Origin of the sequence: Micromonospora solifontis, from assembly GCF_003725545.1 — a bacterium.
Lineage (GTDB): Bacteria > Actinomycetota > Actinomycetes > Mycobacteriales > Micromonosporaceae > Micromonospora > Micromonospora solifontis.
In genome coordinates this window covers 1-43,556 of record NZ_RJLN01000046.1, presented here as the reverse complement: position 1 = coordinate 43,556, position 43,556 = coordinate 1, and the positions used below count along the sequence as shown (strand labels likewise).

55 protein-coding genes are annotated in these 43,556 nt (G+C 73.5%); 29 read left to right on the top strand and 26 right to left on the bottom strand.

Annotation, left to right across the window (positions count from 1 at the left end; translation table 11 throughout):
- On the top strand, positions 1 to 336 hold a 336-nt coding region (locus EFE23_RS29590; RefSeq protein WP_309226208.1), incomplete at its 5' end, for a sigma factor.
- The gene (locus EFE23_RS29585; RefSeq protein WP_309226207.1) at positions 293 to 577 is read left to right on the top strand and encodes a sigma factor-like helix-turn-helix DNA-binding protein; all 285 of its coding nucleotides are present in this window, start codon (positions 293 to 295) and stop codon (positions 575 to 577) included. The genes EFE23_RS29590 and EFE23_RS29585, both read left to right, overlap by 44 nt.
- 115 nt (positions 578 to 692) lie before the next feature.
- Here the strand turns inward: EFE23_RS29585 and EFE23_RS17080 are convergent, their stop codons facing one another.
- Complete coding sequence (locus EFE23_RS17080; RefSeq protein ID WP_123241928.1) at positions 693 to 1,082, bottom strand: hypothetical protein; 390 nt, start codon at positions 1,080 to 1,082, stop codon at positions 693 to 695.
- Between the two features lie 407 nt (positions 1,083 to 1,489).
- Here EFE23_RS17080 and EFE23_RS17075 point away from each other — a divergent pair, with 407 nt between their 5' ends.
- Positions 1,490 to 1,783, top strand: coding sequence for a hypothetical protein (locus EFE23_RS17075; RefSeq protein WP_123241927.1), 294 nt, complete (start codon positions 1,490 to 1,492; stop codon positions 1,781 to 1,783).
- 55 nt (positions 1,784 to 1,838) lie between these two features.
- Here the strand turns inward: EFE23_RS17075 and EFE23_RS29310 are convergent, their stop codons facing one another.
- The 3 genes from EFE23_RS29310 to EFE23_RS17060 all read right to left on the bottom strand — a co-directional run bounded on the left by EFE23_RS29310 (position 1,839) and on the right by EFE23_RS17060 (position 3,033).
- Positions 1,839 to 1,964, bottom strand: coding sequence for a hypothetical protein (locus EFE23_RS29310; RefSeq protein WP_255421149.1), 126 nt, complete (start codon positions 1,962 to 1,964; stop codon positions 1,839 to 1,841).
- A gap of 108 nt (positions 1,965 to 2,072) precedes the next feature.
- The gene (locus tag EFE23_RS17065) at positions 2,073 to 2,687 is read right to left on the bottom strand and encodes a dihydrofolate reductase family protein (RefSeq protein ID WP_123241925.1); all 615 of its coding nucleotides are present in this window, start codon (positions 2,685 to 2,687) and stop codon (positions 2,073 to 2,075) included.
- A 115-nt stretch (positions 2,688 to 2,802) separates the two neighbouring features.
- Positions 2,803 to 3,033, bottom strand: a complete 231-nt coding sequence (locus EFE23_RS17060; RefSeq protein WP_123241924.1) for a hypothetical protein — start codon at positions 3,031 to 3,033, stop codon at positions 2,803 to 2,805.
- A 99-nt stretch (positions 3,034 to 3,132) separates the two neighbouring features.
- Between EFE23_RS17060 and EFE23_RS17055 the strand changes: the two genes are divergently transcribed.
- Complete coding sequence (locus EFE23_RS17055; protein ID WP_123241923.1) at positions 3,133 to 3,984, top strand: alpha/beta fold hydrolase; 852 nt, start codon at positions 3,133 to 3,135, stop codon at positions 3,982 to 3,984.
- Positions 3,985 to 4,148: 164 nt separating this feature from the next.
- Here EFE23_RS17055 and EFE23_RS17050 read toward each other — a convergent pair whose 3' ends face one another.
- Together EFE23_RS17050 and EFE23_RS17045 are read right to left on the bottom strand one after the other, a co-directional pair.
- Entirely contained in the window at positions 4,149 to 4,667 is a 519-nt protein-coding gene (locus EFE23_RS17050; RefSeq protein WP_123241922.1) for a hypothetical protein, read from the bottom strand.
- Between the two features lie 298 nt (positions 4,668 to 4,965).
- On the bottom strand, positions 4,966 to 6,114 hold the full coding sequence (locus EFE23_RS17045) for a hypothetical protein (RefSeq protein ID WP_123241921.1): 1,149 nt from the start codon (positions 6,112 to 6,114) through the stop codon (positions 4,966 to 4,968).
- A gap of 90 nt (positions 6,115 to 6,204) precedes the next feature.
- Here EFE23_RS17045 and EFE23_RS17040 point away from each other — a divergent pair, with 90 nt between their 5' ends.
- Positions 6,205 to 7,110: a septum formation family protein gene (locus EFE23_RS17040; RefSeq protein WP_123241920.1), complete on the top strand. Its 906-nt coding sequence runs from the start codon at positions 6,205 to 6,207 to the stop codon at positions 7,108 to 7,110.
- Here EFE23_RS17040 and EFE23_RS17035 read toward each other — a convergent pair.
- Both EFE23_RS17035 and EFE23_RS17030 read right to left on the bottom strand, forming a co-directional pair.
- The gene (locus EFE23_RS17035) at positions 7,073 to 7,717 is read right to left on the bottom strand and encodes an RNA polymerase subunit sigma-70 (RefSeq protein ID WP_199737112.1); all 645 of its coding nucleotides are present in this window, start codon (positions 7,715 to 7,717) and stop codon (positions 7,073 to 7,075) included. The two genes, EFE23_RS17040 and EFE23_RS17035, sit on opposite strands and share 38 nt — an antisense overlap.
- Positions 7,636 to 8,016 carry an NAD(P)-binding domain-containing protein gene (locus tag EFE23_RS17030; RefSeq protein WP_158675877.1) on the bottom strand — a complete coding sequence of 127 codons (381 nt, stop codon included), beginning with the start codon at positions 8,014 to 8,016 and terminating at the stop codon, positions 7,636 to 7,638. The genes EFE23_RS17035 and EFE23_RS17030 overlap by 82 nt, the downstream gene beginning before the upstream one ends.
- A 186-nt stretch (positions 8,017 to 8,202) precedes the next feature.
- On the opposite strand from EFE23_RS17030, the gene EFE23_RS17025 reads away from it, so the two are divergent.
- The 4 genes from EFE23_RS17025 to EFE23_RS17010 all read left to right on the top strand — a co-directional run bounded on the left by EFE23_RS17025 (position 8,203) and on the right by EFE23_RS17010 (position 12,109).
- The gene (locus tag EFE23_RS17025) at positions 8,203 to 9,381 is read left to right on the top strand and encodes a sensor histidine kinase (protein WP_123241917.1); all 1,179 of its coding nucleotides are present in this window, start codon (positions 8,203 to 8,205) and stop codon (positions 9,379 to 9,381) included.
- Positions 9,382 to 9,430: 49 nt separating this feature from the next.
- Positions 9,431 to 10,606, top strand: a complete 1,176-nt coding sequence (locus tag EFE23_RS17020) for a hypothetical protein (RefSeq protein WP_373684021.1) — start codon at positions 9,431 to 9,433, stop codon at positions 10,604 to 10,606.
- Positions 10,576 to 11,292: a response regulator transcription factor gene (locus EFE23_RS17015; protein ID WP_123241916.1), complete on the top strand. Its 717-nt coding sequence runs from the start codon at positions 10,576 to 10,578 to the stop codon at positions 11,290 to 11,292. Before EFE23_RS17020 ends, EFE23_RS17015 begins: the two co-directional genes overlap by 31 nt.
- Positions 11,293 to 11,365: 73 nt before the next feature.
- A complete protein-coding gene (locus EFE23_RS17010) occupies positions 11,366 to 12,109 on the top strand; it encodes a hypothetical protein (protein WP_123241932.1) in 744 nt (247 codons plus the stop codon).
- Positions 12,110 to 12,179: 70 nt separating this feature from the next.
- Here the strand turns inward: EFE23_RS17010 and EFE23_RS17005 are convergent, their stop codons facing one another.
- On the bottom strand, positions 12,180 to 12,929 hold the full coding sequence (locus tag EFE23_RS17005) for a lysophospholipid acyltransferase family protein (protein ID WP_123241915.1): 750 nt from the start codon (positions 12,927 to 12,929) through the stop codon (positions 12,180 to 12,182).
- A gap of 122 nt (positions 12,930 to 13,051) precedes the next feature.
- Here EFE23_RS17005 and EFE23_RS17000 point away from each other — a divergent pair, with 122 nt between their 5' ends.
- Positions 13,052 to 13,372: an alpha/beta hydrolase family protein gene (locus EFE23_RS17000; RefSeq protein WP_233601028.1), complete on the top strand. Its 321-nt coding sequence runs from the start codon at positions 13,052 to 13,054 to the stop codon at positions 13,370 to 13,372.
- An 18-nt stretch (positions 13,373 to 13,390) separates the two neighbouring features.
- Complete coding sequence (locus EFE23_RS16995; RefSeq protein ID WP_123241914.1) at positions 13,391 to 13,783, top strand: VOC family protein; 393 nt, start codon at positions 13,391 to 13,393, stop codon at positions 13,781 to 13,783.
- A gap of 52 nt (positions 13,784 to 13,835) precedes the next feature.
- On the opposite strand, the gene EFE23_RS16990 is transcribed toward EFE23_RS16995, so the two are convergent.
- The 7 genes from EFE23_RS16990 to EFE23_RS16960 form a co-directional block, all read right to left on the bottom strand.
- Positions 13,836 to 15,899 (bottom strand): amylo-alpha-1,6-glucosidase, encoded by a 2,064-nt coding sequence (locus EFE23_RS16990; RefSeq protein ID WP_123241913.1) that lies wholly within the window; start codon positions 15,897 to 15,899, stop codon positions 13,836 to 13,838.
- Complete coding sequence (locus tag EFE23_RS16985; protein ID WP_123241912.1) at positions 15,899 to 16,270, bottom strand: SCP2 sterol-binding domain-containing protein; 372 nt, start codon at positions 16,268 to 16,270, stop codon at positions 15,899 to 15,901. The genes EFE23_RS16990 and EFE23_RS16985 overlap by 1 nt, the downstream gene beginning before the upstream one ends.
- Before the next feature lie 185 nt (positions 16,271 to 16,455).
- Positions 16,456 to 16,872, bottom strand: a complete 417-nt coding sequence (locus EFE23_RS16980; RefSeq protein ID WP_123241911.1) for a CBS domain-containing protein — start codon at positions 16,870 to 16,872, stop codon at positions 16,456 to 16,458.
- A gap of 87 nt (positions 16,873 to 16,959) precedes the next feature.
- Entirely contained in the window at positions 16,960 to 17,400 is a 441-nt protein-coding gene (locus EFE23_RS16975; protein WP_123241910.1) for a PPOX class F420-dependent oxidoreductase, read from the bottom strand.
- A gap of 135 nt (positions 17,401 to 17,535) precedes the next feature.
- Positions 17,536 to 18,561 carry an aspartate-semialdehyde dehydrogenase gene (locus EFE23_RS16970; RefSeq protein ID WP_123241909.1) on the bottom strand — a complete coding sequence of 342 codons (1,026 nt, stop codon included), beginning with the start codon at positions 18,559 to 18,561 and terminating at the stop codon, positions 17,536 to 17,538.
- 156 nt (positions 18,562 to 18,717) lie between these two features.
- Positions 18,718 to 20,064 carry a M16 family metallopeptidase gene (locus EFE23_RS16965; RefSeq protein WP_123241908.1) on the bottom strand — a complete coding sequence of 449 codons (1,347 nt, stop codon included), beginning with the start codon at positions 20,062 to 20,064 and terminating at the stop codon, positions 18,718 to 18,720.
- Positions 20,061 to 21,353 carry a M16 family metallopeptidase gene (locus EFE23_RS16960; RefSeq protein WP_123241907.1) on the bottom strand — a complete coding sequence of 431 codons (1,293 nt, stop codon included), beginning with the start codon at positions 21,351 to 21,353 and terminating at the stop codon, positions 20,061 to 20,063. The genes EFE23_RS16965 and EFE23_RS16960 overlap by 4 nt, the downstream gene beginning before the upstream one ends.
- 81 nt (positions 21,354 to 21,434) lie before the next feature.
- Here EFE23_RS16960 and EFE23_RS16955 point away from each other — a divergent pair, with 81 nt between their 5' ends.
- Positions 21,435 to 22,202: a phosphodiesterase gene (locus EFE23_RS16955; RefSeq protein WP_233601027.1), complete on the top strand. Its 768-nt coding sequence runs from the start codon at positions 21,435 to 21,437 to the stop codon at positions 22,200 to 22,202.
- On the opposite strand, the gene EFE23_RS16950 is transcribed toward EFE23_RS16955, so the two are convergent.
- Complete coding sequence (locus tag EFE23_RS16950) at positions 22,169 to 22,384, bottom strand: hypothetical protein (protein WP_123241906.1); 216 nt, start codon at positions 22,382 to 22,384, stop codon at positions 22,169 to 22,171. The two genes, EFE23_RS16955 and EFE23_RS16950, sit on opposite strands and share 34 nt — an antisense overlap.
- 257 nt (positions 22,385 to 22,641) lie before the next feature.
- Here EFE23_RS16950 and EFE23_RS16945 point away from each other — a divergent pair, with 257 nt between their 5' ends.
- The 3 genes from EFE23_RS16945 (at position 22,642) to EFE23_RS16935 (ending at position 24,321) form a co-directional block, all read left to right on the top strand.
- The gene (locus EFE23_RS16945; protein WP_123241905.1) at positions 22,642 to 23,727 is read left to right on the top strand and encodes a 3-deoxy-7-phosphoheptulonate synthase; all 1,086 of its coding nucleotides are present in this window, start codon (positions 22,642 to 22,644) and stop codon (positions 23,725 to 23,727) included.
- A gap of 127 nt (positions 23,728 to 23,854) precedes the next feature.
- Positions 23,855 to 24,079 (top strand): hypothetical protein, encoded by a 225-nt coding sequence (locus EFE23_RS16940; RefSeq protein WP_123241904.1) that lies wholly within the window; start codon positions 23,855 to 23,857, stop codon positions 24,077 to 24,079.
- Positions 24,080 to 24,114: 35 nt separating this feature from the next.
- Entirely contained in the window at positions 24,115 to 24,321 is a 207-nt protein-coding gene (locus EFE23_RS16935; protein WP_123241903.1) for a hypothetical protein, read from the top strand.
- 53 nt (positions 24,322 to 24,374) lie between these two features.
- On the opposite strand, the gene EFE23_RS16930 is transcribed toward EFE23_RS16935, so the two are convergent.
- From EFE23_RS16930 to EFE23_RS16920, 3 genes are read right to left on the bottom strand one after another with little or no spacing between them, the layout of a single operon-like run.
- Positions 24,375 to 24,911, bottom strand: coding sequence for a DUF1360 domain-containing protein (locus tag EFE23_RS16930; RefSeq protein ID WP_123241902.1), 537 nt, complete (start codon positions 24,909 to 24,911; stop codon positions 24,375 to 24,377).
- Positions 24,912 to 24,943: 32 nt separating this feature from the next.
- Positions 24,944 to 25,267, bottom strand: a complete 324-nt coding sequence (locus tag EFE23_RS16925; RefSeq protein WP_123241901.1) for an SRPBCC family protein — start codon at positions 25,265 to 25,267, stop codon at positions 24,944 to 24,946.
- Positions 25,267 to 25,578 (bottom strand): DUF6158 family protein, encoded by a 312-nt coding sequence (locus EFE23_RS16920; RefSeq protein WP_123241900.1) that lies wholly within the window; start codon positions 25,576 to 25,578, stop codon positions 25,267 to 25,269. The genes EFE23_RS16925 and EFE23_RS16920 overlap by 1 nt, the downstream gene beginning before the upstream one ends.
- A gap of 121 nt (positions 25,579 to 25,699) precedes the next feature.
- On the opposite strand from EFE23_RS16920, the gene EFE23_RS16915 reads away from it, so the two are divergent.
- The gene (locus tag EFE23_RS16915) at positions 25,700 to 26,119 is read left to right on the top strand and encodes a hypothetical protein (protein ID WP_123241930.1); all 420 of its coding nucleotides are present in this window, start codon (positions 25,700 to 25,702) and stop codon (positions 26,117 to 26,119) included.
- A 26-nt stretch (positions 26,120 to 26,145) separates the two neighbouring features.
- Positions 26,146 to 26,475 (top strand): DUF3817 domain-containing protein, encoded by a 330-nt coding sequence (locus tag EFE23_RS16910; RefSeq protein WP_123241899.1) that lies wholly within the window; start codon positions 26,146 to 26,148, stop codon positions 26,473 to 26,475.
- 1 nt (position 26,476) lies between these two features.
- On the opposite strand, the gene EFE23_RS16905 is transcribed toward EFE23_RS16910, so the two are convergent.
- Entirely contained in the window at positions 26,477 to 26,989 is a 513-nt protein-coding gene (locus EFE23_RS16905) for a DUF6232 family protein (protein WP_123241898.1), read from the bottom strand.
- A gap of 499 nt (positions 26,990 to 27,488) precedes the next feature.
- Here EFE23_RS16905 and EFE23_RS16900 point away from each other — a divergent pair, with 499 nt between their 5' ends.
- A complete protein-coding gene (locus tag EFE23_RS16900) occupies positions 27,489 to 28,451 on the top strand; it encodes a C40 family peptidase (protein ID WP_123241897.1) in 963 nt (320 codons plus the stop codon).
- A 71-nt stretch (positions 28,452 to 28,522) separates the two neighbouring features.
- Here EFE23_RS16900 and EFE23_RS16895 read toward each other — a convergent pair whose 3' ends face one another.
- From EFE23_RS16895 to EFE23_RS16885, 3 genes are all read right to left on the bottom strand, one after another.
- Entirely contained in the window at positions 28,523 to 29,512 is a 990-nt protein-coding gene (locus EFE23_RS16895; protein WP_199737113.1) for a sigma-70 family RNA polymerase sigma factor, read from the bottom strand.
- A 491-nt stretch (positions 29,513 to 30,003) separates the two neighbouring features.
- A complete protein-coding gene (gene murQ / locus EFE23_RS16890; RefSeq protein WP_123241895.1) occupies positions 30,004 to 30,951 on the bottom strand; it encodes an N-acetylmuramic acid 6-phosphate etherase in 948 nt (315 codons plus the stop codon).
- Positions 30,948 to 31,862, bottom strand: coding sequence for a MurR/RpiR family transcriptional regulator (locus EFE23_RS16885; protein ID WP_123241894.1), 915 nt, complete (start codon positions 31,860 to 31,862; stop codon positions 30,948 to 30,950). The genes murQ and EFE23_RS16885 overlap by 4 nt, the downstream gene beginning before the upstream one ends.
- 313 nt (positions 31,863 to 32,175) lie before the next feature.
- Between EFE23_RS16885 and EFE23_RS16880 the strand changes: the two genes are divergently transcribed.
- Positions 32,176 to 32,865, top strand: coding sequence for an SDR family NAD(P)-dependent oxidoreductase (locus EFE23_RS16880; protein WP_123241929.1), 690 nt, complete (start codon positions 32,176 to 32,178; stop codon positions 32,863 to 32,865).
- Here the strand turns inward: EFE23_RS16880 and EFE23_RS16875 are convergent.
- Positions 32,850 to 33,560, bottom strand: coding sequence for a dTMP kinase (locus EFE23_RS16875; RefSeq protein ID WP_123241893.1), 711 nt, complete (start codon positions 33,558 to 33,560; stop codon positions 32,850 to 32,852). The two genes, EFE23_RS16880 and EFE23_RS16875, sit on opposite strands and share 16 nt — an antisense overlap.
- An 84-nt stretch (positions 33,561 to 33,644) precedes the next feature.
- Here EFE23_RS16875 and EFE23_RS16870 point away from each other — a divergent pair, with 84 nt between their 5' ends.
- The 5 genes from EFE23_RS16870 (at position 33,645) to EFE23_RS16855 (ending at position 36,126) form a co-directional block, all read left to right on the top strand.
- Positions 33,645 to 34,295 carry a nucleotidyltransferase gene (locus tag EFE23_RS16870; protein ID WP_255421147.1) on the top strand — a complete coding sequence of 217 codons (651 nt, stop codon included), beginning with the start codon at positions 33,645 to 33,647 and terminating at the stop codon, positions 34,293 to 34,295.
- A gap of 56 nt (positions 34,296 to 34,351) precedes the next feature.
- Positions 34,352 to 34,561: a hypothetical protein gene (locus EFE23_RS16865; RefSeq protein WP_204335527.1), complete on the top strand. Its 210-nt coding sequence runs from the start codon at positions 34,352 to 34,354 to the stop codon at positions 34,559 to 34,561.
- Between the two features lie 13 nt (positions 34,562 to 34,574).
- Positions 34,575 to 35,303: a metallophosphoesterase family protein gene (locus EFE23_RS16860; protein ID WP_123241890.1), complete on the top strand. Its 729-nt coding sequence runs from the start codon at positions 34,575 to 34,577 to the stop codon at positions 35,301 to 35,303.
- A 39-nt stretch (positions 35,304 to 35,342) separates the two neighbouring features.
- Positions 35,343 to 35,486 (top strand): GPGG-motif small membrane protein, encoded by a 144-nt coding sequence (locus EFE23_RS28205; RefSeq protein WP_233601029.1) that lies wholly within the window; start codon positions 35,343 to 35,345, stop codon positions 35,484 to 35,486.
- A gap of 145 nt (positions 35,487 to 35,631) precedes the next feature.
- A complete protein-coding gene (locus EFE23_RS16855; RefSeq protein ID WP_123241889.1) occupies positions 35,632 to 36,126 on the top strand; it encodes a TspO/MBR family protein in 495 nt (164 codons plus the stop codon).
- Between the two features lie 143 nt (positions 36,127 to 36,269).
- On the opposite strand, the gene EFE23_RS16850 is transcribed toward EFE23_RS16855, so the two are convergent.
- Positions 36,270 to 37,049 carry a M23 family metallopeptidase gene (locus EFE23_RS16850; RefSeq protein WP_123241888.1) on the bottom strand — a complete coding sequence of 260 codons (780 nt, stop codon included), beginning with the start codon at positions 37,047 to 37,049 and terminating at the stop codon, positions 36,270 to 36,272.
- A gap of 263 nt (positions 37,050 to 37,312) precedes the next feature.
- Here EFE23_RS16850 and EFE23_RS16845 point away from each other — a divergent pair, with 263 nt between their 5' ends.
- From EFE23_RS16845 to EFE23_RS16825, 5 genes are all read left to right on the top strand, one after another.
- Positions 37,313 to 38,656: an ABC transporter substrate-binding protein gene (locus tag EFE23_RS16845; protein WP_123241887.1), complete on the top strand. Its 1,344-nt coding sequence runs from the start codon at positions 37,313 to 37,315 to the stop codon at positions 38,654 to 38,656.
- A 71-nt stretch (positions 38,657 to 38,727) separates the two neighbouring features.
- Positions 38,728 to 39,777 carry a carbohydrate ABC transporter permease gene (locus EFE23_RS16840; protein ID WP_123241886.1) on the top strand — a complete coding sequence of 350 codons (1,050 nt, stop codon included), beginning with the start codon at positions 38,728 to 38,730 and terminating at the stop codon, positions 39,775 to 39,777.
- Between the two features lies 1 nt (position 39,778).
- Complete coding sequence (locus EFE23_RS16835) at positions 39,779 to 40,744, top strand: carbohydrate ABC transporter permease (RefSeq protein WP_123241885.1); 966 nt, start codon at positions 39,779 to 39,781, stop codon at positions 40,742 to 40,744.
- A 63-nt stretch (positions 40,745 to 40,807) separates the two neighbouring features.
- A complete protein-coding gene (locus EFE23_RS16830; RefSeq protein ID WP_123241884.1) occupies positions 40,808 to 41,881 on the top strand; it encodes a LacI family DNA-binding transcriptional regulator in 1,074 nt (357 codons plus the stop codon).
- A 36-nt stretch (positions 41,882 to 41,917) separates the two neighbouring features.
- A partial coding sequence (locus tag EFE23_RS16825; RefSeq protein ID WP_148058462.1) for a glycoside hydrolase family 13 protein occupies positions 41,918 to 43,556 on the top strand: 1,639 nt, incomplete at its 3' end.

The window sequence follows — 43,556 nt, the reverse complement described above, 5'->3', positions numbered from 1 at the left end:
CTTAGAGACGACCGAGGCTCACCCTCCACGCCAGCCGACCAAGGGAGCACGATGCGGCCCGACCTCGAAAGGGAGTACGTCGAGTACGTACGGGCGCGGTTACCCCGCCTGCACCGCACGGCGTACCTGCTCTGCGCCGACGCCTTCCAGGCGGACGACATCGTCCAGGCCACCCTCACCGCGCTGTACGTGCACTGGAAGCGGGCCGCCGCCGCCGACAACCTCGACGGGTACGTGCACCGGATCCTGGTGCGGCGCTACCTCGACGAGCGGCGGCGCGGGTGGTCCCCGGGTGCTGCTCGGCGACCGCCTGCCGGACCTGCCCGACCCCGTTGAGCACGGGGTCGAGGAGCGGGACAGGCTGCTGACGGCGCTGCGCGCGCTGCCGAAGGGCCAGCGGGCCGTCGTCGTGCTGCGCTACTTCGGCGACCTGTCGGTGGAGGCGACCGCGGAAGCCCCCGGGTGCTCGGTCGGCAACGTCAAGAGCCAGTGCTCCCGGGGTCTCGCCGCGTTGCGCGCGGCGCTCGACGCGGGACGTCCGGCCACCGTCACACAGGGAGGGAGGACCCGGCCATGAACGACGAAGAGGAACTGCGGGACCGGCTGCGAGCGGTCGACGTACCGGCCACCCGGATCGAGATCGACGCACTGGTCCAGGCCGGTCGCCGGCGTGCCTTTCGCCGCCACTCGGTTCAGGGGGCCGGAGGCGTGGCGCTGGCGGCAGCCGTGCTCGCGGCGGTGCCGTCCATCGTGACCGCGGCGGGTACGCACCCCGGCGCGGCCCCGGCCGGCGGCCGGTCGGTCGCGGCGACCGCGTCGGCGGACGGGACCCCCACGGCGGCGGCCCGGACGACCTCGGCGCCCCGGACGACCCCGGCGGCCTCGGCCGGTGGGTGCCCGGCGACGGAGCTGCCCGTGCCGGCCGGGATGACGGATGTGACGGCCGGCGGGGTGGATCCGACCGGGCGGTACATCGTCGGCAACGCCGTGGTCGGGCAGGACTTCCGGCCGGTGCTGTGGACCGACGGCACGCCGCGGGCGTTGCCGGTGCCCGGCAGGTCGGTCCAGGTGACCGCCGTCAACGCCAGCGGGATCGCGGTGGGCCTGGTGGAGGACGGCGAGCAGGAGTACGTCTTCCGCTACGAAGACGGCGCGTACACGCGGCTGCGCACCCCGGCGGGGAAGTGGCACGTCTACCCGACCCCGGCGGTCAACGCGTCCGGCGACGTCGTCATCAACGCGGAGCCCCGGGGCAACTCGGGAGGCAAGGACAGCATCGTCCTGCTCTGGCGGGCGGGGTCCACGGCCGCGGTCAAGCTGCCGCTTCCCGCCGGCGCCAACGTCCACGCCATCACCGACGACGGGACGGTCGTCGGCGCGATGTACCGGAACGGTGTCGCGAAGGCGGCGTACGTCTGGGATCAGCGGGGCAGGGGCCGGAAGCTCGCCGTGCCGGCCGGCGAGACCGGTGCCGCCTACGCGGCCCAGGGTGTGCTGGGCGACGGGCGGCCTGTGGCCGTCCCGGTCGGCGGCGGTGTGGGACCTGCGGACCGGCAAGGTGACCCAGCTGCCCGTGGACGGTCCGGGAGAGGCGGTCAACGCCGCCGGCTGGGTCGTGGCGAACGGCGTCGTGCTGCGCGGCGGGGCCGCGGTCGAGCTGCAGGTGCCCGGCGGGCAGACCGGCCTGGCCGTGGCCGTGTCCGACACGGGCCTGGTCGTGGGGCACGTGCGTGCCGGCGACGCGGAGGTCCGGAACCTGGGCCCGCGCGTGTGGCGGTGCTGAACCCGCACCGCGACGGTTCGGCCGGTGGCGGTCACCGCCACCGGCCGGTCCGCGCTCAGCGCGCCGACAGCCGGGCCCGGAGCAGCGCCGCGCCGGCGTAGCCGAGCAGCAGCAGACCGGTGCCGGTGCCGACGACCAGGCCCGCCGACCCGGACGAGACCGAGCCCGGACGTGCCGCCATGTCGAACCCGCTCCCCCGCCGCCCACTGTGGACCGCCGGCCGGACGGTCCCGGCGATCCCACGTACGGCCGGCGGGTGGCTCCCATCCGTGGTCGGCGCCACGACGTGTCATTCCCCGACGGTGCCGAACGCCGGCGCGCCGGCGCTGTCGTACGTCAGCATGGTGACTCCGCTGCCGGAGGTGCGGCTGTCGGTGAGCCGCAGGCCGGCCGGCGGGACGCCGTCGGCGAAGAGTCGCTGCCCGCGGCCCAGGACCACCGGGAAGAGCAGCAGGTGGTACGTGTCGATCAGCCCTTCGCGGAGCAGCGACCGCACCAGGGAGCCGCTGCCGTGCACCTGGAGCTCGCCACCGGGGCGGTTCTTCAGCTCGGTGACCGCGGTGGCCAGGTCGCCGTCGAGGCGCTGCGAGCCCGACCAGGCCAGCTCGTCCGTCCGGTGGGTGGCGACGTGCTTGGGCAGCCGGTTCAGCGGGTTGTCGGGGCTGCCCTCGGCCGGGTCGGTGACGTGCGGCCAGTAGGCGGCCATGATGTCGTAGGTCCGGCGCCCGAGCAGCAGGGCGTCGGCCCGGTCGAGGATCTCACCCATCCACCCGCCGACGGTCTCGTCGAAGTGCGGCGGCAGCCAGCCGCCCAGGTCGAACCCGTTGCTGCGGTCCTCGTCCCGGCCGCCCGGGGCCTGCATGACGCCGTCGAGGGTCAGGAACGTGGTGACGGTGAGTCGCATGGCGCTGCTCCCTTCGGCTGGCCGGCCCGTTGCCGGCTCTCATCACGCCGACGGCCGGGGACCGCGGGATTCGACAGGCCTGCGGACGGAAATTTGTGACCCGGACCACACAGGCTCAGGGCCGGTGCGGCCGGTCGCCGGGGGCCGGCAGGGGCAGCACCCGTTCCTCGTGCACCTCGATCTCGGCGCGGAACCGGTGCGCGGCCGGATGCCAGATCTCGTCGAGCGGGCCCATCACGTCCCCGCCGACGCCGCGCCGGCGCACCCGCGACGCCAGCCACGACAGCAGCGACAGGACGACGGCGAGCGCGCCCACCACCAGCAGGATCGCCGCGAGTTCCGCCATCCGACCAGGATAGGGCCGGCGCCGCCGGGTCGGCTGCCCGAGGACCGGCCCGTTCCGCCGCCCCGGTCGCCGTCACCCCCGGTCGATAGGCTCCCGCGCATGGTTACCGAGACGGATGTCCGGCTCGACGACGGCCGCGTCCTGCACGTCTACGACACCGGCGGGGCGGACCGGCTCGCCGTGTTCTGGCAGCACGGCACGCCGAACATCGGCGCGCCGCCGGCTCCCCTCTTCGCCGCCGCCGACCGGCTCGGCCTGCGCTGGGTCTCCCACGACCGCCCCGGGTACGGCGGGTCGACGCCGGTTCCCGGGCGGCGCATCGCCTCGGCCGCCGCCGACGTCGCCGCGATCGCCGACGCGCTGGGCATCGCCCGGTTCGCGGTGATGGGCCACTCCGGCGGCGGTCCGCACGCCCTGGCCTGCGGCGCGCTCCTGCCGGAACGGGTGGTCGCGGTGGTCAGCGGTGCCGGGCTGGCGCCGTACGACGCCGAGGGGCTGGACTGGTTCGCCGGCATGGTGCCGTCCGGGGTGGCGTCGCTGCACGCCGCCGCCGCGGGGCGCGCGGCCAAGGAGGCGTACGAGTCCTCCGGCGCCGAATACGACCCCGGCTTCACCCCGGCCGACCTGGCCGAACTGCACGGAGCCTGGTCCTGGTTCGACAGTGTCGTCGGCCCGGCCATCCAGGCCGGTCCCGGCGGCCTCATCGACGACGACCTGGCGTACGTCGCGCCGTGGGGTTTCCGGCCCGATCAGGTGACGCCCCCGGTCCTGCTGCTGCACGGCGAGCGGGACGGGATCGTGCCGGCGACGCACGGCGCCTGGCTGGCCGGGCGCTGCCCCGCCGCCGAGCTGCGACGCTACCCGGAGGACGGGCACATCTCCGTGCTGCGGCAGGCCGAGCCGGCCCTGGCGTGGCTGCGCGACCGCGCCGACGAGGCGGACGCCCGTTAGCAGCGTTGCCGGGGTGGGGCGGCGGCCGTGGGACCGGCCGCCGCCCCGTCGCACCCTCGGGCGCGGATCGCGACGCCGCACGGAGGACCGGGGGGGGGAGGTCGTCCGGGTGGGGCCGCGGGCCGACGCCGGGCGGGCGGGGGGTGCCCGCCCGGCGTCGGAGGTCAGCTGGCCGGTCGGGCGGTCGGCTTGTGGCCGGCGTCCGGGGCGTGCGTCCGCGTGCTGCCGGCGCTGGTCGGCCGGGCGCCGGGCTTGCCCGTCGGGTGGCTCGGCGTGGCGGTCGGCCGGGCCGCCTGGCTCGGCCTGACCTTCTCGGCGGCGAGCAGCGTTTCGCAGTACGCCGCCACCTTCTCCCGGTCGCCGGCGGTGGTGATCAGCACGCGGAACGCCGGGTTCTCCAGCGCCTTGCCCGGGTTGTCACCCGCGCCGGCCGTGAACGCGTGGCAGAGGCCGACCAGGTTCGGCGAGGGATCGCCCTTGGCGCCGGCCGGGCCCTTGCCCTGGTCGGCCGCCTCGGACGGCTTGCCCGTGGCGTGGGCCGACGGGGTCGCGCCGGCCTCGGTGAGCGGGGTGGGCAGGGTGCCGGTCGCGGCGGCGAGCGCGACCCCACCGGTCGCGGTGACGGCGAGGACGGCCGTGCCGGCCTTGAGGGTGAGGAGTTTCGCGAGGGCGAACTTTGACATCGAACGGCTCCGTCTTGGGGTGGACATGGGATCTGCCGCCCGGCGTGCCTCCGGAACAGCGCGCCTCCCGGCGGGGGCCGGGACGCGGAACGTACGCACCGGACGATCCGGGGGCCGGCGGCCGGCTGTCCGGGCGGCGGCGTCACCGCTGGGTGAGCAGTCGGTCACGCCGGAGCCGCGCTGATCGTCGGCCCGGTACGTGCGTTCCGTGCCCCTCAGCGCCACCCCTGCGCCAGATGTCACACCGTCACGCCCGGGTGTCCCCGGCCTGACGGACAGCGACGGGTGCGGCGGCGGATCAGACCGTGCGCGGGCCGATGCCGTCGGCGGGCGCCGGGGCGACCAGGAGGCCGACCTGCCGCCCGATGAACCGGTACGCCACCTGCTTCGCCGCCCAGAGCAGGTGACCCCGGTCGGCCTCGACGACGCGGCGCCCATCGGCGTGCCCCACGCTGGTGAGCAGCACCCAGCTTCCGGTCGTGGAACTCACCGTGATGACGTCGCCCGGCACCCCGGTCGAGCCCACGTCGCGCCGCAGCGCCCCGCGCCGCTCGCGGGCCCGTTGCTCGCTCGGGAAGAGGACGGCCGCCAGGTGCACCACGGCGTCGCTGTCGTCGGTGGTGTAGCTGGCCCGCACCGTACGCACACAGCCCTCCAGCAGCCGGTCGTCAACGAGCAGGCCCGCGCAGCCGCGCAGGTCCCGGCCAGCGGTCCGGCTCAGGGTGTCCCCCGCCGACCGGAACGTCCGCTCGGGCAGCGCCGTCGCGAGGGTCACCGGCGCCGGTTCGGCCCGCGCCACCGCCACGGCGAGTGAACCGAGCAGCGTCACCGCGACGAGCGCGGCGACCGGGCGCGGTCCCCGCCCGTCGTCGGCCCGGCGGTTGGGTCGCCGGCCGGCGACCGTGACGGCGGCGACCGCCGCGAGCGCCACGGCGATTCCGGCCCAGCGGATCCCGGTTGCCAGCGCCGCCGCGGCCGGCCCGGCGAGGATCTCGGCCAGCGAGGAGTGCCTCCCGGGCACGTGCACCCAGGCCACCAGCCCGAGCGCGAGCCCGACGAGCACCGCCGCCACCCGGGCCGGCCGGCTGAGCCCGGACCAGAGCCGGACGGTGGTCGCCGCCCAGAGGGCCGGCAGTGCGATGAGCAGCCACCCCGCCACGGCCATCCCGGTGCCGGTGCAGCCGGTCAGCGCGCAGGCCTGCTCGTCCACCCGGGTCCGCAGCTCATCACCGACCGCGACGCGCAGCACCACGTACCCGATGAAGGCGAGCGGCAGGAGCAGCGCGGGCCGGCCGAGCGCGGTGGTGCCCGTCCGGGCCGCAGCGCCGGCCGGCCCGCCGGCCGGCGCGGGTCGCCCGGGCCCGGCGGACGGCCGGGCCGCCAGTTCCTCGCGCGCCCGGCCGACCAGGTCCTCGGATCGGCGACGCGCGCCGCCGCTGCCCCACATGTGAGCGAGGCTAGGACAGCCGGGCACGTCCGGAACCCGGGCACCCACCACCGTGACATATGCTGCCGCCGCGAGCGGGGGAGGCTGCACATGCGACGGTGTCGGACGGTCGGGGCGGCGGCCGCCCTGATCACGCTGGCGCTGGCCGGCTGCGGTACGCCGGACGGCCTGGACGGCGACCTGACCGACGACTGGCGGACGGTCGGCGCGGTCGTGCAGTTCACGCCGAAGGCGGGTGACTGCCACCTGATCGCCGATCCGACCAGCTACCTGAGCAGTTACCAGCCGGTGGACTGCGCGCGGGCGCACCTGGTGGAGACCTTCCACCTGGGCACGTTCACCGGCTCGCTGGCCGCACGGCCCACCCCGCCGAAGGTCGGGTCCGCGGTGTTGCGGCCCGCGTTCGGCGAGTGTGACGCGAAGGCGACGGCCTTCGTCGGCGGTGACTGGCGGGGCGCCCGGCTGACCGTTCAGGTCGTCCCGCCGTCGCCCACCGGGTGGCGGGGCGGTGCCCGCTGGTTCCGCTGCGACCTGTACGAACTGAACGCCGTCGACGGCGACCCCCGCTACGCCCACGGTCAGAGCGACATCGCGACCCAGCACAGTGGCAGCCTGCGGGGCGCGCTGGCGGGAGCGTCGCCGCTGGCGTACGGCTGTCTGACGACAACGTCGTGGGGCAGCTTCCTGCAGACCTCCTGCCGGAAGAGCCACCAGTACGAGTACGTCGGCACGTGGCGTGCGCCGGACGGCCGGTTCGAGGACGCCGACCGGGACAGCGGCTCGCTCCACGCCCGGTGCCGGACACTGGTCGCCCGGTATGCGAAGGTCCCGGTCGACCGCGCGCTGCCCTACCGGACCGGCACGGCGTTCCGGCTGCCGTCGGAGGAGGCGTGGGCGCGCGGTGACCGGGGGATCCGCTGCTTCTACTGGTCGAGTGGGAAGTCGGTGACCCGCTCGATCAGGGGCGGCGGCCCGAAGGTGCTGCCGGCGCGGTGACCGGCGCGCGGGCGGGCAGCGCGGCCAGCCCGAACGCGGCGAAGACCGCCGGGTCCTGGAAGACCACGTTGCGGCTGATCCGTCCGCCCCGGACGGTGAGCACCTGCACCGTGTGCGGCAGGTACGCGTCCCCGTCCCGCACGTACGCGGCCAGCGCGGGCTGCCCGTTCGCGGCGGTGGGCAGCAGCCGCCAGTCGGTGCCGCGCAGCGCGAGGATCCGGGCGATGAACCGGCCGTAGCGCTCGCGGCCGACGTACCAGTTGAGCACCGGCGGCATCTCCAGCACCGCGTCGTCGGTGAGCAGCCGGGTCAGCGCCGCCACGTCGGCCCGCTCGAACGCCGCCACGTACCGGTCCAGCAGCGCCCGCTGCGCGGGGTCGACCGGCTCGGCGACCTGCTCCTCACGGACGGCCACCGCGCCGAGTCGGGCCCGGGCCCGTTGCAGCCCGCTGTTCACCGCGGCGGGGGTGGTGGCCAGGGCCTCGGCGACCTCGGCGGCGGACCAGTCGAGGACCTCCCGCAGGATCAGGATGGCCCGTTGCCGGGGTGGCAGCAGCTGCATCGCGGCGACCAGGGCGAGCCGCAGGCTGCCCCGCGCGGCCACCACGGCCGCCGGGTCGAGAGGGTGTCCGGGTCCGCGCCGGAGGCCACCCCGTCCGGGCCGAGCAGCACCTGCTCGACGGCGTCCGGGTCGGCCAGCATCAGCACCACCACGTCCCGGCCGGCCGCGGCGGCGGCCGCCGTCTCCGCCACCCTGGCGCCCTCGCCGGCCAGGGCGTCGGCCTTGCCCCGGGTACGGTTCCAGACGGTCAGGTCGTGCCCGGCCCGGAGCACGTGCCGGGCCATCGGCGTGCCCATCCGACCGAGTCCGAGGAAGGCGACCCGGAGTCGCATGTTGTCAGCCATGCCGGCAGTCAACCGCATGACCGGCCGGTACGCCCGCCAACCGGCCGGTCCCGCGGGCGTTCCCGTGCGGGACAGCGACGCGCCGCGTACCGAGGGTGACCAGTTGCGGTCCGGCATGCTATTCTCCGGCGTCGATCTAGGCCGTGCGGACCCGACCGGGTCGCTGCCGGAAGGACACCTCCCCCGATGCCGGTCGTAGCCGCCACGACCCCGCCGCCGGGTCCGCTGGAGCGGCCGGCCGGCGGCGCGTTCACGCTGATCTTCACCACCCTGCCGGCGCTGCTGCGGTTGACCTGCGGGCTGGCCGCCGCGGCGCCGGCCCTGGCGGTGCGTACCCCGCCGGTGCGGGTGGCGCTGCTGGTGCCGGCGGTCGTCGCCCTGACCGCCTGGTCCGTCTGGTACGCGGCCCGCGCGCTGCGGCACGGCATCGGCCCCGCCCTGGTCACCGGCGACGTCGCGCTCGCCACCCTGGCGACGCTGGCGATCCCCTGGCTGGTCGCGCCGGAGGTGCTGCCCGGCGAGGGGAGCTGGATCGCGGTGCTGGCCAGCACCACGGTGATCAACGCGCAGGCCACCGCTCCGGCGCGCTGGTCGGTTCCGGCCGGGCTGCTGGTCACCACCGGGTACGTCGGGGGCGCGACGGCCGCCGGCAACCCGGCCGAGGCGCGGGCGCACGCCGCCACCCTGCTGGTGCAGACCGGCTGCGCGGCGGTGATGACCGCGGTGATGCGGCACCGGCTCGGGCGGGCGGACGCGGGCTTCGCCGACTACCAGCGGCTGATCCGTGAGGCGGTGATGGCCCGGGCCGCCCGCGAGGCCGAACGGCGGCAGAACCGCGACCTGCACGACACGGTGCTGGCGACGCTGACCATGGTGGGCCTCGGTGCCGTGTCCGGCCGCTCGGCCTCGCTGCGCGAGCGCTGCGCGGCGGACCTGCGTACCCTCGCGGCCCTGGCCGACGCCCGCGCGGCGCCCCCGACCGGCGCGGCGGCGCTGGACGACCGGCTGCGGGCCGCGCTCGCCCGGACGCCGGAGCTGGCGGTGACCACGACCCTGGCACCGTGCACGGTGCCGGCGGAGGTGGCCGACGCGCTGGCCGACAGCGCCGCCGCGGCCCTGGCGAACGTGGCCCGGCACGCGCCGGGCGCGGCCGTCACGCTGCGCCTCAGCCGGGTCGCGGACACCGTCGTGGTCGAGGTGGCCGACGACGGTCCGGGTTTCGACCCGACCACCGTCCCGGCCCATCGGTACGGGCTGCGCGAGTCGATCCACGGCCGGATGTCCACCGTGGGCGGCCGGGCAGAAGTGACCTCCGCCCCGGGTGCCGGCACCCGGGTCCGGTTGGAGTGGTCGGGTGTCGACTGAATCCGGTACGGCGCTGACCCCCGCCGCACCCGGCCCGGCCGCCGGGGCGCTGCGCCGGGCGGTCCGCCTCCGCGCGCCGGGATGGCTCGCGCTGGCGGCGGACGGGCCGGCGGACCCGTCCGTGGCGAGCGCCGTCGCACACGCCTCCGACCGGGGCGCCCGGATCGTGGCGCTCATCATCGCGCTGGCCTGGCACCTGGCCATCAGCCTGCCGGCGATGCTCTCGGCCGGGCCGGGGATGGCCGCCCCGGCGGTGGTCGCCGCCGGCTGGCTGGTGACCGCGGCGGTCGGCGTCGGGTCCGGCGTACGCCTGCTCCGCGGCGGGTTGCCCCCGGCCCGGCGGCTGGCCGCGGTGCTGCTGGTGGTCGACGCCGCGGTCGTCGCGGCGGCCGGCGAGCGGTACCTGTTCACCGCGGCGAACTGGGTGTGGAGCGGGCTGGCCTGGTTCTTCCTGCTGGTGCTCTGGCGGCGGCCGGTGTCGTGGCTGCTCGCGCTGCTCGGCGCGCACGCGGCGATCGCGCTGGGCGCGGTGCTCGGCTTCGGCGCCACCGCCGCGGCCGACCTCACCCGGTACGCGATGTACCTCTACGGCACCTCCTCGCTGCCCGTGGCGGTCTTCGTCGGCGCGGCGGCCATCGCCGCGCTGGCCCGGGGCCGGGCCCGCACCGCCGCGGCGGCCCTGGCGGTCCAGGCGGAGCGGGACGCGGCGGAACGGGCCCGACGGGAGCGGCAGGACCGGCTGGCGCTGGTCAGCGGCACCGCCGAGGAGGTGCTCTCAGCCCTCGCCACCGGTGACGCCGACCCGGCCGACCCGGAGCTGCGCCGACGCTGCGTGCTGGCGGCGGCCCGGCTGCGCCGGCTCATCGCCGAGTCGGACGACGTGCCGGACCCGCTCCTGCACGAGCTGCGCGCCGCCGCCGACCTGGCGGAACGCAAGGGGGTGCCGATCGAACTGGTCGCCGTCGGCACCCCGCCGGAGCTGCCCGTCGAGGTACGCCGGCGGCTCGCCGACCCGCTCACCGCGGCGCTCGCCGACGCCCGCGGCACGGCCCGGCTCACCGTGGTCGCCGGACCGGACGAGGTGGTGGTCAGCCTGGTCACGCCCGACCACGATGGGCCGGACGGGACCGGCCCGCCGATCGCGGACACGGACGGGCCGGTGGAACACGTGCACGAGCGGAACGGGGAGATCAGATGGACGCAGACCCGGTGGCGGCGGACGTGACCGGCGGCCGGCCGATCGGGGTGGCCATCGTGGACGACCACCCGGTGGTGATCGAGGGGGTCCGCGCCTGGCTGGCCAGCGAGCCGGGGCTGCGCGTACTGGCCATGGGAGACGATCCGGACGAGGTGCTGCGGCTCGCCCCGAGTGCCGACGTGGTCCTGCTCGACCTGCGGCTGCACGGGCGGATGGCGCTCGACAAGCTGGCCGAGCTGAGCGCCGCCGGGCACCGGGTGGTGGTCTACTCCGAGCACACCGAACCGGAGACCATGCTCGCCGCGCTGGACGCCGGGGCGGTGGCGTTCCTGGCCAAGCACGAGGGGCGCGAGCACTGCGTGGCGACCGTGCTGGCCGCGGCGACCGACCGTCCGTACGTGCCGCCCACGCTGGCCGGGGCGATGGTGGGCGACCCCCGCCCGGACCGGCCGACCCTGTCCGACAAGGAACGTGAGGCCCTGCTGCTGTGGTTCCAGTCCATGTCGAAGGCGTCGGTGGCCCGCCGGATGCGGATCAGCGAGCACACCGTGAAGCAGTACGTGGACCGGGCGCGGATCAAGTACACCCGGGCGGGCCGGCCGGCCGCCACGAAGGCGGCCCTGCTCGCCCGGGCGATCGAGGACGGGCTCGTCCGGCCGGAGGAGATCGGCATCTACCGGTCACAGGCACAGACCGACCGGCCGACCCCCTAACGGGTGTCATGACAGCCAGTGTGGTGTGCGACACGCTTTACGTACCGCAACCGTCCCACGGGAGGTCGTGACCGTGCAGGAGGACGCAGCTCCCTTCTTCATCGGGCCGCACCGCTTCGACGCGGAGGACGACCCCACCCGTCCCGTGCTCGACCGGCGGTACGCGCTGGTCCCCGAGCCGGGCGAGCAGCTGCTCGAGCAGCACCGGATCCGGGTGGCCGGGCACCTGCTGGGCCCCACCGAGAGCGACCGGGCGTGGAGTCTTCCCGGCCCGGCGACGGTGACCGTGACCGACCGCCGGCTCGCGTACGTCTGCACCGGCTCGGAGCTGTCCCCGGTCCCCGGGCGGGACGGCCGGACGGGCGCCCGGCACCGGCGCCTGGTCCGGCTGTCCCGCCTGGTCAGCGGGCAGATCCGCTGGCAGTGGCCGTCCCGGCTGGAGCTGGTCGACGGCCCGGACGGCGGGGCCGAGCTGCTGGTGGTCTGCGACGCGCTGCGCACCATCCGGCAGCCGGCGCTCGCCCTGGCCGGCCCGGGCACCCTGATCACCGCGCTGGCCCGGCAGGTCCGCCGGTCCGTGGCGGCGTTCCGGCTGGTGCATCCGGAACTGGTGGACCTCTCCCCGCCCGAGCGGGACACCCTGCTGCTGCGGGTCGGCGGCGCGCCGGAGCCCGCGCGGGGCGCGGTCACCCTGCCGGGTTCGCTGCCGGTGGAGTTCCTGTCCCGGGACGACTACTACCGCCCGGCCGGTGCGGAGACCTCGGCCTGGCCAGACCAGGCGTCCGACGCCCGTGGCCGCCCCGGCTCGGCCTGCTGACCCACCCGACCACCACCGGCCCCACCTGGACGGCACGGGCGGGACTGAGGGGCGTGGGCGGGGCGCGGGCTCAGGAGGTGGCCGCGCGGCGGCCCGAGCGGTCCAGCTCCGCGGCCTCCTCGGGGGTGGGCGCGGCGCCGCCGAGGTGCGCCGGCTGCCACCAGGCGTCGTCCGCGTCGGCGGGCTGCTCCGGGTACTCCCGCTGGGCCCGGTCGACCAGTGCGGCCAGCCGGTTGCGCAGCTCGGCGGTCATGGTGTTGGCGTCCGGGTACGCGGCCGGGTCCATCGGCTCGCCGACCAGGACGGTGATCGGGGTGTGCCGGCGGGTCAGGGTGCGGGGTCGGCCCTTGGTCCAGAGTCGCTGGGTGCCCCAGAGCGCGACCGGCAGCAGCGGCACCGCGGCCTCCTGCGCCATCCGGGCGGCGCCGTTCTTCAGGCCCTTGACGGTGAAGGAGCGGCTGATGGTGGCCTCCGGGAAGACCCCGACCACCTCGCCCCGGCGCAGCGCGCCGACCGCCGTGGCGTACGACCCCGCGCCGGCCGCCCGGTTCACCGAGATGTGCTTCATGCCGCGCATCAGCGGGCCGGAGACCTTGTGCCGGAAGACAGAGTCCTTCGCCATGAACCGGACCAGGCGGCGGGACTCCAACGCCCCGTACCCGCAGAAGATGAAGTCCAGGTAGCTGACGTGGTTGCTGGCCATGACGGCACCGCCGGTACGCGGCACGTGATGGCTGCCCTCGACGGTCAGGCGAAGGTCGAGGACCCGGAACATCGTCCTGGCGGCGGCGATCACGGGCGGGTACACGAGTTCCGGCATCCGCCAACTTTACCCCGAGTAGGTTACCCGACCGTAGGGGCGAACGGTGGCGCCGGCCACCCGCCGTCTGCCCTCGGCAGAGCGGAGTCGCGGGCGGCACCGCGAGCGGACACCATGGCGGGATGACGAAACGCGCGGTGCTGCTCTGGATCCACGGGGGGCGACTCGGCCGGCGCGATGCTGGCCCTGCACCTCGCCCTGCGCGGGTCGACGCGACCGTCGCCACCCACCTCGGCACCCGGGTGCCGGTGCTGCTCGTGCACGGCCGGGAGGACGCGTCGGTGCCCGCCGGCCAGGCGCTCGAACTGGCGCGCCGGCTGCTCGCCGCGGGCCATCCCGCGCACGCCTGGCTCACCCACGGCGGGCACGCCCTCGACCTGGCCCGGCCGGACATCCGGGCGGTCACCGCCGCGTTCCTGGACACCGTCCTGCGGGTCGGTTGAGCCGACTACGGTCAGGGCATGCCCGACCTCGCCGCGATCGTCATCCACTGCCGCGACCCGTACCTGCTCGCCCCGTTCTGGAGCGCGGTGACCGGGCTGCCCGTGGTCGACGAGGACCGGGCGAAGCTCGCCGAACGCTCGCTCGCCCCGACCGAGGCGGTGCTGCTGCGGGACCCGTCCGGGCACCGGCCGGACATCTGGATCAGTCCCGCCGAGGACCTGCCCGCCGCCGGCCGGATCCACCTCGACCTGGTCGGCGACGCGGAGGAGCGGGCGGCGGTGCTGGAGGCGGGCGCGACCGTGGTCCGCGAGCTGCCCCGGTGGACCGTGCTGGCCGACCCGGAGGGGAACGAGTTCTGCCTGCTCCCCCGCACGGAGGCGCACGCCGACCCGCTGCTGGCCGGCCACTGAGCGGGCGGCGCCGTCGACCCGTGGGTCGACGGCGCCGCCGGCACCGGCCGCCTCAGCCGGCGGCCACGTCGTCCAGCTTCAGCCGGCCCCGGGCGAAGGCGTCCACCCGGCCCCACCGGCCGGGAATGTCCAGCACCTCGATCCGGCCCATGCCCACCGGCAGCCGCGGGTCGACCGCCAGGTGCCCCTCGTGCGGCTCCAGCCCGAGCATGGTACGGATCAGCAGCAGCGGGGTACCGGTGGACCAGGCCTGCGGGCTGCACGCCGTCGGGTACTCCACCGGGAACTTGGTCAGCTCCCGCTGGTACCCGCCGAACGCCTCCGGCAGCCGGCCGTCGAAGTACCGCGCCGCGTCCAGGATGCCGCTGGCGATGGTCGCGGCCTCCTCCGCGAAGCCGTAGCGGCGCAGTCCCCAGGCGACGAAGGAGTTGTCGAACGGCCAGATCGTGCCGTTGTGGTAGCCGATCGGGTTGTAGCGGACCTCGCCCTCGGCCAGCGTGCGCACCCCCCAGCCGGACCAGAGCCGGGGCCCCACCAGATGCTCGGCGACCTTCGCCGCCCGCTCGTCGTCGACGATGCCGCTCCACAGCAGGTGCCCCATGTTGGAGCTGAGCACGTCGCACCGCCGGCCGTTGGGGTCCAGGGCGAGGGCGTAGAACTCGCCGTCCGGCACCCACCAGTCCCGGTTGAACCGCTCCTTCAGCGCCGCGGCCTCCCGCTCCAACTGGTCGGCGTACGCCGGGTCGTCCCAGAACTCCCGGGCCAGCCGGGCGGCCCGCACCTTCGCGTCGTACGCGTACCCCTGCACCTCGCAGGTGGCCCGGGGGAACGGCGGCAGCGTGCCGTCGGAGTACGAGATGGAGTCCCAGGAGTCCTTCCAGCACTGGTTCTCCAGGCCGGTGTCGGTGTTGCGGCGCTCGTACCAGATGTAGCCGTTGCCGACCAGGTCGGCGTAGTCGTCGATCCAGTGCAGCGCCGCCCGGCACTCGTGTTCCAGCTCCTTGACCAGCGCGATGTCGCCGGTCCACTTCTCGTACTCGTCGAGCAGCACCACGAACAGCGGCGTGGCGTCCACCGAGCCGTAGTACGGCGAGTGCGGCTGCTCCTCGAAGGCGGACGTCTCTCCGTACCGCATCTCGTGCAGGATGCGGCCCGGGTCCTCGTCGCGGAAGTCGTCGAACCGGGTGCCCTGCAACGCGGCGAGGATCCGCAGCGTGGTCTTGGACATGTCCGGCGCGAACGGCAGCACCTGGAGGCAGGTCAGGATGCTGTCCCGGCCGAACATGGTCATGAACCAGGGCAGGCCGGCGGCGGGCAGCGTCTGCCCGCCGAGGGAGAGCGGCGAGAACCGCAACGCGGCCAGGTCGATCAGGCTGCGCCGGTAGGTGGATCCGAGCTGCTCGTGCTCGGTGTTCACCTTCGGCGCCTTGGCGATCCACTCCTCCAGGTCGTGCTGGAGGGCCAGCCGCTCGGTCCCGTGCGCGCGCAGCCCCATCCGCAGGTCCCGACCGCCCGGGCCGACCGCGAAGGTCTGCACGTCGATGGCGGTTTCCCACTGCTCGTTGGGTTCCAGGTGGAGGGTGAAGGCGAAGCCCTCGCGGTCGTACCGGGCCGGCCGGGAGCAGGTGATCACGGTCTCCCGCCGGAAGTTCCCGCGCCGGTAGCCGAGCCGCAGCCGGTCCGCCTCGGCCTCGCTGTAAAGCTCACCCTTCTTGTTCAGGATCTCGTCCTTGACCTGGAAGAGGTCGGCGAAGTCGGAGGCCGCGGCCATCCGCACCTCCAGGTCCACCGCCTTCTCGTCGTGGTTGAGGATGGTCAGGGTCTCGCGGAAGCTGCCGCCCACCGCCCGCTCCCGGATGATCGACAATTTCGCGTCGACGTAGTGCGTGGCCATGCCGGGGACCAGGAAGAACCGCGCCTCGTAGTACTGGAGGTCGTCGTAGGAGAGGGCATTGAGCCGCTCGCCGTTGACGGTCAGCACCCAGCGGGACAGGAACCGGGTGTCGATGGAGAAGAGGCCGGTCGGCTCGCTCGGGGTGGCCTCGATGTCCCCGGTGTCCTCGGAGACCACGAAGGTGTTGCCGTCGAGGATCCGGACGGTATTGGTGTCGGCCATCAGAGTCCCTCCCTCCGGAACGCGTGGTGCGGCCCACGGGAGTCCGGTGGGCCGGGGAAGAGCCGTTCGACCTGGAGCACCAGCCGCAGGTCGCCGGCCACGGTCATGTCGCCGCGCAGGAGGGCCGCGATGCCGTTCTCCTTGCCGCAGACCAGCTCGTCGAAGAGCCGGGGCCCGGTCCCCACCACCGTGTCCGCCTCCCGGTCCTCCTGCCGGACCTGGAGCTTGCCCCGATCGATCTCCAGCAGCCAGTGCGTCGTGTGGGCCCCCTCGTGCAGGTCGAAACGCAGGGTTCCGGCGGTCTTCGCCAACAGGGGCTCGAACCCCCGCCGGTCGAGGTCCTCGAAGAACCTCATGGTCGCGTCCACCATCGGTTCCACTCCTCCCGGGATGCGCGGCGTGGCGTCCGAGGAGGGGTCCCCGCCGGGTACGGGGTCAACCTCGCCCGGTTCGGGTGAGTCGTGCGCGGCGACGCCGTCGCCACGGGCGGTGACGTCCGGCGGGGACGCGAACGCCGACCCCCGAACCGGAGGTCGGCGTCACCGCGGCGGGCAGGTCAGTTGTTGGGTTCGTCGGCGCTGATGTCGGCGAGCACCGACTGGGGTTCCCGTTCGACGGCGAGGTCGCCCATGGAGACCAACCCGACCAGCCGGCCGTCGTCGATCACCGGCAGCCGCCGTACGGCGTACGTCCGCATCAGGTCCGCGGCGGCGACCGCGTCGTCGTACTGGCTCACCGTCACCACGTCCTTGCTGGTGATCTGGTTGAGCCGGGTGGTGCTGGGGTCCATGTTCTCGGCGACGCCGCGGACCGTGATGTCCCGGTCCGTGACGATGCCGACCACGTTGTCGCCGTCGGTCACCACCACGTCGCCGATGGCGCTGTCGCGCATCTCCTGCGCCGCGGCGGTGAGGGTGTCGTTGCCGTCCATCGTCACCAACCGGGTCGTCATGAACTCTCCGACCGTTGTCATGGTGCTCCCCTCTCGGTGTCGGCACCGCGGTCTACCCGCCGCCCGGGCCGGGGTAACCGGGCCGGCGGGGCGGTGACGCCGCGGCCGTCAGCCGCGCGGCGGCATCCCGTAGACCCGCTCGACATGCAGCCGGAGCACGAGGCGGCGCTCGGCGACCATGGCCCGCCGGAAGTCGTCCCAGTCCGGGTGTTCGCCCTGCACCGCCCGGTAGAGCCCGACGAGTTCCTCGACGGTCGGGTCGTCCGGCCGCTCGGCCACCGGGGTCAGCTCGGCCCGGGCCTCCGCCACCGCGTACGCCCAGCCGTCCGCGCTGCTGACGTGGAAGCTGGCCCGGGGATCCCGGCGCAGGTTGGCGGTCTTGGCCCGCCCGTCGGTGACCGAGACGCGGATCAGGCCGGCCCCGCGGTCGAAGGAGTAGATCACATTGGACAGCTGCGGCCGGCCGTCCCGCTTGAGCGTGGCAAGCACCCCGAGCCGCCCACCAGCGATGAGCCCGGTCAGCCCCCGCTGAGCCCGCTCGCCATCCATGACAACCTCCCGTTTCAACATGTCGTCCCCACCGTCGCCGATCTTGCACTGCTGGTGCCGGCAAATGGCGCAAAGGCCGCGGAAGTCGAGCCGAAAGTGCAAGATCGGCAGCGGGTGGGGGCGCGGGGCGGGGGGTTAGCGGGGTTCGGCGGCGACGAGCTCGGCGAGCTGGACGGCGTTGAGGGCGGCGCCCTTGCGGAGGTTGTCGTTGGAGCAGAAGAGGGCGAGGCCGTGCTCCACCGTCTCGTCGGCGCGGATCCGCCCGACGTACGTCGGGTCCTGGCCGGCGGCCTGGAGCGGGGTCGGCACGTCCGACAGTGCCACGCCGGGCGCGTCCGCCAGCAGCTCGTACGCCCGGGCCGGGCTGATCGGCCGGGCGAACCGGGCGTTGATCTGGAGCGAGTGCCCGGTGAACACGGGCACCCGCACACAGGTGCCGGAGACCTTCAGCCCGGGGATCTCCAGGATCTTGCGACTCTCGTTGCGCAGCTTCTGCTCCTCGTCGGTCTCGAAGGAGCCGTCGTCGACGATCGAGCCGGCGAGCGGGAGCACGTTGAACGCGATCGGGCGGGCGAACGAGCGGGGGGCGGGGAACTCGACGGCCGACCCGTCGAAGGTGAGCCCACTGGCGTGCTCCGCCACCTTGCGCACCTGCTCGTCCAGCTCGGCCACGCCGGCCAGCCCGGCACCGGAGACCGCCTGGTAGGTCGAGACGACCAGGCCGACCAGCTCGGCCTCCTGGTGCAGCGGACGCAGCACCGGCATGGCGGCCATGGTGGTGCAGTTGGGGTTGGCCACGATGCCCTTCGGCCGGTCGGCGATGGCGTGCGGGTTGACCTCGGCGACCACCAGCGGCACCTGCGGGTCCATCCGGAACGCCGAGGAGTTGTCGATGACCACCGCGCCGGCCTCGGCGACCCGGGGGGCCAACTCCTTGGCGGTGCCCTTGCCCGCCGAGAAGAGCACGATGTCCAGGCCCCGGTAGTCCGCGGTGGCCGCGTCCTCGACGGTGACCTCGCCGTCCCGCCAGTTCAGGGTGCGCCCGGCCGACCGGGCCGAGGCGAACAACCGCACCTGTTCCGCCGGGAAGTCGCGCTCCGCCAGCACCTGCCGCATCACGCCACCGACCTGGCCGGTGGCCCCCACAATGCCGATCCTCATGCCCGCGAGGCTACCGAGCGGAGCGGTCCGAGCGGGAAGCCTTTCCCATCGCGCGGGCCGGCCGCCGGGACAACGCGACCGGAATCACATCGGCGAGGTGGCGGTGACCTCGCGGTGCGGACACCCCCACCTCGCCGACGTGGCGGACGGCGCGGCTCAGGGCGTGTGGTCGACGACCTCGCCGAGGCCGGCGGCGACCAGCTCGTCCCGGATGACCGCCGAGTCGCCCTCCACCACCAGGGTGAGCGAGTCCGGGTGGAGGTGCGCGGCGGCGGCCGCGGAGACCTCCTCGACCGTCGCCGCGAGCAGTGACTCGCGCAGCCGGGCGTGGTAGTCGTCCGGCAGGTCGTGCACCACCAGCGTGGTCAGCGCCGCGGCGATCGCGCGCGGGCTCTGCAGCTCGACGGAGAGTTGGCCGGCCCGCCACGAGCGGGCCACGTCCAGCTCCTCCTCGGTCACCCCGGTCAGCCGGGTACGCGAGACCTCACCGACCGACTCGACCAGGGCCGGCGCGGTCACCGCGGTCTGCACCCCGGAGCTGACCGCGAACCGCCCGAACCGGCGGGACGAGGCGAAGTCGCCCCGGATGCCGTACGTGTAGCCGTGCACCTCGCGGATCAGGTGGTTGAGCCGGGAGGTGAACGCCCCGCCGAGCACCGTCCCGGCGAGTGACATCGGCACGTGGTCCGGATGGGCCCGGTGCGGAGCGGGGTGCCCGAGGCGGAGCGTGGACTGCACCGAGCCGGGCCGGTCGACCAGGATGACCTTCCGGCGGCCGGACAGCGGCACCTCGATCGGGCCGCCCTTCTCGACCGGCCCGCCCCCGGTGCCGGCGAACGCCGCCGCGGCCAGCGCATCCAGGTCGAGCCGGTCCAGGTCGCCGGCGACGATCAGCGTCCCGGGGCGGATGAACCACTCCGAGTGGAAGACCGTGACGTCGTCCACCTCCAGGGTGGCGACGCTGTCCGGGTCGCCGTACATCGGCCGGCCCCAGCGGTTGTCCGCGCCGAACAGGTCGGCGCGCAGCACCGCGTCGGCGCGCGGGCCGGGGTTGGCCCAGTCCATCCGCAGCGCGGTCGCCTCGTCGTCCCGGACCCGCAGCACGTCCGCCGGGTCGAGCCGGGGCGTCCGGACCGCCTCGGCGAGCAGCTCCACGGCCGCGTTCAGCCGGTCCACCGGGACCTGGACGCTGACCTGGAACGAGTCCCAGTCCAGCCCGGTCACCAGCTCGGTCCCGAGCGCCTCGATGGCCAGCGCGTACGCGGTGCCGTCCCGCTGCGCGGTGCCCTCCTCCAGGGCCTTGGCGAGCACCCCGCCCAGCCCCTCCTTGCCCACCGGCTCCCGGCCCGCGCCGGCGTCGAGGAGCAGCAGCGCGACGGCCAGGTTCTGCCCGGGCAGGTGCGCGGCGACGACCTGCCCGCCCGCGACGGCCCGGCGGACCACCTGCGGGAACCGGTACGGGCGGGCGGCGCCCGGGCCGGGACGGGTGGCGATCAGCGTCATGCCTTCTCCTCGGGCTGGTAGGTCAGGGTCACCCGGTCGGCGGCGCCGAGCAGCTCGGCGGCCTGTTCGGCGATCTGCTCGGCGGTGACCGCGAGCCAGGCGGGAAGCCGCTCAGCGATCTTCGCCGGGTCACCGAACTGGGTGGCGTACCGGCCGAGCACGTCGGCCCGGCCGTCCACCGTGGACATGTGCCGCCACCACTGGGTGCTCAACAGCGCCTTGGCCCGGTCCAGCTCGGCGGCGGTCACCGGCACGGTGGCCAGCTCGTCGATCACCTCGGCCAGCCCGGCGCGCAGCCGCTCGGCGTCCACCCCGGGGCGGGCGGTGGCGGTGGCGATCAGCGGGGCCGGCGCGTACGCCAGGTCCACCCCGTACGCCCCGACCAGGTCCGGCTGGGCGATCCGTTCCCCGTCGGCGAGCCGCTGGTAGAGGCGGCTGCCCCGGCCGGTGCCCAGGACGGTGGCGAGCACGGTGGTCACGTCGTACCCGGTGGTGCCGTAGGGGTGGGTGCGGTGCGCGACGTACACGCGGGGCGCGGGCACGTCGGTGGTGACGGTCTCGACCGCGGGCCGCCCGGTCGCCGGCACGGTGCGACCGTCCGGCGCGGCGGGGATCTCGGCGCGGGGCGGGATGGCCCCGAAGTACTTGTCGGCCAGCCCGAACACCTCGGCGGCCGTGGTGTCGCCGACCACGGTGAGGACCGCGTTGTTCGGCGCGTAGTAGGTGGTGTGGAACGCCTGGAAGGTGGCCAGGTCGGCGGCGTTCAGGTCGGCCATCGACCCGATCGTCGCGTGATGGTACGGGTGGCCCGGCGGGTAGAGCAGCGGCAGCAGCCGCAGCCAGGCGTCGCCGTACGGGACGTTCTCGTAGCGCTGGCGGCGCTCGTTCTTGACCACGTCCCGCTGGTTGTCCAGCGTCTCCTGGGTCAGCGCCGGCACCAGGCCGCCCATCCGGTCGGCCTCCAGCCACAGCGCCAACTCCAGGTGCTCGGCCGGAACCGTCTCGAAGTAGTTGGTCCGGTCCGGGTTGGTGGTGGCGTTGAGCGAACCGCCGGAACCCTGGATGAGCTTCATGTGCTCGGTCTTCGCCACGTTCACCGAGCCCTCGAACATCAGGTGCTCGAAGAGGTGGGCGAAGCCGGTCTGCCCCTCGGGCTCGTGCCGGGAACCCACGTCGTACCAGAGGTTCACGGCGACCGCGGGGGCGGTGCGGTCCTCGCTCACCACCACGCGCAGGCCGTTGTCCAGTCGGGTCGTCTCGATCGGCCAGGGGTAACCGCTGTCGGGCATGGCACCGACGCTATCCGATCTCGCGGGCGGAAAGGGGATGTGCGGGCGCATCCTCGGCGCGCGCCGGGGTACTCGCCGGGCATGCCCTCCCCCGACCCGTCCGCCGCCCGGCGGCTCCGGCTGGCGGCCGGCCGCCGGGCGTCCCCCGCCGCCGAGCGCGTCGCCGCCGCGCTGGCCCGCCGCCGGCACGCCCGGCTGCTGCATCCGGCCGGCCGTCCCTTCGCCGCCGAGGTGATGATCTGGGGTACGCCGGGTCCGCCGACCGGCGTACCGCTGCTGGACCTGCCCGCTCGCTGGCCGGCCACGGTCCGCCTCTCCAAGGGGGTCCCCACGCCGGTCGGCTGGCCGGACGTGCTGGGCGTGGCGGTCCGGCTGCACCGGGACCCGGAGCCGCCGGTGGACCTGCTGGTGAGTTCCAGCGGGGCCGCGCCGGTGCTGCGGAACCTGCCGCTACCCCGCCGGCGCTTCACCGGGACGTACACCTCGATCATGCCGTTCCGCGCCGGGGCGCGGCGGTGGTTCCTGGCCGCGCTGGCCGACCCGGACTCACCCGACCTGGGCCGCAGCCTGGCCGAGGCCACCGCGGCGGTGGCCGGGGACGAGCCGCGGCTGGTCCTCGCGGTGGCCTCCACGGTCGGGCCGTGGCGGCCGTTCGGGCAGGTCAGCCTGAGAACGCCGCGCGGCGCCCGGGAGGACGCCGCGCTGGCCTTCGATCCGGTCGGCAACGTGCCGCCGGGCCTGCGGTTGGCGGGTCCGCTCGCCTGGCTGCGGGAGACGAGCTACCGGGGGTCCCGCCGGGCCCGGGGTGCCGGCGCTCAGTCCGGCGGCTCGGCCGGGGTGACGGTCTGATCGGAGGTCCGGTGCTCCAGCACCGTGTCCGGGGCGGCGTTCCGGTCCTCCTCCCGGATGTCCGATTCGGCGAGGATCGCATCGGCCTGGGCCTCCGCGTCGTCGCTGCCCACCGCCGCCTCCTCGGGCAGCAGGTGCGCGCGGGACTCGATCCGCTCCTGGTCGCTCTGGTCGTGACTCATGGCTGCTCCATACCCCGCGTCCCGCCGTACGGAACGGAGCGGGACTTCGCGGTCGCGTCCGGTAAGCTGGCGGGCGTGACGCGGTCGTATCGATGGTTTAGGCAGCCGGCTGGAGGAGCCGGTGACTCGACCATGATCTGACGTCACTCCTCTTCGAGCCGGCCGGGCAGGGATCTTTCCCTGCCCTTTCGCGTACGAGCAGCCGGCTCGACCTCGGGCGCCGGCCCCGGGGCACGGTCGGCGGAAGGAACCCCACCGTGACGACCCCGGACGCCCATCGGGTCATCGACCAGCGGATCGACCGCGTCGTGCCGCTGACCACCCCGGCCCTGCTGCACCACCACCTGCCCCTGGAGACGCCGCTCGCCGAGGCCGTGGTGGCCGGCCGGCGCGCGGTCGGCCGGGTGCTGGACCGGGCCGACGACCGGCTGCTGGTCGTGGTCGGACCGTGCTCGGTGCACGACCCCGCCGCCGCCCTCGAGTACGCGGGCCGGCTGCGCGAGGCCGCCGACCGGCTCGCCGACGACCTGCTGGTGGTGATGCGCGTCTACTTCGAGAAGCCGCGCTCGACGGTGGGCTGGAAGGGCCTGATCAACGATCCGGGGCTGGACGGCTCCGGCGACGTGAACACCGGCCTGCGCACCGCCCGCGCGCTCCTGCTCGACGTGCTCCGCCTCGGCCTGCCGGTGGGTTGCGAGTTCCTCGACCCGATCACCCCGCAGTACATCGCCGACACGGTGGCCTGGGGTGCGATCGGCGCGCGGACCGTGGAGAGCCAGGTGCACCGGCAGCTCGCCTCCGGCCTGTCCATGCCGATCGGCATGAAGAACCGCCCCGACGGGAGCATCTCCACCGCGGTGGACGCCATCCGGGCGGCGGGCGTCCCGCACGTCTTCCCCGGCATCGACGTCTCCGGCACCCCGGCGATCATGCACACCCGGGGCAACGCCGACGGCCACCTGGTGCTGCGTGGCGGCGGCGGCCGACCCAACTACGACGCCGAGTCGGTGGCCGGCGCGCTGGACCTGCTTCGGGCGGCCGGCCTGCCGGAGCGCGTGGTGATCGACGCCAGTCACGCCAACAGCGGCAAGGACCACCGCAATCAGCCGCTGGTCGCCGCGGACGTGGCCGCCCAGCTCGCCGCCGGCCAGCGCGGCATCGTCGGCGTCATGCTGGAGAGCTTCCTCCAGCCCGGCCGCCAGGATCTCGACCCCACCCGCGAGCTGGAGTACGGCCGCTCAATCACCGACGCCTGCCTCGGCTGGGACACCACCGCCGAGGTCCTCCACCACCTGGCCCAGGCGGTCCGCACCCGCCGCGCCACCCTCCCCACCCCCGCCTGAACCCATTGATCATGAGGTTGGCGGCGGTGTTGGAGATCCACATCGCCGCCAACCTCATGATCGACCCGGGGCGGGGCGCCGGCGGCGAGGGGTGTTTGACCGGTTCGGGGTGGGGTAGCTGGTCGGGGTGACCGAGGACGCGCCCGTGACCGAACAGCCGGACACCCGGCCGATCGACGAACTGCTCGACGACATCTACCACGGCCAGGAACGCGTCACCCAGGCGGAGATCTACCGCCGCGCGGTGGCCGCCGAACTCCCCGCCGAGCTGCTCACCCGGATCGCCGCGCTGCCCCAGGGCGAGTACGCGGCCGACGAGGCGGCCGATCTGCTCGGTGGGACCGCCGCCTGAGCGGCCCGGAACGGCCCGACGGAGAGGACAGTGCGATGACCGACCAGGGGCAGCGACACCACATCGAGGCGCTCGGCGATCCGCCGTCCGCGCCGGATCCCAACGGCGACCCGGACTTCTCCGGGGAGCATGAGGAGACCGCCGTGGACACGGACATCATCACCGGTGCGGACGAGGACCGACGCGAGCCGGAGGCGCCGCGCGGCTGGGCCGGCGAGAACCACGGCACCTCGCCCACCTGACCGACCCGGGCGGAAGGGGCCGGCGCACGAAGCGCCGGCCCCTTCCGTCGTGCTCACTCCCGGTGCCCGCCCTCGGCCGCCCGCTGGGCCACCGCGTACCCCATCTGGAGGAAGTCGGAGGCGGCCACCGCGGTCAGCGCGGTGGCGACCAGCCGGGTCAGCCGCGGGGCCAGCACCAGCCCCCCGGTGAGCCCGGTGGCGACCCAGACGGCCAGGCAGAACGGGCAGCTCACCAGCTCGCCGAAGGCGTGCCGGGTGGGACTGCCCTCGTCCCGGACCTGCTCCATCACCTCGCCGCTGCCGATCGGGTGGTCGTAGCGGGTGAACGGCGCGCGCAGCGGGCTGGTGATCGCGTCCTTGCTCAGCAGCCGGCTGAGCTTGTGGGTCGCGACGCAGAGCAGCACCACGTCGCCCGCGGACGGCCGCTCCGGCACGGGCCGCCGGGTGGCCCGGACCAGGCCCACGAGCGAGCCGGTCACGGCCGCGTACGTGCCCATCGCCTTCAGGTAGCCCTCCAGCGGTCGCTGCTCGTGCGGCGCGTACGCCTGGCGCAGGCGGGCCACCTTCTGCTTCAGGCCACTCCCGGTCACCCGGCCTCCTCGGTTCTCGTCGCGGAGCCGGCTCAGCCGGCGGTCAGGTTGTCGGCCACCTCGCGGGCGAGGTTGGTCAGGATCTCGTCGGCCATCCCGTGGTCGGCGCCGGACAGGTCCAGCCGCACCCGGGCGCCGCCGGCGTCGGCCGGCTCGACGTCGATGTCGGCCGTCCAGCCGTCGGCCCGGCAGCTCCAGCGGGCCCGCATCTCCTCCGCGTCGACGACCTCCACCTGCTGCGTACCGCCGTGCCGCAGCGGTTCGGGCAGCCAGGCGGCCGCCCGGTGGGGGTCGGTGGCGGTGTTGAACACCACCTCGGGCGGCGCGGACATGCCGCGCTCAGCGTGGCTGCCCATCAGGCGTCCCGCAGCCGGCTCGGGTCGACCTCCCGGCCGGGGTGCCGGGCGAGGTACTCGGTCTCCAGCTCTGCGGTGCGGCGCAGGTGGTTGGCGAGCGCCGAATCGGTGGCGTGCCGCAGGGTGTCCAGCCGGGTCCGGTGCAGGCTGTGCATCTCCCGGATCAGGTCCTCGTCGCCCAGTTCGGCCGGGTCCACGCCGAGCAGCTCGCCGTCGACGTCGCCGCTCACCGGGTCGGTCCGGGCGTGGTCGCCGTCCCACTCGGGCATCCGCTGCTCCGGGCTGGCGTCCCGGCGTACTGATTCGGTCATCGTCGCCCCCTCGTCTCGTTCGGGCTGGCGTCTAGACGGTTGCCCACCGGGGGTGCCACCAAACCCCGCCACCTACGACACCGCGTCGGAGACGGGCGCCGGCCCCGGTACCCTCGATGTCATGAAGCGGCTCTGGACACCGGCGTGGATCGTGCGCCACGTGGCCATGGTCGTGCTGGTCGTGGGTTTCCTCGGGCTCGGCTGGTGGCAGGTCACCCGGGCCGCCGGGGGCAACAGCCTCAGCTTCGGATACGCCATCGAGTGGCCGGTCTTCGCCGGCTTCGTGATCTTCGTCTGGTGGCGCGAGGTGCGGCACACGCTGCGGGGCACGCCCGGGCAGCCGGCCGCCCCGGCGCCGCCGGCGACCGGCGGGCCCGAGCCGGACGCCGCCACCCCGGCGGTACGCCGACCTGTGCGGGTCAGCCGCGTGCCGGCCGCCCCGGTCGACGGGGCCGAGGACGGCGACCTCGCCGAATACAACCGCTACCTGTCATGGTTGAACGCCAACCCGGGCGCCAGGCCTGGCGACTACCCCGGCTGACGCCGGCTTCGGAAGGACGGACGACGGTGGGCGGAGCCCTTACCCGGTACCGCGTGATCGCCTGGATCGTGGGCGTGGCGCTGGCGGTGCTGGTCCTGATCGGCATGCCGTTGAAGTACTTCTTCGACAGCCCGACCGTGGTGGCCGTGGTCGGCACCGCGCACGGCTGGCTCTACATGATCTATCTGGCGCTCACCTTCGACCTGTCGCGGCGGGCCGACTGGCCGCTGAAGCGGATGCTGCTGGTGATGCTCGCCGGGACGGTGCCGTTCGTCTCGTTCTACGCCGAGCGCCGGGTGAGCCACTGGCTGGCCGACGCGGGCCGGCCCCGGACCCCGGAACCGGTCGCCGGCTGACTCACCGGTTCGGCCGCCACACCCCGGCCGAGGCCAGCGGGTCCTCCCAGCCGCCCAGGCGCACGCCCTCCCGGGCCCGCCGCAGGGCCCGGGCGACCTGGCCGAACTGCCGCTCGTCGTCGCTGCTGAACAGGAGCACCTCGGTGCCCTTGTGCCGCCCCCACAGCTCGTACGCGGGCGGCCGCCAGCGGTCGCCGATCAGCACCAGCAGCACGGGCAGCAGGCCGACCACGCCGAGCATCAGGTACGCGGCCGCGGTGAGCCGCTGCAACCCGCCGGTGAACCCGAGCAGCACCCCGACCGCGCCGATCAGGGCACCGCTCACCCCGACCGCCTGCAGGGCGAGCCGGTCGTGCGGGCCACGGGTGGTCCAGACCTGGGTGAGTTCGGCGACCGGCCAGCTGGCCCGGCCGACCGTGAAGCGTTCGGCGGTGACCACGATGCCGGGACGGGCGTAGAGGAGGGTCGGGTTGGCGGCCCGGGGCGGGCGGGCGGTGGAGCCATCGGTCTGCACGGCGTCCTCCAGGGGATCGCGAGCCGGGCGTCCGCGCCACCGGTGAGCTGCGCCGATACCGAATGGCGGGATTCCCGGCTCCGCGCTCCATTGTGTGGCGCACGCGCCACCCGAACCGGGCGATTACCCGGCCGCCAGACGCGTCCCCGGGCGAATCCCGCCGGAAAACAGCGTTCATTTCACTTTTATCGGCCTTTTGTGTTGCGGGTCATGGCGACATCTGTCTAGAACGACGAATCGGGCCAGCCTCACCAACCGCCCATCCGGCGGTCGGCCCACCACCTCGCGCCGGCATCCCCATCACGAAGCGTCACCGTCACCAGTTTCACTTTCTGGCACTTTGCCAACATTCGCCCCTGCTTCAACTCCCGCACACTCCCGTCTCGGGTTAGGTTGTGCAGGCCGGTCCGGTCGACCGCCATCCAGCCGGATGGCCCCGGGCCGGTGTCGCCGGGGCGCACCACGGGCCCGGCGACCGTGGGAGAGGAGCTTTCCGCTCTTGTCGTCCTTACGGATTCTGCTGCGCACGTTGGCGGTCGCCGGCCTCTCGGCCGCGCTCATCGCCCCGGCGTCGGTGGCCCGGGCCCAGCCCACGCCCGCCGAGCTGACGAAGCAGATCGAGAAGTCCTCGACTGAGCTGGAGCGAATCGTCGAGTCCTACAACAAGCTCAACGAGGAGATCAAGGCCAACAAGGCCACCGCGGCCACGCTGCAGACCCGGATCGGCCCGTTGCAGGCACAGACCGAGCAGAGCCGCGCCGAGGTCGGCCACCTCGCCGTGACCGCGTACAAGACCGGTGGGCTGCGGACCGCGCAGGCGCTGCTGGAGCCGGGCGCGTCGACCTCCCTGCCCGAGCGGCTGGGCGCCCTGGACCAGTTGACCCGGCAGCGCCAGGCGACGATCGACGGCTTCACCGAGAACCAGCGCACGCTGATCGACCAGAAGACCCGGCTGGACACCACCCTGGCTCGGCAGGCCGCCCAGGCCAAGCAGCTCGTCGCGGGCAAGAAGAAGATCGAGGCGGACCTCGCCCGGCTCTACCAGCTCCGGCGGCAGGCGTACGGCCGGGCCACCGAGGCGCCGACGAAGTCCACCGCCAGCGCGCCGAACATCTCCGGTTCGGCCGGGACGGCGGTGCGGTACGCGTACGGGGCGATCGGCAAGCCGTACGTCTACGGTGCCGACGGGCCCAGCGGTTACGACTGCTCGGGGCTCACCCTGGCGGCCTGGCGGGCGGCCGGGAAGTCGCTGCCGCACAACGCGGCGATGCAGTGGGACGCCACCGCCCGGATCAGCCGCGGCTCGCTGAAACCCGGCGACCTGGTCTTCTATTCGGGCCTGGGGCACGTGGCGATCTACGTGGGCAGCGGGCAGATCATCGACGCGCCCAGCGCGGGCCGCAACGTCAACAAGCGGGGCATCGACATCATGTCGATCCAGGGCTACGGCCGGGTCCGCTGACCCTCGATACGGCGAACGGCCGGCGTCCCCCTATCGGACGCCGGCCGTTCGTTGTGTCCATTACTACCAGCTCAGGCCGCCTGCAGCCCCTCGGCGCGGGCCAGCTCGCGGAGCCGGCCGAGGGCCTGGATCTCCAGCTGGCGGATCCGCTCCCGGGAGAGCGAGAACCTCGACGCGACCTCGGTCAGCGAGTGCTCCCGCCCGTCCTCGAGGCCGTACCGGGCCCGCATGATGCCGGCCGAACGGTCGTCGAGGTGGTTGAGCAGGCCCTCGATCCGCTGCCGCTCCAGCCCGGTGAGGACGATCTCCTCCGGCGACGGGGCGTCGCTGTCGGCGACCAGGTCGCCGAGGTTGGTGTCGCCGTCGTCGCCGACCGGGGTGTCCAGCGAGACCGTGTCCTGCGACCAGCGGACCAGCTCGTTGACCCGCTCGACGGTCACGCCGAGCGCCGCCGCGATCTGCTCCGGCTCCGGGTCGCTGCCCAGCTCACGGGTGAGCTGGCGGGCCACGTTCCGCATCCGGTTGACGTCCTCGACCAGGTGCACGGGCAGCCGCACCGTCCGCTCCTGCTGGGCGATCGCCCGGCTGATGGCCTGGCGGATCCACCAGGTCGCGTAGGTGGAGAACTTGTAGCCGCGCTCGTAGTCGAACTTCTCGACCGCCCGGACCAGGCCGGTGTTGCCCTCCTGGATCAGGTCCAGCATGGGCATGCCCGAGCGCACGTAGCGACGGGCGATCGACACGACCAGTCGCAGGTTGGCGCGGATGAACAGGTCCTTCGCGCGCTCACCCTCGACGACCAGCCGCTCCAGATCCTCCCGGTCCACGCCGGCCGGGACGCGGTCGGAGTCGAGCAGGTGCTCGGCGTAGAGGCCGGCCTCGATCGCCTTGGAGAGGTCGACCTCCTTGGCGGCGTCCAGCAGCGGCGTCCGGGAGATCTCGTGCAGGTAGACGCCGACCAGGTCCCGCTCCTCGGCGACCTCGTCGGTACGCATGCCGATGTTCTTGTCCACGATTGCCACGGTCCCCTCGCTCACGCCGGTTGCCCGGTTCCTTGCCATCCCCACGTTCATCAGCCCTCCCCGTAACCTCCGCTGTGCCCGTAGGTGCTGACACCTACACAACAGATGAGACGCGTCGGGGATTCCATGTCGTGAGTCGAAACTGTCACGAATGCCTGAGTAGTAGCTGAGAGCCCGGTCCATGTTCGCTGTCAGGACCCCTGCTCGGGTGGCTCCCGTACGCCCCGTGGGACAGGGCGCAGGAGCAGCGGAATCAACGCCCGCCCATGGAATCGCACCATTGCGAAATCCATGAACACAACGACCCGCGTCACCGCGCCATTGCGATCCTGGTCACTGCCAGATACGCGTCCGTGGACCGGTCGGTTCAGCCACGGGTGAGGATTACCCCACGCCTCCTTGAACAATCCGCAGCGCGGGAGACGTCCCCTCCCCGCCGTGATACGCGTCGCACTCGGGGCGTGGATGCGGGCGACGGTCCGGACGCGGGTGCGAAACCCCGCCGGCGGAGTGCGGGCGGCGCGGGACGGTCAGGAGGCGAGCAGGGCCAGGGCGCCGCGTACCTGGTCGGAGGAGCGGGCCAGCGCGGCCCGGGCGGCGGACACCTCGGCGCCGGAGACCAGCGCGACCAGGGCGGTCTTGAGGTCGCCGTCGGCCTCGTGCAGGGCCGCCCGGCAGATCTCCTCGGCGCAGCCGGTGGCCTCCATCAGGATCGAGATCATCCGGCCGCGCAGCTTGGCGTTGGTGGCCACCATGTCGATCATGAGGTTCGAGTAGACCCGCCCGAGGCGCACCATGACGGCCGTGGAGAAGGTGTTGAGCACCAACTTCTGCGCGGTGCCCGCCTTCATCCGGGTCGACCCGGTGACCACCTCGGGTCCGGTGTCCACCCCGATGAAGACGTCCACCGACGAGGCGGCCTCGGCCTCCGGATTGGCGCAGAGCAGCACGGTCGAGGCCCCCTGGGCGCGGGACGCGTCGAGCGCCCCCAGGACGTACGGGGTGCGCCCGCTGGCCGCCAGACCGACCACCAGGTCGCCGGGGCGTACGCACTCGACGGCCTCGGCGGACCCGCCGCGCTCGTCGTCCTCGGCGTCCTCGACGGCCCGCCACATCGCCTCCGGCCCACCCGCGAGGTGGGCGCAGAACCAGTGCCGCGGCGAGTTGAAGGTGGGGGCGAGTTCGGCGGCGTCCAGCACCCCGAGCCGGCCGGAGGTGCCGGCGCCGAAGTAGTGCACCCGGTGCCCGCCGCGCAGCGCGGCCACCGCCAGGTCGACGGTCTCCGCGATCTCGTCGAGGACCGCGGCCACCGCGGCGGGCACCCGCCGGTCCGCCTCGTTGATGACGGTGAGCACGTCACGCGTCGACATCAGGTCGAGGTCGACGCTGTGCGGGTTGCGTCGCTCGGTGGGCGCGCCCACCCGGACCACGGGTCGCGGGTCGGCCATCTCGTCCGGCTCCACCCGGCCCGCCGTCATCCCCGCCTCCGGCCGGAGCCGACCCGGTGCGACTGGACCGCCTCGGCCGTCACCTCCAACGCCTTCCTCGCCTTGGCCCGGCTGCGCGCCGCCACCCCGACGAAAAGGCAGTCGACCACGGTGAGCTGGGCCAGCCGGCTGGCCATCGCGCCGGACCGGTAGGTGGTCTCCCGGGCGGCGGTGGTGAGCACGTGGTCGGCCACCTCGGTGATCGGCGACCGGGGGAAGTTGGTCAGCGCCACCGTGGTGGCGCCCCGGGCCCGGGCCTGCTCCAGCACCTCGATGACGTCGGAGGTGGTGCCGGTGTGCGAGATGCCGACCGCGACGTCGCCCCGGCCGAGCAGGGCGGCGGAGGTCAGCGCGGTGTGCACGTCCGGGAAGTAGAAGGCGGTCCGGCCGATCCGGTGCAGCTTCTGCTGGAAGTCGGAGGCGACGAAGCCGCTGGCGCCGGCGCCGTAGACGTCGATCCGGCCGGCCGCTGCGATCGCCTCGACCACCCGCTCGCAGACCGCCGGGTCGAGCTGCTCGGCGGTCTCCTCGACGGCGCGGGCGTCGTTGAACGCGATGGTCGCGATGATCTGCGCGAGGTCGGCGCCCGGCGGGATGTCACCGCCGACCACCCGGGCGTCCGGCGGCTCGACCCGGCGCGCGGCCTCGGCGGCGAGCCGGATCCGCAGCTGGGGGTAGCCGTCCATGCCGACCGACCGGCAGAACCGGATGACGGTGGCCTCCGAGGTCTCGGCGGCGGTGGCGAGGTCGGTGATGGTGCGCCGGGCGGCGTCCGCCGGGTCGGCGACGACCAGCCGGGCCACCCGCTGCTCGGCCGGGGACAGCGACGGGAGCAGGCCACTGATGTGGACGATCAGTCCACCGGGCTCGTGACTCACAGAAATCTTCGGACTCTTCGCCACGGATGAAACTTACTTTCACGAGGCGTGACCGTCAACCATGACGGCGCGTATCGGGAAAAGTACCGCCTTCCGTGCGGCTCCCACCCGGCAAGGGTCTCATTCCCGCAGCCCGGCCGCCTCCTCCGGTCCGGTCGACTCCGCCGCGCCGGCCCACCCGTCGGGGCCGGCAGTCGTGCACCTGACACCGGCCGGACGGCCGGTCCGGGTCGCCGGACGGCCGGTCCGACCGGCCGCCCCCGGGTTGGTACGGCATCGACCAGGCCGGATGGCGCCCCGGTCACCGGGCCACCGGTCGGGCGGCTAGCGTGTGGCCATGGCGGAACGCACGGTGCTGGTGACCGGAGGCACAGGCGGGCTCGGTGGCGCGGTCACCGCCGCCTTCCTGAAGGCCGGCTGGCGGGTGGTCGTACCGGAACGGGAGGGCGGCGGACCGACGGCCGCGACGGCCGGGCGGGTCCCGGTGACGGCGGACCTGCTGGATCCGGAGGGGGTGGCGCGGGCCGTCGCGGCGGCCACCGCCGAGCCGGCGGCCCCGCTGCGCGCGGTGGTCAACCTCGTCGGCGGGTACGCCAGCGGCGGGCTGGTGCACGAGACCCCGGTCGAGGAGTTCGACCGGATGCTGCGGATCAACCTGCGCCCGACGTACCTGGTCACCCAGGCGGCGCTGCCGCACCTGGTGGCGGCCGGCGGCGGTGCGGTGGTCTGCGTCTCGGCCCGCGCGGCGGTGGCCCCCTTCCCCGGCGCGGCCGGCTACGCCACGGCCAAGGCCGCGGTGCTCGCCTTCGCCAACGCGGTCGCGGTCGAGTACCGGCAGCGTGGGGTGCGCTGCAACACGGTGCTGCCCAGCGTCATCGACACCCCGGCCAACCGGGCCGCCCAGCCGGAGGCCGACCACCGGCGCTGGGTCCCGCCCGCCGAGATCGCCGCGGTGATCCGCTTCCTGGCCTCCGACGAGTCCGCGCCGACCAGCGGCGCGAGCATCCCGGTCTACGGCCGGGCCTGAGCCGCGACCGGCCCGTCCCGCCCCGCGGGCGGCGGCGCGCTGTCGGTGGCCGCCGGCGGCTCGCCGGGGAACCACTCGGTCAGGTGGGCGCGGATCCGGCGGGACACCTCCTCGGGCGAGCCGTTCGCGTCCACCACCACGAAGCCGGCGTACTCCGGGAGGGTCCGGTAGGCGGTGGCAGCGGCGGTGAGCCAGCGCATGCTCTCGTGGTCGGTGCCGCGCCGCTCGATCCGCCGGTACGCCTCGGCCGGGTCGACGGCGAGCAGGATGGTGACCCGGGGCGCGGGAAAGACCCGGTAGCCGGCCCGGGCCAGCCGCTCCCAGCGTTGCCCGCCGTGCGCGCGGATGCTGGCGTACTGACAGGCGGCGTAGCGGTCCATCACGGCCGTACGGCCGGTGACCAGGCAGCTCAGCAACGCCAGTGCGATGGCGAGCCAGCGGAGCACGGACTCGACCGCGAGCAGGCCGTCCCGGCCGATCAGGCGTTGGGGGTCGGGCCGGCCGAGCCGCTGGGCGACCCGACCGAGCCAGCGCCGGCCGCCGGCGTTGCGGTGGTAGGTGGCGGGGTGGCCGGCGGCGGTGAGCGCCTCGGCGAGCCGGTGCGCCTGGGTGGTCTTGCCCGAACCATCGATGCCGATCAGGGCGACGGCGCGCAGTCGGGCCCTGCCGCGCCGCACCCGCAGTGACCTGGCCACCTCTGCGAGGCTAGCGGACCAGCGCTCTTCGTCGCCGTTTTGTCCGCTTATGCGCCTGTCCCGCCCCGGCTGCGGCGGCCACAGGTGTGGCCGAACGGTTCGCCGGGTACGCAACTTCATTCCCACCGCCACCCACGACGACGGGAGACCCAGATGGCCGAGCGCGGGGACGAGACCCTGGTGCACACCCTGAAGAAGGTCGCCGCCGTGCTCAAGCAGTCCGAGATCCCCTTCGCGCTCGGCGGCAGCTTCGCCGTGTACGCCCACGGCGGCCACTCCAGCGAACACGACGTGGACTTCCTGATCCGCGAGCAGGACGTGGACCGGGCCCTGGAGGCACTGGTCGAGGCCGGCTTCACCGCCGAGCGCCCGCCCGAGGACTGGCTGGTCAAGGTCTACGACGAGGGGCGCATGGTGGACCTGATCCACCGGCCGATCGAGACCCCGGTGACCGAGGAGACCTTCGCCGACACGATCGTCCGGCCGGTCGACGCGATCCACATGCCGGTGCTCTCGGCCAGCCAGCTCATGGTGCACAAGCTGCTCAGCTTCTCCCAGCACTACTGCGACTTCGCCCGCGCCCTGCCGCTGGCCCGTTCGCTGCGGGAACAGATCGACTGGGAACGGGTACGGAAGGAGACGCAGCACTCGCCGTACGCGGAGGCGTTCCTGGTGCTGCTCGACCGGCTGGACGTGCTGCCCGACGGCGCGACCGCAGAAAGGGAGACCCCGTGACCGCACACCACGGCGACGCCCCGCCCGACGAGTACGTCGAGGCGGAGATCCAGAGCATGCTGGCCGAGGACCCGTCCGTCGCCGAACAGGGCATCACCGTGGTCCGGCGGGAACGCGGCCTGGTGCTCTACGGCGAGGTGGAGAGCCCGCACCGGCGCGAGGAGATCCTGCGTCGGGTGGCCGAGCGCTTTCCCGACGTGCCCATCACCAGCGACATCGGGGTGACCCGCACCCAGGCCCCCAGCCAGGTCGAGGAGCTGCCGTGAGGGAGGTTCGCTCGTGATCCGGATCGCGGCCGTCGGAGACGTGCACCTGGACGAGGACGTGGTCGGCCGGTTCCGGCCGGCGCTGGAGGAACTCCCCGACTGCGCGGACGTGCTGCTGCTCGCCGGCGACCTGACCCGGCACGGCACCGAGGCGGAGGCGCGGTGCGTGGCGCAGGAGTTCGGCAACCTCGGCGTACCGGTGATCACCGTGCTGGGCAACCACGACCACCAGTGCGACCAGGTGCCGCAGGTGGTCAAGGTGCTGGAGGACGTGGGCATCACCGTCCTGGAGGGGACCGGGATCGTGCTGGAGTGCGCCGGCGGCCGGCTCGGTGTGGCCGGCGTGAAGGGCTTCGGCGGCGGGTTCGCCGGGCGCTGCGCCAGCGACTTCGGCGAACCCGAGATGAAGGCGTTCGTCCAGACCACGAAGGAGAGCGCGGACGCGCTGGGTGCGGCGCTACTCGGCCTCGACTGCGACCTGCTGGTCGCGCTGACCCACTACTCCCCGGTGCCGGACACGCTCGCCGGCGAACCGCTGGAGATCTACCCGTTCCTCGGCTGCTATCAGCTCGGGCAGGCGATCGACTCGGCGCCCACCGCGCTGGCCCTGCACGGGCACGCGCACCACGGCACCGAGCGCGGTACCACCCCGGGTGGTGTCCGGGTCCGCAACGTCGCCCACCCGGTCATCAAGCAGGCGTACAGCATCTTCCACCTGGGCGACCACCTCGACCGATCATGAGGTTTGACAACGACGACGAAGGGTATTGATGACCGCATGTTGAGCTTGCTTCTTTGGATTCTCGCAGTCGTACTGGTGGTCGCCGGCATTCTCGCGCTCTTCCGGCGGCAGATCCTGTGGGGCATCGTCCTCATCATCATCGGCCTGCTCGTGGGGCCGGGCGGCGTCAGCATCTTCACCTGATCCGCGTCATCCTCGTACCCCCTGACCCGCCGGGGTCGTCGGGCCCGGAGTTCCGTCCTCCCAGACAGGAACCCTCCGGACCCGGCGGCCCCGGCGTTTCACGTTCCAGGCGGTTTGTCCGGTCGAGCGGCGGGCATCCGATGCCATGACCATCTCGGGAACCGTGCGCCGGCTGGGCCGGGGACGGAAGTGGCTGGCCCTGCTCGGCTTCGGCGCGGCGGTGACCGTCGCGGCGGCCGTCGGCGGGCTCGCCGCGCGGAACGCCGAACAGCGGTACGCCGGCCTCGAACAGCCCGCCTGGGCGCCCCCGGCCTGGCTCTTCGGCCCGGTCTGGACCGTCCTCTACGCGCTGATCGCCGCCGCCGGCTGGCTGGTCTGGCGGCGGGTCGGCTGGGGGCCGGCGCTCTGGGCCTGGGTCGTCCAACTCGCGCTGAACGCGCTCTGGACCCCGCTGTTCTTCGCCGCCGGGCGGTACGGGCTGGCCCTCGCCGAGCTGGTGCTGATGTGGCTGGCCATCGGGGTGACCGTGGACCGGTTCCGCCGGATCTCCGCCCCCGCCGCCGGCCTGCTGCTCCCCTACTGGGCCTGGGTCACCTTCGCCGGCGCCCTCAACCTGGCCATCTGCCGCCTCAACCCCTAACCCCACCCACCCACCCCCCACCCCAACCCACCCACCCCACCCACCCCCCGCCCATCCGCGTCGATCATGAAGTTGACGGCGGTGTGGATCTCCTGAAGTGCCGCCAACTTCATGATCGACGGAGGACCGGGGGTGGGGTGGGGTCAGCAGCGGGGGACGGAGGGGATGTAGCCGTCGTAGCCGGTGTAGACGTAGGCGTCGGAGACGTACCTGCCGGTGCCGATCCGGTCCCAGATCGAACTGGTGCCGTAGGTGCCGGTGACGCTGGTGCCGCTGGTCTGGCAGTAGATCGTGACGGTGGCGCCGTCGGCGACCGAGCCCACCGCGCTGTAGCCGGTGCCCGGGCCGGAACGGACCGTGAGGCTCACCCCGGAGGTGGTGTTCACGGTCCCCGTGCCGTAGTTCGTGCCGGAGCAGCCGTTGTCGCTGGTGTACGTCTTGGTGCCCCAGTAGAGGGCGAGCGCCCCGTTGAACCGGGCCTGGATGTCGTTGCCGTTGAGTCGCTGCTCGTAGTGCAGGTGCGGGCCGGTGGAACCGCCGGTGCTGCCCACGTACCCGATCACCTTGCCGTAGCCGACGGTCTGGCCGACCGAGACGTTGAAGGCGCCCAGGTGGGCGTAGTAGGTGGTGTAGCCGTTGCCGTGGTCGATCCGGACGTACTTGCCGTAGCTCGTGCCGCCGAGGTCGGTCACCCGGTCCACCGTGCCGGGCGCGCTGGCCACCACCGGGTCGCCGAGGTCGTCGGTGCGGTTGAAGTCGATGGCGTAGGCCGGGCTGTGGTCGGACCGGGTCTGGCCGGACCAGGACTGGTTGCAGGGGAACGGGACCTTGAAGGTCGGAGCCGCCATGGCCGGGGTCGCCGGCACCAGGATCGCCGCGAGGACCGCGCCCACGGCCGCGAGGCTGAGCCACCGCTTACGCATCCACTGCCTCCTATGTTGAATCTTTTCGATCCGATGCGGACAGCGTGACAGAAAGTTCCACCGTTGGGAAGCGGGCTTTCCGCAGGTGGGGCCAGCGGACCATGGGAGCGCACCCACGGCCGGTGAGCGGGTTTCGGGATTGTTACCTGGCCGTGTCCGGTAGGGGCTGGACCCGACGGGATGCAAGCGCTTACATGTGGGGACGACCATCGGACCGGCGCGGGTTCGATACTCCCCACGCGCCGGGTAGGAAGGAGATCGGCATGGCGTTTGCCAGATCGCGCCAGGCTCTCGCGATCGCCGGCGTTCTGGGGCTGGCGCTCGGCGTCACCGCCTGTGGCACCGGCAACGACAAGAAGAGCAGCAGCAAGGCGAGCTCCCCCGAGTGCGCCCCTTACGAGAAGTACCAGGGCCACGACGGCAAGAAGGTGACGATCTACTCGTCGATCCGGGACATCGAGGCCGACCGCCTCGCGCAGTCCTGGAAGCAGTTCGAGGACTGCACCGGCATCAAGATCGACCACGAGGGCTCCGGCGAGTTCGAGGCCCAGCTGGGTGTCCGGGTGGACGGCGGCAACGCCCCCGACCTGGCCTTCATCCCGCAGCCGGGTCTGCTCAAGCGGTTCGCCGACGCGGGCAAGCTCAAGCCGGCCGGCGCCGACACCAAGGCCATGGCGGAGCAGAACTACTCCCCCGACTGGCTGAAGTACAGCACCGTCGACGGCAAGTTCTACGGCGCGCCGCTGGGCTCCAACGTGAAGTCCTTCGTGTGGTACTCGCCGAAGACCTTCAAGGAGAAGGGCTGGCAGGTCCCCCAGACCTGGGACGACCTGATCAAGCTCAGCGACCAGATCGCGGCCAGCGGCACCAAGCCGTGGTGCGCCGGCATCGAGTCCGGTGACGCCACCGGCTGGCCGGCCACCGACTGGATCGAGGACCTGATGCTGCGTACGGCTGGTCCCGAGGTCTACGACCAGTGGACCACCCACGGCATCCCGTTCAACGACCCGAAGGTCGCCGACGCGGTCAACAAGGCCGGCACCATCCTCAAGAACGACAAGTACGTCAACGGCGGCTTCGGCGGCGTGAAGAGCATCGCCACCACCTCCTTCCAGGAGGCCGGCACGCCGATCACCACCGGCAAGTGCGCCCTGCACCGGCAGGCGTCCTTCTACGCCAACCAGTGGCCGCAGGGCACCAAGGTGGCCGAGGACGGCGACGTCTTCGCGTTCTACTTCCCGGCCGTCGACCCGGCCAAGGGCAAGCCGGTGCTGGGCGGTGGCGAGTTCGTCACGGCCTTCGCCGACCGTCCCGAGGTCCAGGCGGTGCAGACCTACCTGGCCTCCGGCGAGTACGCCAACAGCCGCGCCAAGATCGGCGACTGGGTGTCGGCGAACAAGAAGCTCGACCTGAACAACGTCCCCAACCCGGTGGACAAGCTCTCCGTCCAGATCCTCCAGGACCCGAAGACCGTCTTCCGCTTCGACGGCTCGGACCTGATGCCGGCCGCGGTCGGCGCGGGCACCTTCTGGAAGGGCATGGTCGACTGGATCAACGGCAAGGACACCACCACGGTGCTGAACGGCATCGAGAGCAGCTGGAAGTGATCTGAGGCGGTGGCCCGGTCCGCGACGCGGGCCGGGCCACCGCCCTCGACCGAACCCTTGAAGGAGGGTCGATGGAGTTCGACTTCGCGGAGGAACAGCCGAAGTTCCTCATGCTGATGTACGGGCTGATCGCTTTCGTCGCGGTGGTGGGCGGCCTGCTCCTGCTCCTCGACGTGGTGCCGGCCTGGTTCGCCCGCCGCCGGGAGGCGCAGCTGGTCGCCGCCTCGGCCGGCGGCGCCCCGCCGCCCCGGCGGCGCAAGCCGCGGGAGGGCCTCTTCGCGCTCTTCTTCCTGCTGCCCACGCTGCTGTTCCTCATCGTCGGGCTGGTGGTGCCGGCGATCCGCACCACCGTGCTCTCGCTCATGGACAAGGACAGCGCCAACTGGGTGGGCCTGCGCAACTACGGCTGGATGTTCTCCGAGCCCTCGATCGTCCGGGTGCTGACCAACACGCTGATCTGGGTGCTCCTGGTGCCGCTGGTCGCCACCGCGTTCGGCCTGATCTACGCGGTGCTGGTGGACCGGGCCCGGCTCGAGTCGCTCGCCAAGTCCCTGATCTTCCTGCCGATGGCGATCTCGTTCGTCGGCGCCACCATCATCTGGAAGTTCGTCTACGCGTTCCGGGGCGAGGAGCAGGAGCAGATCGGCCTGCTCAACCAGATCGTGGTCAGCCTCGGCGGCGAGCCCAAGCAGTGGCTGCTCGACTCACCGCTGAACACCTTCCTGCTGATCGTGATCATGATCTGGATCCAGGCCGGCTTCGCGATGGTCGTGCTTTCCGCCGCCATCAAGGCCATCCCCGCCGACATCGTCGAGGCGGCCCGGCTGGACGGGGTGACCCCCTGGCAGATGTTCTGGCGGATCACCATGCCGAGCATCCGGCCGGCGCTGATCGTGGTGGTGGTGACCATCTCCATCGCCACGCTCAAGGTCTTCGACATCGTCCGGACCGCCACCAACGGAAACTACGACACCAGCGTGATCGCGAACGAGATGTACAACCAGGCGTTCCGCTACGGCGAGCCCGGGCAGGGCTCGGCTCTGGCGGTCTTCCTCTTCATCCTGGTGACCCCGATCGTGATCTACCAGATCCGCAACCTGCGTAAGCAGCGGGAGGGCTGAGATGACCACCGCCACGCCCACCGTCGGAGCCGGCGTCCAGGCCACCGCGAAGAAGACCACCCGGGCCGGCCGCGTCCGCAAGCGCCTGAACAGCCGTACGGCCACCCTGGTCTCGATCATCCTCGCGCTGCTCTGGACGGTCCCGACCTTCGGCCTGTTCATCTCGTCGTTCCGGCCCGAGAACCAGATCAAGACCACGGGTTGGTGGACCTTCTTCACCGACCCGCAGTTCACCTTCGAGAACTACCAGGAGGTGCTGTTCAGCAGCTCCTCGTCCTCCGGGCAGCTCGCCAGCTACTTCATCAACTCGCTGGCGATCACCATCCCGTCGGTGCTCTTCCCGACGGCGTTCGCGGCGCTGGCCGCGTACGCGCTGGCCTGGATCAACTTCAAGGGGCGGGACTGGCTCTACATCGCGATCTTCGCGTTGCAGATCGTCCCGCTGCAGATGGCCCTGGTGCCGCTGCTGAAGTTCTTCTCCACCGGCGTCACCGTCGCCGGCGTCCAGGTGCTCCCGGCCTGGGACCTGGTGGACGAGCAGAAGTTCGCCCAGGTGTGGTTCGCGCACACCTGCTTCGCCCTGCCGTTCGCCGTGTACCTGCTGCACAACTTCATCGCGCAACTCCCGGGGGATCTGATGGAGGCGGCCCGGGTCGACGGGGCCACCCACCCGAAGATCTTCCGCACCATCGTGCTGCCGCTGATCACGCCCGCGCTGGCCGCGTTCGGCATCTTCCAGTTCCTCTGGGTCTGGAACGACCTGCTGGTCGCGCTCATCTTCGCGGGCGGCACCAGCGACACGGCCCCGCTGACCGTCCGGCTCGCCGAGATGGCCGGTACCCGGGGCAACGAGTGGCAGCGGCTGACGGCCGGCGCGTTCGTGTCGATCGTCGTCCCGCTGATCGTGTTCCTGTCCCTCCAGCGCTTCTTCGTGCGGGGCCTGCTCGCCGGCAGCGTCAAGGGCTGACCCGCTGCTCCGCCGCCGCCGACACCCGGCGGCGGCGGACCGGGGTCGGAGCGGGGAACAGCGATGACCAGGATTGACGACGTCGCCCGGCTGGCCGGGGTCTCCACGGCCACCGTCTCGCGGGCGCTGCGCGGCCTGCCGACGGTCTCGGCCGCCACCCGGCGGCGGGTGCTGGCCGCCGCCGAGCAACTCCAGTACGCGGTGTCGCCGAGCGCATCGCGGCTGGCCGGCGGGAAGACCGGCACGGTGGCGGTGGTGGTCCCCCGGATCACCCGCTGGTTCTTCGCCACGGTCGTGGAGGAGGTCGAGAACCACCTCCACGACAACGGCTACGACCTGCTGCTCTACAACCTCGGCGGGCGGGAGCAGACCCGGCGGCGGGTGCTGCGGACGGCCAGCCTGCACAAGCGGGTCGACGCGATCATCCTGGTCGCGACCCCGCTGCGCCCGGCCGACGTGACCGCGCTGACCAAGCTGGAGCTGCCCGGCGTGACGATCAGCTCCGGCAGCGGGGTCCCCGGCTGGCCGTGCGTCCGCATCGACGACGTGGCCGCGGCGCGGACCGCCACCCGGCACCTGCTCGACCTCGGCCACACCCGGATCGCGCACATCTCCGGCGACCCGGACGACGAACTCGCCTTCACCACCCACCTGGACCGCCGGCGCGGCTACCAGGAGGCGCTGCGCGGGGCCGGGATCCGCCCCGACCCGAGCCTGGACGTCGAGTCCCAGTTCACCATCGACGGCGGCATCCAGGCCGCCACCGAGCTGCTGGCCCGGGGTGAGCCGCCGACGGCGATCTTCGCGGCCTGCGACGAGATGGCGATGGGCGCGATGACCGCGCTGCGCGACGCCGGGCTGCGGGTGCCGCAGGACGTCAGCGTGATCGGGGTCGACGACCACGACCTGGCCGGGGTGCTCGGCCTGAGCACCATCGCCCAGCCCGCGGCGGAGCAGGGGCAGCTCGCCGCCCGGATCCTGCTCGACCCGCTCGGCGTCCGCGCCGCGGAACCGTACGCCGGTCTGGTGCCCGCGCCCCGCGGCGCCGATCCGGGCGGCGGCACGCCGGCCCCGTCCGTGATCCTGCCCACTCGCCTGGTGGTACGGGAGTCGACCGCACCGCCCCGGGCAAACTGAACGGATTCATCCCGTACGCACGACAGGGAGAAGGCGCTGAACACCGACGCGACGCAGCACGACCCGGCCACCGGCTGGTGGACCGAGGCCGTCATCTACCAGATCTACCCGCGCTCGTACGCCGACTCGAACGGCGACGGCATCGGTGACCTCCCCGGCATCACCGCCCGCCTCGGCCACCTCACCGAGCTGGGGGTCGACGCGGTCTGGCTGTCGCCGTTCTACCCCTCACCACAGGCCGACGCCGGCTACGACGTGGCCGACTACCGGGACGTCGACCCGCTCTTCGGCACCCTCGCCGACGCCGACAAGATGATCGCCGAGGCGAAGGCGCGCGGGCTGCGGGTGATCGTCGACCTGGTGCCGAACCACACCTCGTCGCGGCACCGCTGGTTCCAGGCCGCCCTCGCCGCCGGGCCGGGCAGCCCGGAGCGGCAGCGCTACGTCTTCCGCGACGGCAAGGGCCCCCAGGGCGCCGAGCCGCCGAACGACTGGCAGAGCGTCTTCGGCGGCCCCGCCTGGACCCGGCTGCCCGACGGCCAGTGGTACCTGCACCTGTTCGACCCCGGCCAGCCGGACCTGAACTGGGACAACCCCGAGGTCCGCGCCGAGTTCCTGGACATCCTCCGGTTCTGGCTGGACCGGGGCGTGGACGGCTTCCGGGTGGACGTGGCGCACGGGCTGATCAAGCAGGCCGACCTGGCCGACTGGCAGGAGCAACCGGAGATCCTCTCCGGTGCGGAGGTCGACAAGCCGCGCCCGCCCATGTGGGATCAGGACGGCGTGCACGAGATCTACCGCGAGTGGCGGCGGCTGCTCGACTCGTACGACGGCGACCGGATCCTGGTGGCCGAGGCCTGGGTGGAGCCGGCCGAGCGGCTGGCCCGCTACGTCCGGCCGGACGAGATGCACCAGGCCTTCAACTTCGAGTACCTGCTCGCCTCCTGGACCGCCCCGGCCCAGTACGCGGTGATCACCCGCTCCCTGGAGGCCACCGACTCGGTCGGCGCTCCCACCACCTGGGTGCTCTCCAACCACGACGTGGTCCGGCACGCCTCCCGCCTCGGCCTGCCGATCAGCGGCGGCCGGCCGAACGGCATCGGCATCGGCGACCCGCAGCCGGACGCCGCGCTCGGCCTGCGCCGCGCCCGGGCGGCCAGCCTGCTGATGCTCGCCCTGCCCGGCTCGGCCTACCTCTACCAGGGCGAGGAGCTGGGGCTGCCCGAGCACACCACGCTCCCCGACGAGGCCCGGCAGGACCCGACCTGGGAGCGCAGCGGCCACACCCAGCGCGGCCGGGACGGCTGCCGGGTGCCGATCCCGTGGGAGGCGGACGCCCCCTCGTACGGCTTCGGGCCGACCGACGCCAGCTGGCTCCCCCAGCCCCCGAGCTGGGCCGAGTACGCCCTCGACCGGCAGCGCGGGGTGCCCGGCTCGACGTACGAGCTGTACCGGACCGCGCTGCGGCTGCGGCGCGAGCACGGTCTGGCCCGGGGTCCGCTGCGCTGGCTCTCCTCCGGCGACGAGGTGCTCATCTTCACCAACCGGGAGCTCACCGTGCTGACCAACTTCGGCGCGGAGCCGGTGCCGCTGCCGGCGGACGCCGAGGTGCTGGTGTCCAGCGCCCCGCTCGACGGCGACGCCGTCCCCACCGACGTCACGGTCTGGTACCGCG

Coding starts and splice junctions, on each gene's coding strand:
- EFE23_RS16855 (WP_123241889.1), top strand. CDS start 35,632: ATGACCATCTCGGGAACCGTGCGCCGGCTGGGCCGGGGACGGAAGTGG.
- EFE23_RS16920 (WP_123241900.1), bottom strand. CDS start 25,578: ATGACCGAATCAGTACGCCGGGACGCCAGCCCGGAGCAGCGGATGCCC.
- EFE23_RS16830 (WP_123241884.1), top strand. CDS start 40,808: ATGACCAGGATTGACGACGTCGCCCGGCTGGCCGGGGTCTCCACGGCC.
- EFE23_RS16975 (WP_123241910.1), bottom strand. CDS start 17,400: ATGGATGGCGAGCGGGCTCAGCGGGGGCTGACCGGGCTCATCGCTGGT.
- EFE23_RS16915 (WP_123241930.1), top strand. CDS start 25,700: ATGAAGCGGCTCTGGACACCGGCGTGGATCGTGCGCCACGTGGCCATG.
- EFE23_RS16985 (WP_123241912.1), bottom strand. CDS start 16,270: ATGGTGGACGCGACCATGAGGTTCTTCGAGGACCTCGACCGGCGGGGG.
- EFE23_RS16970 (WP_123241909.1), bottom strand. CDS start 18,561: ATGAGGATCGGCATTGTGGGGGCCACCGGCCAGGTCGGTGGCGTGATG.
- EFE23_RS16960 (WP_123241907.1), bottom strand. CDS start 21,353: ATGCCCGACAGCGGTTACCCCTGGCCGATCGAGACGACCCGACTGGAC.
- murQ (WP_123241895.1), bottom strand. CDS start 30,951: ATGACGGCGGGCCGGGTGGAGCCGGACGAGATGGCCGACCCGCGACCC.
- EFE23_RS17050 (WP_123241922.1), bottom strand. CDS start 4,667: ATGTCAAAGTTCGCCCTCGCGAAACTCCTCACCCTCAAGGCCGGCACG.
- EFE23_RS16935 (WP_123241903.1), top strand. CDS start 24,115: ATGACCGACCAGGGGCAGCGACACCACATCGAGGCGCTCGGCGATCCG.
- EFE23_RS16895 (WP_199737113.1), bottom strand. CDS start 29,512: ATGGCAAGGAACCGGGCAACCGGCGTGAGCGAGGGGACCGTGGCAATC.
- EFE23_RS16990 (WP_123241913.1), bottom strand. CDS start 15,899: ATGGCCGACACCAATACCGTCCGGATCCTCGACGGCAACACCTTCGTG.
- EFE23_RS16965 (WP_123241908.1), bottom strand. CDS start 20,064: ATGACGCTGATCGCCACCCGTCCCGGCCCGGGCGCCGCCCGCCCGTAC.
- EFE23_RS17045 (WP_123241921.1), bottom strand. CDS start 6,114: ATGTGGGGCAGCGGCGGCGCGCGTCGCCGATCCGAGGACCTGGTCGGC.
- EFE23_RS17060 (WP_123241924.1), bottom strand. CDS start 3,033: ATGGCGGAACTCGCGGCGATCCTGCTGGTGGTGGGCGCGCTCGCCGTC.
- EFE23_RS17030 (WP_158675877.1), bottom strand. CDS start 8,016: ATGGCTGACAACATGCGACTCCGGGTCGCCTTCCTCGGACTCGGTCGG.
- EFE23_RS16840 (WP_123241886.1), top strand. CDS start 38,728: ATGGAGTTCGACTTCGCGGAGGAACAGCCGAAGTTCCTCATGCTGATG.
- EFE23_RS17025 (WP_123241917.1), top strand. CDS start 8,203: ATGCCGGTCGTAGCCGCCACGACCCCGCCGCCGGGTCCGCTGGAGCGG.
- EFE23_RS16995 (WP_123241914.1), top strand. CDS start 13,391: ATGCCCGACCTCGCCGCGATCGTCATCCACTGCCGCGACCCGTACCTG.
- EFE23_RS16950 (WP_123241906.1), bottom strand. CDS start 22,384: ATGAGTCACGACCAGAGCGACCAGGAGCGGATCGAGTCCCGCGCGCAC.
- EFE23_RS16880 (WP_123241929.1), top strand. CDS start 32,176: ATGGCGGAACGCACGGTGCTGGTGACCGGAGGCACAGGCGGGCTCGGT.
- EFE23_RS17000 (WP_233601028.1), top strand. CDS start 13,052: ATGACGAAACGCGCGGTGCTGCTCTGGATCCACGGGGGGCGACTCGGC.
- EFE23_RS17055 (WP_123241923.1), top strand. CDS start 3,133: ATGGTTACCGAGACGGATGTCCGGCTCGACGACGGCCGCGTCCTGCAC.
- EFE23_RS17065 (WP_123241925.1), bottom strand. CDS start 2,687: ATGCGACTCACCGTCACCACGTTCCTGACCCTCGACGGCGTCATGCAG.
- EFE23_RS17005 (WP_123241915.1), bottom strand. CDS start 12,929: ATGCCGGAACTCGTGTACCCGCCCGTGATCGCCGCCGCCAGGACGATG.
- EFE23_RS16835 (WP_123241885.1), top strand. CDS start 39,779: ATGACCACCGCCACGCCCACCGTCGGAGCCGGCGTCCAGGCCACCGCG.
- EFE23_RS17015 (WP_123241916.1), top strand. CDS start 10,576: ATGGACGCAGACCCGGTGGCGGCGGACGTGACCGGCGGCCGGCCGATC.
- EFE23_RS16845 (WP_123241887.1), top strand. CDS start 37,313: ATGGCGTTTGCCAGATCGCGCCAGGCTCTCGCGATCGCCGGCGTTCTG.
- EFE23_RS16865 (WP_204335527.1), top strand. CDS start 34,352: ATGCTGGCCGAGGACCCGTCCGTCGCCGAACAGGGCATCACCGTGGTC.
- EFE23_RS16955 (WP_233601027.1), top strand. CDS start 21,435: ATGCCCTCCCCCGACCCGTCCGCCGCCCGGCGGCTCCGGCTGGCGGCC.
- EFE23_RS17040 (WP_123241920.1), top strand. CDS start 6,205: ATGCGACGGTGTCGGACGGTCGGGGCGGCGGCCGCCCTGATCACGCTG.
- EFE23_RS16925 (WP_123241901.1), bottom strand. CDS start 25,267: ATGGGCAGCCACGCTGAGCGCGGCATGTCCGCGCCGCCCGAGGTGGTG.
- EFE23_RS16850 (WP_123241888.1), bottom strand. CDS start 37,049: ATGCGTAAGCGGTGGCTCAGCCTCGCGGCCGTGGGCGCGGTCCTCGCG.
- EFE23_RS29310 (WP_255421149.1), bottom strand. CDS start 1,964: ATGGCGGCACGTCCGGGCTCGGTCTCGTCCGGGTCGGCGGGCCTGGTC.
- EFE23_RS16980 (WP_123241911.1), bottom strand. CDS start 16,872: ATGACAACGGTCGGAGAGTTCATGACGACCCGGTTGGTGACGATGGAC.